Source organism: Sphingomonas sp. 1F27F7B, from assembly GCF_005503355.1.
Taxonomy (GTDB): Bacteria; Pseudomonadota; Alphaproteobacteria; order Sphingomonadales; family Sphingomonadaceae; genus Sphingomonas.
The window spans coordinates 1-54,095 of the sequence record NZ_SCMK01000012.1 but is presented as its reverse complement, the minus strand read 5'-3'; the positions used below and the strand labels follow the sequence as shown (position 1 = coordinate 54,095).

Below are 54,095 nucleotides of genomic sequence, written 5' to 3'. Positions count from 1 at the left end.
CCCGAGACATTCGCGTTGACGTTGACGGTGTTGGTGCCGCCGACGACGCCCGTGCTGGTGAAGTCGACCGCCGCGGTGGTCGGGCGCGTCGTGTCGCCGATCGCGGCACCGATCGTAACCGTGGTGCTCTGGCCCGCCAGCGCGGCATTCACCTGGATGCCGTACTTGCCGCCGTTGATCGTGCCGCCGCTGGTGGTGGTCACGCTGGTGGTGGCATTGTTCGACGTGGCGCTGATGCCGGTGCCGGTGCCGCTGGTGGTGATCGCCGATCCCGAGGAGATCGTCACCGCGCCGCCGTTGCTGGTCGCCGATGCCCGGATGCCCGTGCCGCCGGCGAGCGTGCTGATCGAGCCGCCCGTGGTGGTGACGTTGGCGCCGGTGGTGGACAGGGCATTGATGCCGGTGACGAAGCCGGAGATGGTCGGCGCCTTCAGCGACAGGTTCACCGACGAGGAATTGGAGCTGGCATAGATGCCGGTGTCGCCGGCGATGCCGGTGACGTTGCGCAGCGAGCTCACCGTGCCGAAATCGACGACGTTGATGAAACCGGTGGCGATCAGATAGGCGCCGAAGGTCGCGGCCAGATCGGTGGTCGAGGCAGTGTCGAACTGGCCGATCGCCCAGGTGACGTTGCCGTTCGCGGCCTGCAGCGAAAGCGCCGCGCCGTTCTGGTCGCTCCGCAGCGCGTTCGCGCCCGCGGTGAAGAGGACCGCGCTCTGGCCGCCGGCGGCGATCTGCTTGTAGGCGATGCCGTTGGGGTCGCCGGTGATGTTGTTGATCGTGACTCCGGACATGGTGATGCCGGCATTGTCGGTGTTGGTCACCTGCACGCCGCCATTGGTCGCCGTCGCGTCCGTATAGGAGCCCGTGCCCGAAATCGTGCCGCCGCCAGCGGGGTTGATCGACTGGGCCATTGCCGGTGTGGCGAGGGTGATCCCGATCAGCGCGGTCGAGCCGAGCAGTGCCTTGCGCAGCAGCGCCTCACGGCGCGCGCGTGCAGAAACAGCCTTGGACGCACGCGTACCATTGCCACGATCGATCATTCTGAAAGCCCCCGAAATCAGATGACCGTGCGCCCGCGACTCATCGGGCACACGGCAGACAGGGGGGAATCCCTAGTACCAAATGGGGGTTTGGCCGTTGAACGCGCGTCTCACCGAATTGGACCGATGTCGCATCGGAGGACGGCTCCCGCTTTGGGACATCAACGGCTTAGGATGCTCCGCGCACGGCACTCGCTGGGCGTCTCGTCGAAGCGTGCCCTGAACAACCGGCTCAGATGCGCAGCGTCGCTGAAGCCGAGCCGCTCGGCAATGTCGCCGATCCGCTCGACATTGTCGGGATTGAGCAGCGCCTGGCGTGCCGCTTCCAGCCGCATGTCGCGGATATGGGCCTGCACGCCGCCACCGGCCTCGAACAGGCGGTGCAGCGTGCTGCGCGAAACGCCCAGCTTGCGGCACAGATTGGCGACGGTGAGTGTCGGCGAGCCGAGATGCGCCTGCACTTCCTTGCGCGCGCGCAGCATCAGCGTGGCGGGATCCTCGCGGAAGCCATGCGCCTCGGTCCGGCTGGCGCCCTTCAGCGTCAGCACCAGCATGTCGAGCATCGACCTGCCCAAGCGCGGCGCATCCTCCTCGGCGAAGCGTGGCAGGGCTTCGCGCACCTGGAACATGTGCGAAGTCAGCATCGCGCTTTCGGCCGGAGTCAGCACCAGGCCGTGCAGGCTCGCGATATCGAGCCCGACTTCGATCGCCAGCTGGCGTGGTACGGAGAAACCGATGCTGCGTCCGCCAGCGGAATCGTGGAGCGAAGTCTGGCTATGATCGACGAGCACCGCGGAGCCCGGCATCTGCACCCAATCATTCCTGCCCGCGATGCCGGCTGCCTTGCCGTCCAGGTTGACGGCGACTGCAATCGTGTCCTGGCCCATGTCGACGAGCCGCTTGTCGCGCTTCCAGCGCTGCGACGCGATGTCGGTGTACATGAAACCGATCTCGCCCAGGCGCACGAGTTCGCTCGATACGCGGAAGGCCTCGAGCGGCTCGATGCTGAAGAGCGGACCGACATTCGGCCAGTGGCTCTGCCAGGCGTCGAAGCGGTCGCTGGGGGCCACATCAGCGGTCGTGTAACGGTGCACGCGAACGGTTTGCGACGCCAAACCACACTCCCGAGTTCTTTGTTTCCGAGGTTTCTATTCGATTTCCAGCATTTAAGCGGATCGCATTATAGATGGAAACATTCCTATGCACGCAGATTCTCGTGCATGTGTCTTGAACCGGCGCGAATGTTGCGAAGATTTAATATTTGCCGGCAACGGCGGCGGCGCGATTTCGCTCCGCCCACCCGGGCCGAAGCCTGGCCCGGAGATTGGCATCGGTCCCACCGTGCCCGAGCGATCCACCGCACGGATGAATCCATTTCGGGTGTAGTTGTGATGCAAAATGAATTTTCTGTAATGAAAATAAAATAATGCAGAGTTACATATGACAAGTAAATTCTGAACTTATATTGTAGGCACGAGTGATAATTGACGATGAATCTAAAATGAAACTCCTCACCTATCAATATAATGTTCCCGAACATCGCGATGTATTGATTTAATTCTGGGGAGATTTTTATGATATTGGAAAATTTTCGACTGCTTACCAGCGAAGAGATCGATCTCGTGAGTGGCGGATTGCGTAGCGAGGAGATTGTCTATTATTACGACGAGAAGACGGGCGAGCTATGGAAGGAGCGCTATGATTCCCAATCCGGCAACTGGCTTGGTGAGACGCTTATCAGCGGCGGCGACAATCCCACAAACTATTGGGAAATTGGATTCTCGCTAGGTATCGGGTTCGGCCTTTACGGCACCGACCAGGGCATGGGCATTTCATGGAATGGCGGCATCGGCATCTATGGGCAGATCGGCACAGCAGACAATGCCGGAGAAGCTGCGGCGGCCGTCGGGCAGGATCATGTTGTCATCGGTATCGACACGCCATCGGTTCCGACTCATCTCGAGATCGATCCCGATGGTCGCGTCAAGATCCCGGCGCTGGGCGGGGGAATCGGCATCTACGCTACCGACTCCGATCCGATGTCGAGATATCACAAGTAGCGGTCGATAGAATCGCGCATTCGAGTATGGAACTCCTCGTCGCCTTGTCGCTCTTCGGGGGACTGGCCGGCAGCCTGGCCGGCCAGTCTCTCAACCCGGAAACAATTGTCCGATATGATGGCCCGATTACGAAGGCGGGGGCCAAGCGGCTTCTGCCATTGCTGAGCCAGCCGCAGGTCGGCGCATTGAAGATCAGAAGCTTCGGCGGAAATGAGGAGGCGGCCATTGCCGTGGCGGCCGTCGTCAAGTCGCGCCAGCTTCGCGTGATCGTCAACGGTGCCTGCCTGTCGGCTTGCGCGCAGTATATATTGCTGTCGGCCAAGTCCGTTCAGGTCAGTCCGGGAAGCATCGTGGGCTTCCATATGAGCTCCTATGCCCTGCACCAGATGGCGACCCGGTTTCGAGAGCGCGATCCCATATATGGGGGACTAGCGGAAAAGACCGGTAATGTCAGTGGATTGACTAAGCGTCTGTTCCTTGGTTCGAACAAGCTCTCCTTCCTGGAGAAGACATTCTGGTCGCTGGGCCCGATCTGCCTGGACCTTGGGAGCATCGGCAATATCGAAAGCCCGGGGCGGGTGAAGTTCGCCACCGCCCTCATGCTGCCCGATGCACCCACCCTGCGCGGCCTGGGGATAGATCCGCCACCGGATTGGCCGAGGACCGTGGTCGAGGCGAGATCCTATATTCGCCCCTGGCTGCAAGCCGATGTCCCGTTCACATTCGGCCTGGTCGACAAGGTGCACAGAGCCGTTCCAGCCTGTTCCATCCAACATTGAGCGAGGAAGCCGATGCCGGAATTTCTATTGCAGCTGGGCCTGGCCGCACTCGGCACTCTCTTTGTCGCGGGGCTGTCCAGCGGTCTGATATCCCTGCTGAATAACGCGTTGCCCGCGCGTTTTGGCGGCTTTTGCGTCGCGCTGGGCTGGGTGCTTTCACGCTATTCCTATACGGGAAAATGGGATCGCGACCTTGCGCTGGGGCTGGCCTCCATCACGGGAGGCGCCTTGGGCCTGCTCGTCTTCTGGATGTTGCTGCTTCGCAGGCGGTGAGCAAGCGACTAGCGCTTGCGCCGAAGCGCGGGCCGAACCGTTTCGTATCGAGCCGCCGGAGCAGGGCGTTTCCCCGAGGGCATGGATTTCCCGCCTCGACCCGCCGGCTTGATCCGCTGGCGATGCCGCCTGTCCAAATGCCCTGAACTTCCGCGCTTGGGAGCCGCCCTACAGCGCCACGCCGAGCCCGCGCCCGATCGCTCGCACCCGGCCGATCAGCGGCGAGATCAGCCGGTCCGGATCGTTGGCGGGCAGGCTCACGCTTTCGGGCAATACGCCCATCGCCTCGCGCAGCGTCACCGCGCCCTGGCGGAGCGCGGGGCGGGCGACCAGCCACCAGAGGCGGGCATGCTCGCCATCCACTTCGATCCGCTCCTGCGGCGTGAGCGGGGTGCGCGCGACATGATCGGCGTGGAGCGTGGCGAGGATGCGCGAGAGCCGGCTCAGCGTGCCGAGATCGGGCACCGGCTCGCGCGCCATGAAATAGCGCACCACGAGCTCGGCATTGGTCTGCACCGCGCCGGCCTCGAACACGCCGGTATAGCGTCCGGCAAGGACGCGCGCGGCGCTGGCCGCCATCATCTCGGCATAGCGTTTCGAGGCGCCGCCGGGGTGGCAGCGATAGAGAAGCAAAGCCTCGTCGAGCCGCGCGATCTGCCCGAAGCGGCCGAGCCGGTGGTAGAGGTCGAAATCCTCGGCGTAGCGGACCTGGGCGCGCTCGAACGGGTCGAGCAGCCGCGCGGCGTCGGCGCGGAACATGACGGTGGACCAGACCAGCGGGTTCTGGGTGAGGAGCAGCCAGTCGATGGTCGCCGGCGTGAGCGGGCGGTCGCCGGGCCAGGAGGTGAGGCGCCCCTCCTCGAGCAGTTCGGCGGCGGTGGCGACGAGGACGGTGCCCGGATTGGCGTCAAGATGCGCGACCTGCGCCGCGAAGCGGCCGGGCTTGCACAGATCATCCTGGTCGAGCCCGGCAATGTAGCGCCCGCGCGCCGCGGCAAAGGCCTGGTTGCGGGCCAGGACGGGACCGCCATTGACTTCGGCATGGAGGATGGTGATCCGCGGATCGGCGAAAGTGGCGAGCAGGGCGCGAGTGTCGTCGGTGGAGCAATCATCGACGATCACCAGCTCCCAGTCGGTGAAATCCTGCGCGAGCACGGAATCGATCGTCGCACCGATCCAGTCCGCGCCATTATAGGCGGGCATGATGACGCTGATGGCCGGAGCGGGTCCTGGGGCGGCGGGACGGCTCATGCGGCGAGGCTCACGGCCTGGCCGAGCAACTGGTCGACGATCAGCTGGCCGACATCGTTCTGCCATTGCCACAGGCCGTTGGCCTTGCCCTTGAAGCTCTTCTCGCCGCCCAGCCGGCCCTCGGGGACGAAGCCGGCGGCAAGGCCGATGCCATAGGCGCCGGGGATCGCTGCGCTGTCCGCATCGGTGACGCGGCACAGCTGATCGGCAAGGCGTGGGCGGCCCGGCGCATGGGCGGCAAGGGCGATGCGCTGGCCCGCCGCGTCGAGCAAGGGCAGGGCGTGCGGGCGATAGCCGAGCGCGGCGACGATCACATCGGCCTCGGCGAGGATACGGGCGGTCTCGGCATCCGGGCCGGCGAGCCGGTGGAGCCGGACGCGCGGATCGGGGGTGCGGCCGCCGATGCGGAGCATGCGCAGCACCAGTTCGCGCGCTTCGAGCCGGAAGCCGGCAAGGCGATAGACGAAGCCCGAGAGCGGGCAGATGTCGTCGGGGCCGAAATCGGTGAAGCCGTCGGCATGGGCGGCTTCGGCATCGGGGTACCAGGGGCGCAGCGCCTCGCGGTGGAGCAGGCTGAGGCTCTCGGCACCGAACGGGATGTCGGACTTGAGCAGGAGCACGGCGGAGGCGATGGCCGAAGTGGAGGCCCCGATGATCGCGATGCGCGGGGCGCGACTATGGGCGATGCGGGCGCGCAGCCGCTCCATTCCGCCGGTGCGCAGCATGTCGTCGCACAGCATCAGCCGCTCGCCGGCCTGCGCGCCGAGCTGCGCTCCGGCGACCGTGGCGGCGGCGATGTCGCTGGCCGATTGATAGCCACCGGTGGCCAGCACGATGTTCTGCGAGAGCAGCGTGCGCTCGGTACCGGTGGCGAGATCGCAGATGCGGGTCTGCCACAGGCCGGCGGCGGTACGGCGGCTGTCGAGCACTTCATGGCCGGTGTGGACGCTGCCGCCGCTCTCCGTCACGATTGCGCCGACGCGCTGGCCCATCGCCTCGAGGAAGGGGCCGGTGCGGTGAAGCGGAACGCCGAGCTTGCCGACATAGCGGGCGATCTCGCGTGCCGCGGGGTGATCCATCAGCGCGGCGATGCCCGGTTCGGGATTGTCCTTCACCGCGCTGAGGAAAGTCTCGGCCGTGCTGTCCGAGGTGATGGCGTAGCTGGGCAATTCGCCGGCGCCCAGGCTTGGTCCCCGCTCGACCAAGGCGAGGTCGGCGCCGAGCGCGCGCAGCTTGCCCTTCTTGCTGGCGGAGAGGAGGAAGGCGATGCCGGCCGGTCCGCCGCCGATCAGGACGGTGGAAAGGACCCTGGGCTGCGGGGCGGGGACGACGATGCGCGGCTTGCGGAGCGCGGCGTGGAGCGCTTCGGAGATGGTGGCGACGTTGGCCTCGGTCATCGTGTCGATGATGGGGAGCGAGAGGATCCGGGCCGCGAGATCGTCGGCTATGGGCGTCGGGGCGAGGAGGCATTCGCGCTGGAAATAGGGCTGCTGGGCGAGGTGGGGCGCGAAATAATGGCCCGTGCCGATGCCCTGTGCGGCGAGTTCCGCCGTCACTGCTGCCCGATCGCTGCCCGGAGGGAGCAGCATCGGCATGAATTGCGCGACCTGGCGCCGGGCCGTCGTCGCCTGGAAGGTGACGGCATCGCCCAGGCCGGTGCGATAGGCGCGATCGAGCGCGGCGCGGTGCTCGGCGATCACGCCGATCTCGTCGAGCTTGGCGAGGGCGAGCAGGCCGAGAATCTCGGGCAGCTTGGCGTTGGTGCCGGCCTCGGTCGCCGAGCGCGGCGCGCCGAAGCCGAAATTATGCATGCGGCGCAGCGCTTCGACCTGCTCGGTGTCGGCGCTGTAGATCAGGCCGCCCTCGGCGGTCGCGAAGGTCTTGGTCGCATGCATCGAGAAGACGCTGGCGAAGCGGGCGCCGGTACCGAAGCCGCGCCCTGCGGCATCGAGGCTGCCCAGCGACGCGGCGGCGTCGACCACCACGCCGATGTCGTGCTGCTCGGAGAGACGGGCATAGCGGGCAAGGTCGATGCAGGTGCCGAAAGTGTCATAGGGGAGGAGGACTGCGACTTCGCCGGCATGGCGGGCAAGGGCGGCCTCTTCGGCGCCGGCGCTGGCTGCCCAGTCGTCGGGGTCGCTGTCGAGCAGGATGGGTGTGAGGCCGGCCCAGATCGCGGCATGGGCAGTGGCGGCGAAGGTGAAGCTGGGGAGCAGGGCATATTTGCCCTTGCGGCCCCGGGCGGCCTGGCGGATCGCGAGGATCAGGCCGATGGTGGCGTTGTTGACCGCCAGCGCCGCGCCCTCTCCCCCGAACAGCTCGGCGACGGCGCGGGCTTCGAATTCGCGGACGACCGGACCGCCATTGCTGTAGACGCCCCGCGCCTCGATGGCTTGCAGCGCTTCGATCATGGCGCTCAGGCGTGGCGGTTGCGGCGCGATCAGCGGTAGATTGTGCATGTCCCCGGCAAGGTCCCTCATCCCGATGCCGAACTTATGCCCGCACGTCTCCTAAGATTGCGTAAGCCGCTTCAACGCCACCAACTCGCGGTCGAGCGCCTGGAGAAAGACCGAGCGATCGGCGGACGAGAAGGGTCTGGGCCCGCCGATCTGATCGCCGCCGGCACGCAGATCGGCCATGATCGCCCGGGTCGCGATCGCCGCGCCGATCGAACTGCTCGTGAACGGCTTGCCGTTCGGGGCCAATACCTTCGACCCTGCCTTGAGCGCGCGGTCGGCGAGCAGGATGTCGGCGGTGACGACCACCGTCGACGGATCCGCCTGCTCGGCGATCCAGTCATCGGCGGCGTCGAAGCCGTCACTCACCACCTGCCGGCTGACCAGCGGATGCCGGGGCACCCGCAACCAGCTGTTGCTCACGATCACCACCGGTACCTCGTGCCGCCAGGCGACCTTGTAGACCTCGTCCTTCACCGGGCAGGCGTCGGCATCGACGAGGATCTTCACCGGCGCGGCGGCCCCTTGCGGTGCGGTTTGGCCTGATAGGGGCGGTTCGGGCCGTTGCGCTGCGGCCGGGCGCCCTGGACGGGGGCCTCCGACGGCTCGATGCGGACATCCTCGTCGCCCTCGGCCGAGCGAGTCGCGGCGCTGAGGAACTTGGCCGCCAGCGCACGGGGGATCTGGAAGGCAGTCTCGTTCGGCCCGATCCGGATCGCGCCGACCTCGGCCTTGGTGATGTGGCCGCGGCGGCAGATCAGCGGCAGGATCCAGCGCGGATCGGCGTTCTGGCGGCGCCCGATGTCCATGCGGAACCAGGCGACGTCGTCGAAGCCCGGGCGGTGCTGCCCGGCCTGGCGCTCGTCGCGCCGGTCCGAATGGCTGCGCTCGCTGAGCTCCTCGGGTGCGGGCAGCGCGGCGCGATGGGCACGGACCAGCGCGGCGGCGATGTCCGCCGGGCTGCGCTCGGCGAGCAGGCGCTCGGCGATGGCGGCATCCTCCTCGTCGACCTCCACCGGCGCGAGCAGCGCGGCGATCAGCCGCTCGCGGTCCTGCGCGCGGATCGCCTCGGCGCTCGGCACCTCGACCCACTCGACCGGGATGCGCGCGCCCTTCAGCATCATCTCCACCCGGCGCCGGCGCGGATAGGGGACAATGAGCACCGCCGTACCCTTCTTGCCGGCGCGGCCGGTGCGGCCCGAGCGGTGCTGCAGCGTCTCGGCATCGCGCGGCAGCTCGACATGGACCACCAGGGTGAGCGTGGGCAGATCGATGCCGCGCGCCGCTACGTCGGTGGCGACGCAGACGCGGGCGCGCTGGTCGCGCAGCGCCTGGAGCGCGTGGTTGCGCTCGTTCTGGCTATGCTCGCCCGACAGCGCCACCGCGGCGAAGCCGCGCTCGACCAGGCTGGCGTGCAGATGGCGGACATTGTCGCGCGTCGCGCAGAACAGGATTGCCGTTTCCGCTTCGTGGAAGCGCAGCAGGTTGATCACCGCATGCTCGATGTCCGAGGGGCTGACAGTCATCGCCTGATAGCTGATGTCGCCATGCCCGCGGTCCTCGCCCACGGTCGAGATGCGCAGCGCATCCTTCTGATAGCGCCTGGCGAGCGCCACGATCGGCTTGGGCATGGTCGCGGAGAAGAGCAGGGTACGACGGGTCTCGGGCGTGCCGTCCAGTATCGCCTCGAGATCGTCGCGAAAGCCCATGTCGAGCATTTCGTCGGCTTCATCGAGCACCACCGCGCGCAGCGCCGAGAGATCGAGCGCGCCGCGTTCCAAGTGATCGCGCAGCCGCCCGGGCGTGCCGACGACGATGTGCGCGCCATAGCCCAGCTGGCGGCGCTCCTTGGAAGCGTCCATCCCGCCCACGCAGGTGGCGATGCGCGCGCCGGTGGGGCCGTAGAGCCAGATCAGCTCGCGGCTGACCTGGAGCGCGAGCTCGCGGGTGGGAGCGATGATCAGCGCATGCGGCTCGCGGGTCGGCTCGATGCGGCCATCCTCGCCGAGCAGCTCTGGGTGCATGGCGAGGCCGAAGGCGACGGTCTTGCCCGACCCGGTCTGGGCGGAGACGATGAGGTCGCGGCCCATGGCCTCGGGAGCGATGACGGCAGCCTGGACGGCCGTGGGCGCGGCATAACCACGCGCTGCGAGCGCTTCGGCGAGAAGCGCGGGAAGATCGGCAAATGACATGAGGCCTCGCACATGGGCTCGCCGAGCCCGCATCGCAAGGGAAAAGAAGGCCGATGGCCCCCGGCGTCGCTTTGTGTCGTTCGGCCGAATGGTTGAGCAACTAAATGACGGATTTCCGTGGGTTTTCGTTGCGGCTTGTAAATTCCTTACAACGAAAACATCGACTCCGTTGACTCGCCTGTACCTGTGCGGGACGCGCATAGGGAGGCCGGAGTCGGGTTCCTGCCGCATCCGGCAGGATAGATCGGATGGTCTCCGACATTGCCAGGATGGGCTCCCCCTCCCTTGCAGAGGAGGGGGAGGCGCCACTAGCCCAGGAGCGCCTTGACCCCGTCCGACAGGCTGGTCGTGGGATGGCCGATCAGTTTCGACAGCTGGCGGCCGCCGTCGAACAGCGCTCCGTTCGAGGCATCGACGTCCCAGCCGGCCAGCGCTTCGGCGAAGGAGGCCGGGACGCCGGCGCCGGCGAGTGCGGCGGCATAATCGGAGGCGGCGAGGTTGCGATAAGGGATGTCCCGGCCCGCCTGGCGCGAGATTTCGGCAGCGAGGTCGGCCAGGGTGAAGCCAGTGTCGCCGGCCAGCTCATAGGCCTTGCCGTCATGATCCGCGCCGAGCAGCACGGCGGTGGCGGCATCGGCATAGTCGGCGCGCGATGCGGCGGCGATGCGGCCGGTGCCGGCGGCGCCGATCAGCACGCCGTGGGCAAGCGCACCCTGCACGCTGGCTGCGTAGTTCTCGAGATACCAGCCGTTGCGGAGCAGGGTGTACGGAATGCCCGAAGCCGCGATCGCGCGTTCGGTTGCGCGGTGTTCGGTGCCGAGGCTCATCGGGGTCGTGTCGGCGCGTAACAGGCTGGTGTAGACGATGCCGCCGATGCCTGCCTGCTTCGCGGCGGCGATCACCGCTTCGTGCTGCGGCACGCGCCTGCCGACTTCGCTCGACGAGATGAGCAGCAGCGTGTCGATGCCGGCAAGGGCGGGGGCGAGCGTCTCGGGCCGATCATAGTCGAAGGTGCGCGCGGCGACGCCGAGGTCGGCGGCCCGTTCCGGGCTGCGGGCGAGCGCGACGATCCGGTCGGCGGGCAGGCGCCGGCGGAGTTTCTCGATGACGATGCGGCCGAGCTGGCCGGTGGCTCCGGTGATGGCGATGGTCATGTCCGTTCCTCTTGGCTGGTGACGGACATCCAGATATTGGCCTTGCTTACTATTCGTAAGTACATACATCGAGGTAAGTATGGAAAAAGATGGCGAACCTTTCTCGGTCCGGGTGCGTCGCGGCGACCTGATGTCGCCCGATTGCCCATCGCGCGACGTGTTGCGGCACCTCACCAGCCAATGGGGCGTGCTGATCCTGATCGCGCTGGAGAGCGGCACGCACCGTTTCAGCGAACTGCGCCGCAAGGTGGGCGGGGTGAGCGAGCGGATGCTGGCGCAGACCTTGCAGTGGCTGGAGGGCGACGGGCTGGTCGACCGCGTCGCCTATCCCGTGGTGCCGCCGCATGTGGAGTACAGCCTGACGCCGATGGGGCGCGAGGCGGCGGCGCATGTGCGCGGGCTGGCCGACTGGATCGAGGCCAGCATGCCCGAGATCGCGCGGGCGCGCGCGGCGCGAATGGCTGCGTGAGCCCGCGGCCATAGGATTGGCATGCAGCGGGATCCGGACTCGAGGCCGGGATGGCGAAAGAAATCAAGGTCTTGATCGAGGTCCGAACCCGGGTGGCCGGGGGAGGGCGAGGGCGCCGGGTGCGGGCGCCCTCGCGGCTGGATCAATGGGGTGCCCATTGCTGGAGGGGCGTTGCCGGCGCCGCCCTGGCCGGCCAGCCGTTGGTGCCGGCGCCTTGCCGCTTGCGGGGAGGCGAGGGCGGGCCGGTGCGTGCGGGAGTGCCGACGTTGAATGTCGCGGCCTGCTCGCCGAGCGCGGCGACTTCGCCGGCGAGCTTGCGCGCGGCCGCCGAGCTTTGCTCGACCATCGCGGCATTTTGCTGGGTGCCGCGATCCATGTCGCCGATCGCGGTGCTGATCTGCGTGATCGCGGCCGCCTGGGCCTGATTGTCTCCGGCCATCTGGCCGAGCAGCGCATGCACCTCACCCACATCGCCCGAGATGTCGGCGAGCGCGCCATCGACCTTCCGGACCATGTCGACGGCAGTGCCGATATCGGCCTGGGTGGCGGTGAGCTGCTCGCGGGCGCGGCCGGCTTCCTCCTCGGCGCGCATTGCCAGGGCGGAGACCAGGTCGGCGACGACCGCGAAGCCGCGCCCCGCCTCGCCGGCGCGGCCCGCTTCCACAGCGGCGTTCATGGCGAGGACCCGGGTCTGGAAGGCGATCTTGTCGAGGCCTTCGATCACGCCGTCGATGCCTTTGGCACTGTCGCTGACGCGGGTCATCGCCTGTACCGCCTCGTCGGCGATCCCGCGGCCGCCGGCCACGGTGGCGATGGCGTCGTCGGCGCGCGCGACGGTGCGGCCGGCGGCCTCGGCAGTGGTCTTGAGGCGCAGGTCCATCTGGGCGACCGCGGCCGAAGTCTGCTCCAGGCTGGCGGCGTTGGCCTCGGTGCGGCGGGCGAGATCCTCCGCGGCCTGGGCGATCTCGTGCGAGCCGGTCCGGATCGTCGCGGCGCTCTCCATCACCGTGCCGATCAGCCCGCGCAATGCGCCGAGCGCGGCGTTGAAGTCGGTCTTCAGTGCGGCATAGCCCGGGGGAAAGCCCTCGCCGACCTCGGCGGTGAGGTCGCCGCGGGTGAGACGCGCGAGGCTGGCGCCGAGATGACGGACCGCGACCGACTGCGCCTCGGCCTGGCGGGCCCGCTCGGCGGCATTGTCGCGGAAGATCAGCATCGCCTTGGTCATGCGGCCGACGCAATCCCGATAGTCGCCGAACTGGATCGGGCTGGTGAGGTCGCCGGCGGCGAGCGCTTCCATGCGGACTACGGTGGAGACATAGGGATCGGCGATCGCGACCCGATAGCGCATGCATTGGATCGCAGCGCCCCCGATCAGCAGCGCGACCATCGGGGCGGCCAACTGGGTTGGCGCGAGGAAAGCGATGAGCCCGACCAGCGCCATGACGCCGATCAGTGAGCCGAAGGCGACGAACAGCTTGAGACGGATAGGCGCAATGGCCTGGAACCAGTGCATCGAGAATCCTCCTACGCGGCCCCCGGGAGGAACGGCCCGGCAGGCCAGTTGCTGAGCCGGCCGCGCGGGAAGCGCGATCGGACAAGCCCTTTGTAGGGGACACATCAAGGAAACATTATTTTATCTGTGAAATTTGATATCGGGAAATGCCGTAATATTTCCGACATGCCTGGTGAAGTCATGCGTGTCCTGCCGAAGGGAGGCGGGAATCATGCTTGCCGGGCCGATCCGATGGCGTTTGCGCCTGTGTCCGGACGCTAAAGCGCGAGCCCCGCGGCGCGGCCGCTCGCCCAGGCCCATTGGAAATTATAGCCGCCAAGCCAGCCGGTGACGTCCACTGCCTCGCCGATCGCATAGAGGCCCGGCACCTTGCGCGCCTCCATCGTCTGCGAGCTGAGTTCGGCGGTGCTGATCCCGCCGACCGTGACTTCGGCTTTCGCAAAGCCTTCGGTGCCGGCAGGCGCGAAGTGCCAGTCGGCGAGGCGGCGGGCCGCGTCTTCAAGCTTGCGATCGGGCGTGTTGGCGAGTTCGGTGGGCAGGGCGAGTTTCTCGGCCAGCGCATCGGCCAGGCGGGCGGGCAGCGCCTCGCCCAGCAACCTGCGCAGCGTGATGCGCGGGCGCACGCGCTTGGCGGCGAGCAGCCAGCCGGGCTCGGCATCGGGCAGAAAGTCGATGCCGATGCTTTCGCCATGCCGCCAATAGCTCGACACCTGGAGGATGGCGGGTCCGGACAGGCCGCGATGGGTGAACAGCGCAGCTTCGCGGAAGCGCGCCTTGCCAGTGCCGGCGGTGACTTCGGTCGAGACGCCGGAAAGTTCGCGGAACAGCGCTTCCTCGCCGCTCAGCGTGAGCGGGACGAGCGCGGGGCGCGGCTCGACCACCTTGAGGCCGAAGCGGCGGGCGAAGTCATAGGCGAAGCCGGTCGCGCCCAGCTTGGGGATCGAAGGGCCGCCGGTGGCGAGGACCAGCGCCCGAGCCTCCGCGCTGCGCGCGCCGCAGGCGAGGCGCCAGCGATCGTCGCCACGCTCGACCGCGGGCATATTGCCGAGCCAGATCTCGACCCGGCCCTGTGCGCATTCGTCGAGCAGCATGTCGACGATCTGGCGGGCGGAGCCGTCGCAGAAAAGCTGGCCCAGCGTCTTTTCGTGCCAGGCGATGCGGTGGCGTTCGACCAGGTCGAGGAAATCCTGCGCGGTGTAGCGGCCGAGCGCGGACTTCATGAAATGCGGGTTCTGCGAGAGGTAGCGATCGGGCGCGGTGCCGATATTGGTGAAGTTGCAGCGCCCGCCGCCGGAGATCAGGATCTTCTTGCCCGGCGCATCGGCGTGATCGACGAGGAGCACGCGCCTGCCGCGCTGGCCGGCGGTGAGCGCACACATGAGCCCCGCGGCGCCGGCTCCCAGGATGATCGCGTCATACATCGCGCGCGGCCTAGCAGTTGTTCGCGCCGCGGCAAGCGGCGGTGCTCGGAGCGATCCGGTCTGCGCGGGTGTCCGGCCGCATGGTCCGCATCGGGATCCGGGTGCGGCAGGGCCCTAGTGCAGCTTGGCGATGCTGAGCCCGTCGAGCTTGGCGCGCTCCTTCACCGATTCCTCGCTGCGGGTGAGCGCCTTGGCGATCGCCTTCAGCGCCATGCCCTTCTTGGCCAGCGTGTGGAGCTTCTGGACCTCGTCGGGGCGCCAGGGCTGGCGGTGGCGTTCGAAACGTTCGGCCATTCACAATCTCCCGAAGCAAGAGGGCGGGCTCCCTCGGGGAACCCGCCCTCGGCATTTTCAGCGGCAGGGCCTCATGGCCCCGGCCGGCTTACTTGACGTGCTTCGCGATGTGCTTGTTCATCTCGAACATCGTCACCTTGTCGGTGCCGAAGATCGGACGCAGCGTATCGTCCGCGAGGATCTCGCGCTTGTTCGCCGGGTTCTGCAGGTTGTTCTTCTTGATATAGTCCCACAGCTTGCTGACGACTTCGCTGCGCGGGAGGTCCGCGGAGCCCGTGATCTTGGCCAGCTCGGGCGAGGGGGTCACCGGCTTGGCGATACCGCCGCGTGCTTTGGTCTCGGCCATAAAGTCTTCTCCTGTTCCTGCCCTGGACGGGCTATGCCTTCGTGGGCGCCAGCGGCGTGTGCGAACCCTTCCGCCGCCTTCTTGCCTACGATGTACCGCGGTGAGGGCGTTCCTCCTCACCTGCAACCCTTTGATCGTGCAGAATCGCGTCTGTCTAGAGAGCAGATGCGCCGAGACGGGCTCGGAGAGCGATATTTCGGGGATAAGTGGGGTTAAACGGCCGGTAGGAGAGGGCAAAGTGCCGTGCTATCGTGGAATTTCACGGCGAAAGGGGAAGGCGGGATGCGCGGTCTGGTGCTCGGCGGGTTACTGATTCTGACGAGCTGCGGCGGTGGCGGGACCATCGGCACCAACTATTCCGAACCGCCGCCCATGGCCGAGATCGTCGCCACGCCGAGCCCGAGGGCGAGCGAGACGCCCGAGCCGGTGGCGGCGAGCAACAATGTTGCGGAGGAAGCGCCCGCGGCGACGGAAAACGAAAATACGGCAATGGTAAACGTAATGTAAGGTGGACAAGGCTGCGCGGGCTTGTCTAAGGGAGCCCGACATGACGACCCGCGCGCTTCTTGGTCTGCGACTTATCCGCCCTTAGGGGCCGGACGCATATGCGCACGCCCCTAAGGGCACTTCACGATTGAGAACCAAGTCTCCAGCCGAGAGAGAGCTGTCATGTTGCGCGATCCGTCCATCAAATACCGTCCCTTCCCCCAGGTAAACCTGCCCGGCCGCCAATGGCCGAGCCGCACCATCACCAAGGCGCCTCGCTGGCTGTCGACCGACATGCGCGACGGCAACCAGGCGCTGATCGACCCGATGGACGCGGAGAAGAAGACTCGCTTCTTCGAGCTGCTCTGCAAGGTGGGCGTGAAGGAGATCGAAGTCGGCTTCCCCAGCGCCGGCGCCACCGAGTTCGACTTCATCTCGGGCCTGGTCCAGCAGGACAGGATCCCCGACGACGTGATCGTCCAGGTGCTGACCCAGTCGCGCCAGGACCTGATCGAGACCAGCTTCCAGAGCCTGAAGGGTGCCAGGAAGGCGATCGTCCACCTCTACAACGCCGTCTCGCCAGCCTGGCGCCGCATCGTGTTCGGGATGAGCCGCGAGGAGATCAAGGCGATCGCGGTGGCTGGCGCCAAGGTGCTGCGCGACGAGGCGGCCAGGCAGCCCGACACCGACTGGCATTTCGAATACAGCCCCGAGACCTTCTCCACCGCCGAGCTCGATTTCTCGGTCGAGGTCTGCGAGGCGGTGATGGATATCCTGCGCCCGACCACCGAGCGCCCGCTGATCCTCAACCTGCCGGCGACGGTCGAGGCGGCGACGCCCAACATCTATGCCGACCAGATCGAGTGGTTCTGCCGCAACATCCGAAGCCGCGAAACGGTGGTGATCAGCCTGCATACGCACAACGACCGCGGCACCGGCGTCGCCGCGTCGGAGCTGGGGCTGCTGGCGGGCGCGGACCGGGTCGAGGGCTGCCTGTTCGGCAATGGCGAGCGCACCGGCAATGTCGACCTCGTCACGCTGGCGCTCAACATGTACACGCAAGGCGTTGATCCGGGCCTGGATTTCTCGAACATCGACGAAGTGATCCAGACAGTCGAATATTGCAACCAGATCCCCGTCCACCCGCGCCACCCCTATGCCGGCGACCTGGTGTTCACGGCTTTCTCGGGCAGCCATCAGGACGCGATCAAGAAGGGCTTCGCGGCGCAGGAAGCGCGCAACGACGAATTCTGGGACGTGCCGTATCTGCCGATCGATCCCAAGGACCTGGGCCGCGACTATGAGGCAGTGATCCGGGTGAACTCGCAATCGGGCAAGGGCGGCGTCGCCTGGGTGCTCGAGCAGGACAGGGGGCTGAAACTGCCCAAGCGGATGCAGGCGGATTTCTCGCGCCACGTCCAGGCGCTGGCCGACGAGACCAGCCGCGAGCTCAATGCGGCGGATATCTGGGGCCGGTTCGAGCAGACCTATCTGCCGGGCGAGAAGGATCGTTTCGCGCTGGTCGATTACGAGGAGACCGGTGCCGCCGGACAGCGCGTGTTCGTCGGCCGGATCGCGGTGGACGGAGAAGCGCGCTCGATCTCGGGGCGCGGCAACGGCCTGATCTCGGGCGTGATCGACGCGCTGGCGGGCACGACCGGGCCGGCGCTCGACGTGGTCGACTATAGCGAGCATGCGATCGGCCATGGCGCCGATGCGCAGGCCGCGGCCTATGTCGAATGCCGGACCGCCGACGGGCGCACGGTGTTCGGCGTGGGCATCGATGCGGACATCGCGACTGCCTCCGTCCGGGCGGTGCTCAGCGCGGCGAACCGGGCCTAGGTTGGGGCTCATTCAGCTAATTCCGTTATCCCCGCGCAGGCGGGGATCCAGGGTAGCAGGGGATACCGGCGCCATCATGCGAACGCCGTCCGAAGAGGGCAGGATGTGCCGCACCCGCTCCACGCATAACTCTGGATCCCCGCCTGCGCGGGGATGACGAAGGAACGTCAGATACTTGTTTGGGTTCTCAGTCCAGGCCAGGCGGCCATATTCTTCCTTCGCCATCCCGGCTCAGGGTCGGGATGACGAAGGGAAATCAGATATTTGTTTGAGCTTTCGGCCGATCCCGGGTCAGTTCGCAGCCGATGCGCGCGTCCGGATAGATGTCGAGCTTCATGGAGCGAACGGTGACGCGGATCACCCGCTCGTCTGCCAATGCCAGCGCCGCGACTTGCTCGCAGAGCGTTTCCTGCAGCTCGAAATGGCGCGATTCCGCCAGCGCGTGGATGCCGGTGCGCAGAAAGTCGTAATCGACCACCGCGTCGATCCGGTCCTCTGGCGGCGCGGGATAGCGGCACGTCATTGCGACGTGCAGCGTCACGCGCTGGGGCGCGGCGCGTTCCTCGGGATGGATGCCCAGACCCATCGCCACTTCGAGCCCGTCGAGCAGGATCGTGTATTCAGCCAATGGGACGCTCCCGGCCTTCGAACATCACGTCGCCGTCGCGCTGCAGGAAGCGCTGGCCGCAATCGACGAAGACATTCTGCCCGGTGATGCTCCGGGTGGTGAGCAGATGCTCGACGGTGGCGGCGATGTCGGCCAGCGCGACGGGGCGCTGGAGCAGGTTCTGCCGGGCATGGTCGGCGAACTCCTCGGCCGTCTGGTCGAGACTCGGGAGCGTGAGGCCGGGCGAGACTGCGTTGACGCGGATGCGCGGAGCCAGGCCGCGGGCAAGCAGCTCGGTCGCGGTGGCGAGCGCCGCCTTGCTGAGCGTGTAAGTGAGGAAATCCGGATTGAGGTTGGCGAGCTTCTGGTCGAGCAGGTTGACCACCGCGCCCTGATCGAGATCGTCCTGCGCCCCCAGCGCTGAGGCGAGCGCGACCGGCGCGCCGCAATTCACGCGCATGTGCCGGTCGAGCAGCGCGAAGTCGGAGAGGGGCAGGGCGTCCCAGGCGAATTGGGAGGCGTTGTTGACCAGCCCTTCCACCGCGCCGCCCAGCCCATTCCGGGCCGCTTCGATCAGCGCGGCGGCGGTCCCGGCCTCGGCCAGTTCGCCGCTCACCACGCAGGCGCTGCCGCCCTCGGCTTCGATCTGCGCGCGCAGGGCCTCGGCTTCCTCGGGGGCATGGTGATGATGGATCGCCACGGCATGGCCGCGCAGCGCCAGCCGACGGGCGATCGCCGCGCCGATCCGCCTCGCGCCGCCGGTGACCAATATCCGCATCAATAGCCCATCAGCTTGAGCACTTCCTGGCGGCTGCGCTCGTCGTCGCGGAACACGCCCATCATCCGGCTGGTGACCATGCCGACACCCGGCGTGCGAACGCCGCGCGCGGTCATGCAGCCATGCGTCGCCTCGATCACCACCGCCACGCCCTGGGGCCGCAGGCGCTCCCAGATGCAGTCCGCGACTTGCGCGGTGAGCCTTTCCTGCACCTGGAGCCGGCTGGCGAAGCCGTGCAGCACGCGCGCGAGCTTCGAGATGCCGACGACCCGGTCCTTGGGGAGGTAGGCGATCGACGCCTTGCCGGTGATCGGGGCCATGTGATGCTCGCAGTGCGACTGGAACGGAATACCGTTCAACAGGACGATGTCGTCATAGCCGCCCACTTCCTCGAACACGCGGCCCAGGTGATGCGCGGGATCCTCGCCATAGCCCTGGCAATATTCCTTCCAGGCGCGGGCGACGCGTTGCGGCGTGTCGAGCAGTCCCTCGCGCGCGGGATCGTCGCCGGCCCAGCGGATCAGCGTGCGGATCGCGTCCGAAACTTCGGCGGGGACCGGAATTTTCGCCGATGGCGCAACGATGTCGCCATCTTCGGGGCCCTCGTGATCATGCACCATTTTCTTCTCTTCCTCGCGACTTTCGGGCTTTACGCTACGGCATCTGCCGTTCTTGCAGAAACCGGGTGTGGCTCAACTGTATCTCATCGAGAAAAACGGCAGGAAACTGCGGAGTTCCGGCCCTTATCCCCGTTGACGGGCTGAAAAATGCAGCGTTAGTTTCGTTCGCGATAAAAGCAACGCCGTGACCGGTAGCAGCCGGCCGGCGCCCAAGGAGGGGGATGCACCCGATGAAGAAGCTCGACCTGCTCGCGGCGACTGCGCTCACGCTGTTCTTCGCGACGCCCGCCTTTGCCCAGCAGCAGACCACGACGGCGCCCGCCGCGGACGACAGCCAGGAATATACCTCGGCCAACGAGATCGTCGTGACGGCGACCCGCCGCAACGAGACCGTGCAGGACGTGCCGATCGCGATCACCGCCATCGGTGCCGCCGAGCTGCAGAATGCGGGCGTCGACAATATCCGCGATCTCGAGCAGCTCGCGCCGTCGATCCAGAGCTCGACCGGCCAGTCCTCTGCGACCGGCACCACCATCTATCTGCGCGGCATCACCACCGGCGGCGACAATCCGGGCTTCGAGCCGGCGGTCGGCGTGTTCATCGACGGCGTGTTCCGCGCCCGCGCCGGCGTCGCCATCTCCGAGCTGCCCGAGCTGGAGCGTGTCGAAGTGCTGCGCGGCCCGCAGGGCACGCTGTTCGGCCGCAACACCTCGGCCGGCGCGCTCAGCATCTACACCGCGATGCCGCAGTTCGAGACCCATGGCTATGTCGAGGGCACCTATGGCAACTACAATGCCTATGGCGTCAAGGGCGCGATCACCGGCCCGGTGAGCGACGGCCTCGCCCTGCGCCTCGACGGGAGCTATCGCAAGCGCGACGGCTATATCAAGGACGCCAATAGCGACCGCCGCTTCAACGATATCGATCGCTGGGCGCTGCGCGGCCAGGCCCTGCTCGACAAGGGCGACGTGACCTTCCGCCTGATCGGCGACTATTACGAGACCAACGAAGTCTGCTGCGCCACCGTTTCGGTCGTGCGCGGCGGCATCGCCCAGGTGATCAACGGCATCGCCGCGGCGCAGGGCCGGGTCGGCATCTACACCGGCGCGCCCAGCGACCGTATCCAGGCCGCGTCGCCCAATCGCAACTATGGCGAGAAGGTGAAGGACTGGGGTCTTTCGGGCGAGCTCAACTGGGATCTGGGCGACGTCAAGCTGACTTCGATCACTGCCTATCGCGACTGGCGCGCGCTGCGCAGCCAGGACATCGACTTCTCGGGCATCGATCGTGCCTATCGCGACGGCTACAAGACCCGGCTGAAGGACTTCACCCAGGAAGTCCGCTTCCAGGGTTCGGCCTTTGGCGGCGTGCTCGACTGGCTCGTCGGCGGCTTCTACCTGCACGAGCAGAACGACCTTACCGACACGGTGCGCGTGGGCAACGACGCCAATCTGTATGTCGACTCGGTGTTCAACGCGCTCGCCGGCCCGTCCTTCGGCGGCAAGGTGCAGTTCTACGGCTCGCTTGGGCCGACGGTGCCGACGCCGGGCGCGGTGTTCCTCAATCCGGCGGTGCCCAACTCGTTGCCGGCGCTCCAGGCGGTCTATGGCGCCACGCTCGCGCCGCTGGTCGGCTGTTTCCGGGCCCAGGCGGGCACGGCGCCGGGCAGCCTCTGCGTGATCCCGGGCTTCCCGTCGACGCCGATCCCCGGCCTCGCCGCGCTGGCCGCTTCGCCGCTGCCGGGCGCCTCCGCCGGCCAGGGCAACAACAACGACCAGTTCGGCGTGAAGACCGATGCCTTCGCGCTGTTCACCCACAACATCATCAACATCAGCGACAATTTCTCGCTGACGCTCGGCGCGCGCTGGAACCATGAGCGCAAGGCGATGAACGCGTCGATCAACAACAACACCGGCAGTTGCACCTTCTTCAACCAGGTGCGGGCGGGCAATCCGGCGGCGACGGCCTATGCCAGCCTGCTCAAGCAGCTCGGCATCTTCAACAACCTGTATCTGCTGAGCTGCAATCCGGCGGTGAACACCGAGTTCAACGGCAACTACACCGACAGCTTCACCGACGACAAGATCACCGGCACCGTGAAGCTGGCCTACAAGCTCTCGCACAAGCTGCTGATCTACGGAAGCTACGATCACGGCTACAAGTCGGGCGGCTACAACCTCGATCAGGCGACCTTCGACTCGGTGCTGCTCGGCGGCAACGGTCCGCAGGGCCGCGACCTGCGCTTCGGGGCGGAAACCAACGACGCCTTCGAAATCGGCACCAAGTTCAGCCCGAACCGCGCCTTCTCGCTGAACATCGCCGCCTTCTACATGAACTTCTACAACCTGCAGTCGCTGGTGTTCTCGGGCAACAACTTCGTCGTCCAGAACGTGCCCAAGAGCGTCTCGAAGGGCGTCGAGATCGAATCGACGATCCGGCCGTCCAAGAACCTGACCTTCCAGCTGGGCTACAGCTATATCGACGCCCAATATTCCAAGTCGAACAACTTCACGGGCACGCCGCTGCAGGGCCAGGAAGGCCGCCAGTTCCAGAACCAGCCGAAGCACACGGTGACCGGCTCGGTGACCTGGGAACCGCAGATCACGAGCGGACTCAAGGGGCTCATCCATATGGATGCCCGCTACAACAGCGAAGTCGACATCCCGTCGAGCAACCCCGATCCGGTGACCGGTCACACGGCGATCCGCAACGAGGGCTATGGGCTGATCAACGGCTCGATCGGCCTGCAGTCGAACGACGGGAAGATCCGCGGCGAAGTGTTCGTCGAGAACCTGACCAACACTTTCTACTTCATCTCGGGCTTCGCGGTGCCGGAGCAAACCGGCAACTATAACGGCTATCCGGGCTATCCGCGCTTCTATGGCGCGCGGCTGCGCTTCGGCTTCTAAGGTCGGGCCATCGACCAGGGATTAGGGCGCTCCGGGAGACCGGGGCGCCCTTTTCGCATGCGGACCGCGTGAGCGCCCGGGGTGGTGCTTCCCTCACTGGGCGGCGTGCGGCCTGACCGGGCTGTACGCGCTGCTATCCTGTCCGAAGATCACTCGAATATCCCGCGGATCGCCCTTGCGATCGCAATCGAGCACGACGGCCCGTTCGCCCGTCCAGAGGGCGCGCCCGGCGCAGTCCGGTATGGCGGACATGCGATAGAGCGGGGCCGTCCCGGAATAGCCGCCGACCTGGTATTTCTGCACGGTGTAGGCAATGGTCTGGAAGAGCGTGAACGCTGCGAGAACGAGCGTTGCCGCAGCGGTGATTCCCGCACGGAAAGTCCGGTGCCGTCGAACGCGCAGCGCGGCCTGGCTGAGCAAGCCCACAACCACGACGCCGCCCGTCGACGCCGCCGCTGCCGCGCCCGGGTCGGCCTGGGCCCGTGACAGGCCCCAGATGCCGAGGACGAACACGAAGCCGGCAAGGCCTAGCGCGATGCGCCGCAGCCAGCGCAGCCGCCCCCGGAAGCCGCCGACGAACCATGCGGCGAGGAACGCGATGGCGAGAGGAATGGTGAAGAACAGAAGCGACAGGCCCGACATCGCGACATCGGCGAATGTCGCGAGCTGGAGGAAATTCAGGCCCCAGCGATCAAAGACCGCCTGGTTCGCGAGGATCGAGAGCGCGAAGGAAGCGGCTGTCACGACGGAGAAATATTCGGTCAGCCGCTTGCCCAGCCGAATGCCTTCGGGCCGTGCGGGCGCGGCGTCGGGGGCGGGATCCGTTTCGATGTCGTCCTGCCGCTTCGCTGAAGGCGCAGCGCGGCGTCGGCGTGTTGGTTCCGTCATGAAATCCCCCGAAATAGGCGGGACCCTTAGCCGGAAGCGCGCGTGCGGGTGAAGCCTTGCCTTCGGGTGCACCTGTCCGTCGCCGGAAGGGGGCGATGCCGGCCGTCCCGGCGGCGCTTCACTCCCCGAACAGCGCGTCGACCGGGCTTTTGGGCAGGAACCACAGCACCGCCACCACCGCGGCGCAGGCGAGGCCGGCCCAGGGGGAGGCGAAGGTGAGAGCGATGCCGCTGAGATAGATGGCCGAGGCGACCGCCCCCTTGCGCAGGGTGCGGTGGTGATAGGCCTGGGCGGCCTCGTCCTGGCGGCCGGTCCGGCGGATGACCGACTGGAGCCACACATAGGCGAAGCTCGGCAGCATCATCACGCACATATAGACCAGGGTCGCGTCATGGCTGAAATGCTGCTCGCCCAGATAGGCAGTGGCGAAGGGCACCAGCGACAAGGTGAAGAGCAGGGCGATGTTGGCCCAGAGCAGATCGTTGGTGATCCGCGAGGCATGGGCGAACAGCCGATGGTGGTTCACCCAATAGATCGCGACATAGGCATAGCTGAGCACATAGGCGGTGAAGACCGGCCAGAGCGCCCAGAGATGCGCGAGGCCGTGCTCCTCGGGCGCCTTCATCTCGAGCACCATGATCGTGATGATGATCGCGATCACGCCGTCGGAAAAGGCTTCCACGCGATTGACGCCGCCCCGGCCTTCGTCCGTCTCGTTCAAGTCAGCCCCCTTTTCTCGCTACGTTGACGATGCTTATAGTTCGATATCGAGCGCCGGGAACCGTCCCGAAGGAGGAAAGGATGCACGTCCCACCCGGCTTCACCACGCTGTTTCCCTATCTCTTCGTTGATGGGGCGCGGGCCTATCTCGACTTTTTGGTGCGGGGCCTGGGCGGCGAGATCGTCGGCGTGCACCAGACGCCCGACGGCGTGGTCCGCAATGCCCAGCTGCGTTTCGGCGACACCATCATCATGGTGAGCGAGGTGGGCGAGGGGCGCGAGCCGACCCGCGGCACCTATTATCTCTATGTCGAGGATGCGGACGCGGCGATGGCGCGCGGCGTGGCGGCGGGCGGGGCGATGGAAAGCGAAGTGGGCGACCGGGTCTATGGCGACCGGCAGGGCGGGCTTCGCGATCCCGCGGGCAATATCTGGTGGCTGTCGCAGCGGCTGGCGCCGGGCCCCTATTGAGGCCCGGCGCCGCACGCCCTCTCCTTAGTTCTTGGTCTGGTCGACCAGCTTGTTGGCGCCGATCCAGGGCATCATCGCGCGCAGCTCGCTGCCGACCTGCTCGATCTGGTGGCGCTTGGCGGCGATGCGGCTGGCCTTGAGCTCGGGCTGGCCGGCGCGGTTGTCGAGCACGAAGTCCTTGACGAAGCGCCCTGACTGGATGTCGGCCAGCACCCGCTTCATTTCCTTCTTGGTTTCCTCGGTGATGATGCGCGGACCGGTCTTGATGTCACCATATTCGGCGGTGTTCGAGATCGAATAGCGCATGTTGGCGATGCCGCCCTCATACATCAGGTCGACGATGAGCTTCAGCTCATGGAGGCACTCGAAATAGGCCATTTCGGGCGCATAGCCGGCCTCGACCAGCGTCTCGAACCCGGCCTGGACCAGCGCGGTGGTGCCGCCGCACAGCACGGCCTGCTCGCCGAACAGATCGGTCTCGCATTCCTCGCGGAAATTGGTCTCGATGATGCCCGAGCGGCCGCCGCCGACGCCGGAGGCATAAGCAAGTGCGAGGTCGTGCGCGTTGCCGCTGGCATCCTGGTGGATCGCGATCAGGCAGGGGACGCCGCCGCCGCGGACATATTCCGATCGCACGGTGTGGCCGGGGCCCTTGGGCGCGATCATGATCACGTCGATGTCCGCCGGCGGCTCGATCAGGCTGAAATGGATGTTGAGGCCGTGCGCGAAGGCGAGGGCGGCGCCGGGGCGCAGATTGCCCTTGATGTCGTTCTCCCAGATCGCCGCCTGATGCTCGTCGGGCGCGAGGATCATCAGGATGTCGGCCCATTCGGCCGCTTCCTTGTTCGGCAGCACCCTGAAGCCGGCGCCCTCCGCCTTCTTCGCCGAGGCCGAGCCGGGGCGGAGCGCGATGGCGACTTCCTTCACCCCGCTGTCGCGCAGGTTCTGCGCATGGGCATGACCCTGCGAGCCATAGCCGAGAATGGCGATCTTCTTGCCGGCGATCAGGTTCAGATCGGCGTCGCGATCATAATAGACACGCATTTCTTTCTCTTCCCTTTGTGATCGTCATCCCCGCGAAGGCCGGGATCCAGGGCAACAGGCCGAACCGCTCGTGACTCTGGCCCCCCGCCTTCGCGGGGGTGACGGAATGAAAAACTCAGGCCGCCTCGGCCCCTCTCGCGATCGCGACGATGCCGGTGCGGGCCACCTCGACCAGGCCAAGATCGCGCATCAGCTCGACGAACTTGTCCAGCTTCTCCGATCCGCCCGTCACTTCGAAGACGAAGCTCGAAGTGGTCGCGTCGACCACACGGGCGCGGTACACTTCGGCGAGGCGCAGGGCCTCGATCCGGTGCTCGCCGGTGCCCGCCACCTTCACCAGCGCCAGCTCGCGCTCGACATGCGGGCCGAAGGCCGTGAGGTCGGTCACCTTGTGCACCGGCACCAGCCGCTCGAGCTGGGCGATGATCTGTTCCATCACCGGGGCCGAGGCCTCGGTGACGATGGTGATCCGGCTGATCAGGTCGTCGTCGCTGATCTCGGACACAGTGAGCGACGAGATGTTGTAGCCGCGCGCAGTGAACAGGCCGGCGATCCGGGCAAGGATGCCCGGCTCGTTGTCGACGATGACGGCGAGCGTGTGCCGCTCGACTGCTTCTTCCTTGATGTGCATGGGGTCAGACCAGCGCCTTGGCTTCGTCGTCCATCTCGCCCGAGACTTCGGCCGATTGGAGCAGCATTTCGGTATGGGCGGCGCCCGACGGGATCATCGGGAAGCAGTTGGCGAGCTTGGCCACCCTGCAATCCACCAGCACCGGCCCGTCATGCGCGAGCATCTCGGCGATGCCGGGGTCGAGCTGGTCGCGCGTCTCGATGCGGATGCCCTTCCAGCCATAAGCCTCTGCCAGCTTTACGAAATCGGGCAGCGCGTCGCTGTAGCTCTCCGAATAGCGCGACTGATAGGTCAGCTGCTGCCACTGGCGGACCATGCCCATATATTCGTTGTTCAGGATGAAGATCTTGACCGGCAGGCGATATTGGGTCGCCGTGGCCAGCTCCTGGATGTTCATCTGGATCGAGGCTTCGCCGGCGATGTCGATCACCAGCGCGTCCGGATTGCCCAGCTGGGCGCCGATCGCGGCCGGCAGGCCATAGCCCATCGTCCCCAGGCCGCCCGAGGTCAGCCACTTGTTCGGATCGTCGAAGTGGAAGTGCTGGGCCGCCCACATCTGGTGCTGGCCGACTTCGGTGGTGATGATCGGGGCCTTGTCCCTGGTCGCTTCCCACAGGGCGCGGATCGCGCGCTGGGGCATGATGACCCGGGGATCGCTTTCCTGGAAGTCGAGGCAGCCCACCTGGCGCCAGCCCTGGATGCGGCTCCACCATTCAGACAGGTCGGGACGGGGATGTTGGCGAAGGTTCCACGTATCGAGCATCGCCCGGAGCGCCGAACCGACGTCCGCCACGATGGGCAGGTCGACGCGGACGTTCTTGTTGATACTCGAACGGTCTATGTCGACGTGGATCTTCGCACTGTTCGGCGAAAAGGCATCGAGACGACCGGTCACACGGTCGTCGAAACGGGCACCCAGGGCAATGATCAGATCGGCCTGGTTCATCGCCAGATTGGCTTCATAGGTGCCGTGCATCCCCAGCATTCCCAGCCACTTGTCGTCCGAGGCGGGGAAGGCGCCGAGGCCCATCAGCGTCGATGTAACCGGCGCGCCCGTCATATCGGCGAGCTGGCGCAGCAGGCGCGCAGCTTCGGGACCGGAGTTTATAATCCCGCCGCCGGTATAGAAGATCGGGCGCTCGGCCGCGGCCAGCATGTCGACCGCCTTCTCGATCGCCGCCGCATCGGGCTCGATCTGCGGGCGATAGGTCTTGTGCGAGATCGGGGCGTTTTCGCCGCGCCTGGCAGTCGCGACCTGGACGTCCTTGGGAATGTCGATCACCACCGGGCCCGGCCGGCCCGAGGTGGCGATGTAAAAGGCCTCGCGGATCGTCGGCTCGAGCCGGGCGGGGTCCTTCACCAGATAATTATGCTTCGAACAGTGGCGCGTGATGCCGACCGTGTCGGCCTCCTGGAACGCATCGGTGCCGATCAGCCCGGTGGGGACCTGGCCGGTGATCACGACCATCGGAATCGAATCCATCAGCGCGTCGGTGATGCCGGTGACTGCGTTGGTCGCGCCCGGGCCCGAGGTGACGAGCACAACGCCAGGCTTGCCGGTCGCGCGGGCATAGCCCTCGGCCGCATGGGTCGCCGCCTGTTCGTGGCGGACAAGAATATGTTTGATGCGATCTTGCTTGAAGATGGCATCGTAGATCGGAAGCACCGCGCCGCCGGGATAGCCGAACACGACTTCCACACCGAGATCGCACAGCGTCTCGATCAGGATGTCTGCTCCACTCTTCTCGGTCACATCGGCCTCCGTTGGTTGCAGTGCAAGATGCACCGCCGAAGGGCGCTGCTACCTGCACGAAAACTACGCGTCAAGCCGCATTATAGTAATTTTGTTTCGAATCGTTCAACGAGTCTGTTCGTTTGTGTCTCATCCGTGCGCTCCCATTCGGGCGGCGGCTGGCGGCGGAACCAGGTGTACTGGCGCTTGGCATAGTGGCGGGTGGCGAGCGAGCCGGCGAAATGGGCTTCCTCGAAATTGCTTTCGCCCTGGAGCGCCAGGCCGATCTCGCGCACGCCGATCGCGCGCAGCACGGGGGCGTCGTGCGGCACGTCGGTGCGGGCGAGCAGCGCCGCGACTTCGCCCTGCGCCACCTGGACCATGTGGCGGAAGCGCCGGTCGATCCGGTCGGCGAGCCAGGTCCTGTCGGGAAGGAGGATCGTCGCGGCGATGCGGACCTCGCCGCCGATGCCGCCGTGACGCTGCGCCTGCCATGCGCCGAGCGACTTGCCGGTGGAGCGGACGACTTCGAGCGCGCGCGACACCCGGGCAGTATCGGCGGGCTTGAGCCGGGCCGCGGTCTCCGGGTCGCACCGGGCGAGCTCGGCATGCGCGTCGGCGACGGCCATGGCGCGCACCGCGGCGCGGATCTCCGGATCGATCTCGGGCACCGGCGCGATCCCCTCCACCAGGGTGCGCAGATACATGCCGGTGCCGCCGACCAGGATGGGGAGGCGGCCCGCCGCATGCGCTTCGGCGATCGCGCCGCGCGCCTCGGCCGCCCAGCGCGCCGCGGAATAGGCCTCCGCCCCGTCGACATGGCCGAACAGGCGGTGCGGCGCGCGCTTTTCTTCCTGCACGGTGGGGCGGGCGGTGAGCACGCGCAGATCCGCATAGACCTGCATCGAATCCGCGTTGATGACGGTGCCGCGATGCTTTTCCGCGAGCGCGAGCGCGAGCGCGGACTTGCCGCTCGCGGTCGGCCCTGCGATGAGCGCCACCAAAGGCAGGCCAGGGGATCCGATGTTCATTGCGACGCTTATAGCAGAGGGTTTGACCGCAGGGCAGCTTTCCGAGGCGGGCGACCGGCTGGCTGCGGTGCGTTGCGCGCCCGGAAGCTGGCGCTGGCTGGACGAGGGTGTGGCGGCGGACCTGGAATTCGCGATGCATCCCGATGCGGCGCGCGCGGCGCTGGAGGGCGCGTTCCCCGCGACCGACGTGGCGGTGCAGCCGGCCACAGGGCGCGCGAAGAAGCTGCTGGTGGCCGACATGGACTCCACGATGATCACCGTCGAGTGCATCGACGAGCTGGCCGATTATGCCGGGATCAAGCCGCAGATCGCCGAGGTTACCGAGCGGGCGATGCGCGGCGAGCTGGATTTCGGCGCGGCGCTCGATGCGCGGGTGGCGCTGCTGAAGGGGTTGTCCGAAGGGGCGATCGAACAGTGTCTGGCGGAGCGGGTGAAGCTGATGCCGGGCGGGAAGGCGCTGGTGCGGACGATGCGCGCACGCGGCGCGACTTGCGTGCTGGTCTCGGGCGGGTTCACCCGCTTCGCCGAGCCGGTGGCGGCGGAGATCGGCTTCAACTACGCGATCGCCAATCGGCTGGTGATCGCGGACGGCGCGCTGGACGGCACGGTCGAGCGACCGATCGTCGACAGCAACACCAAGCTGGAGACGCTGGTGGCGGTGCGCGGCGAGCGCGGGCTGGCCGCGGGGGAGACGCTGGCGGTGGGCGACGGCGCCAACGACCTGGCGATGATCCGCGCGGCCGGGCTGGGGGTGGCCTATCACGCCAAGCCGATCGTCGCGGCGGCGGCGGGCGTGCGCGTGGACCATGGCGACCTGACCGCGCTGCTCTATGCGCAGGGGATCGCGGCGAAGGATTGGGTTGTTTCCTAGGGTCAAGCCTCGATCAAGGCCTTGATTTCTTTCGTCATCCCCGCGCAGGCGGGGATCCAGGGCCAGGTGCGGAGCTGCTGTGGCAGGCCCCGTCCTCTCCAGAGGCGTTCGCGCGGTGGCGCCGATATCCCGCATTACCCTGGATCCCCGCCTTCGCGGAGATGACGGGAAGGAGGTTGGGCGATGGAACAGAGGCGATGGAACGGAAGCGAAGATACGATTAGGCGTCGCTATGACGAACACGTCCAAGCCTCGGCGTTCAAGCGATGCTAGCCGGCGCGAATGGATCGTACTCCAGCTGTCTATATCATGGCGAGCGGGCGCACGGCACGCTCTACACCGGAGTCACCTCCGACCTGCCTGGCCGCACCTACCAGCATCGTACCGGCATGCTCGATGGCTTCACCAGGGAACATGGCTGCAAGCGTCTCGTCTGGTTCGAGGTCCATGCGGAAATGGAGCCCGCGATCATCCGCGAGAAGCGGATCAAGAAATGGAATCGCGCGTGGAAACTCAAGCTGATCGAAGAGAGCAATCCGACATGGCGTGATCTCGCAGAGGACTGGGGTTTCGATCCACTGAAGGAAGAATAGCCAAGTCTTTCCTGTTGTCGCCTTCCATGGCCCCACTTCCTTCCCGTCATCCCCGCAAAGGCGGGGGCCCAGGGTAACGGGGCGGCATCCTGTGAGGCCCTGGATCCCCGCCCGCGCGGGGATGACGAGAGAATTGCGATGACGCGAGAACGGGGAGGAGGGGAAGCGGACGGCAGCGCGAGAAAGATATCGGCCTCGATCCCTGTCGGCTAAACCCCCAGCCAGCGAAAGGCGCGCGCCACCACTGCACGGGCGTCCTGCTCGATCGGCGGTCCGTGCGCGATCACGAGGCGCTCCGCCGGCCAAGCGAGGACGCGCCGCATCGCGGCCCGGGCGGCGGGGCGATCGGAAAAGGCGTAGCGGAACTTGCGCGGGACCCGTGGCTCGGGCGCGGTCATCCCGTCGAGCCGGGCGACGATCGCGCGCCAGCCGGTGAACCAGCCCGAAGGGAGGTGCTGGATCAGGTCGGTGAACAGCAGCGTGCGGCTCGGGTGGTGGAAGAAGGCCAGCTCGGTCGCGATCCGATTGCCCGGGATCGCGACCTGGTCGATCTCGCCGTCCCAGGCGAAGCCGGGGCTGTCCGTCAGGTCATCGTCGAAGTTCAGGCCGGGGTGCCGCGCGGCGAGGCCGGGCGGGGCGTGCAGCGCGGCTTGCGGAAAGGCGCGCTGCCATTCGCCCAGGAAGCGATCGTGCAGCGTGTTGGGCGCGACGAGATGGCGGACCTCGCCCAGCGCCGCGACTGCGTGGCGGAGGCCATCGGTGAGTGCGATCGGCGACCAGAGGAAGAGCGCGCCGCCCGGCAGCCGCATCACCGCCATCCGCGTCGGGTAGCGAAAGCCGGCGACTGCCACGACCGGGCCGTCCGCCAGCCAGATATCCTCGCCAAAGGGATGCAGCGTGCCTTCCATCACCACGGGTCCCTTCCGGTTTGAACGGGTCAGCGCACGCCCTTGCCGAAGGTGAAGCTGAGGCCCAGGCCGCCGGAAAGCTGGTTGCGGCTGCCGATCGGCCCGCGCGAAAGGGGGGAATCGGCGCCGTCGCCCACCAGGCGATCATAGCGGGCATAGCTGTACAGGCCCCAGCGGCGCGAGAATTGCCAGGTCGCGGTGGAGCTGATGCCGAGCGCCTGCACCGCGCTGCCATCGGCGGGATAGACCGGCAGGCCGGTGCGGGCGGCGACGGCGGGCGTGACTTCGAAATAGGCGCGGCGATATTTCGCATCGGACAGCGTGACGCGCGGCCCGATCGAGACCAGCCATTTGTCGCCGTCGCGCGCGACATAGTCGAGCCCGACACCGCCGATCAGCCCCTTATGGCCGTTGATCCCCTTGCGCAGCTCGGTGTGGAGCCGCAGCGACCTGGCGAGCCAATATTGCGCATAGCCGCCCAGTTCGATCGTGGTGCTGACTTCGTCGATCGGGGCGCCGGCTTCGCTGCGGCGCCGCGAGCCCTGGAAATTCGCGGCCGGACCGATCTCGAACCCGCCGCCCTCGAATGCAGCGAAGCCGAAGCTGTCGTCCGCAGCGATGAAGGGAAAGGGCGTATCGCCGCGCGCGACCGCGACATCGACCATCGGCGTGAGCTGAAGCTTGTCCGCCCCGGGATAATTGGGCGAGAGCTGCGGGCCGAGCGAGACGCGATAGCGGCGGGGCGGCTTGGCTTCGTCTTCCTGTGCATGCGCGGGCAGGGCGATGGCGAGCAACGGCGCGAGCGCGAGGAAACGGATCATCATGCTCGAACGCCCCTACACGCATCTCTGTTGCAGGCGCGATATGACTATTGGCTCACCGGCACGCAAGGGCTGACGCCGCGGCAGGCGCCCGCCGCTTCGCCGCGGCTGGCAAAGGGGCCGACCAGCACCTTGGTGAGGGTGCCTGCCTTCACATAGGCAACCTGCCGGCCCGGGAAGCGGCCGCCGACCTGGCTCCAGAGCCTGCGGGCATTGGCGGGATCGCCGAACGCGCCGAGCTGGAGGCGCCAGCCGCCGTCGCGGATCGGGGCGGCGGGAGGCGGCGCTGTCGCGGCAACCTTGACGGGCGCTGGCGGCGGGGTGGCACTGCCGGTGCGCGGCGGGGTACGGACGGGAGCGGTACGCGGCGGCGCCGTGCCCGCCGCCACCTCGACCGGGGGCCGTTCGGCGCCGAGCAGGGGCGCGCGGTTTGCCTCGTCCTCATATTTGCGCGCGAGGGTGAGGCCCGCCTGGCGGTCCTGCACCGTCATGTACTTGTCCATCTGCGCGAGCGCGCTCGAGGCTTCGGCGAGGCCCGATTGCGAGGAGCGGGTGACCAGCGCATAGGCGCGCACCCAGTCCTTCTGGACCACGTCGCCGTTGAAATACATCGTGCCGAGCACATACTGGGCACGCGGATCGCCGCGGCCGGCAGCGCGCTGGAGCCAGGGCGCCGCCTTGTCGCGCTTGCCGTTGGTGAAGAGCGCGAGGCCGTAGCTCGCCTCCGCCTGTTCATGGCCCTGGGCGGCGGCCTTGGCGTACCAGAGCTCGGCCTGGTTCAGGTCGGCGGCAACGCCGCGGCCGAGCTTATAGGCCTGGCCGAGATTGAACTGCGCGTCGGCATCGCCCTTCATCGCCGGGCCGCGCCAGCGATCGACGGCGCCCTTATAGTCGCCGCGCTCCCAGGCCTCGACTCCGGCCTTGACCGGATTCTCCTGCGCGAGCGCGGGCGGGGCGGCGAGCGCCATTCCGGCAACAGCGATCAACTCGAGAAGCTTCATGCGACCTTTCGACTCCCGCCCCGGCAAGATTGGATAAATGCCAGTTAACCATCGTTTGTGAAAGAAATCCTTACCCGGCGAGGGGTAGGCGGAATCCCGGAGCGGAACGCCGTTAACGCATTCTTAGACGCCGGCATGGCATGCCCACCCTCGGGTAACTGGTATTTCGAGGGGGTTCATGCGCGTTCTCGCGATGGCATCGCAGAAGGGCGGATCCGGCAAGACGACCTTGTCGGGCCATCTCGCCGTGCAGGCGGAACGGGCCGGGTGCGGCCCGGTCGTGCTGATCGACATCGATCCGCAGGGCTCGCTGGCGGACTGGTGGAACGAGCGCGAGACGGATCTTCCGGCCTTCGCGCAGACCACGGTCGCGCGGCTCGCCTCGGACCTCGAGATCCTGCGCCAGCAGGGCTTCAAGCTGGCGGTGATCGACACGCCGCCGGCCATCACCATGGCGATCCAGAGCGTGATTGCCGTTGCCGAGCTGATCGTGATCCCGACGCGCCCGTCGCCGCACGACCTGCGCGCCGTGGGCGCCACGGTCGATCTGTGCGACCGCGCGGGCAAGCCGCTGATCTTCGTGGTCAACGCCGCCACGCCCAAGGCGCGGATCACCAGCGAGGCTGCGGTGGCGCTTTCGCAGCACGGCACGGTCGCGCCGATCACGCTGCACCACCGCACCGACTTCGCCGCTTCGATGATCGACGGCCGCACCGTGATGGAAGTCGATCCGAACAGCCGCTCGGCCGCCGAGGTCGAGGCGCTGTGGACCTATATCAATGACCGGCTGGAGAAGAACTTCCGCCGCACCGTGTTCGCGGCGCCGACCGCGGTCAATCAGTTCGGCGCGCCGCGCCCGGCCGGCGGCTTCGGCCGCAGGGTGGTGAGCTGATGTTCGGCACCCCCAAGCCCACCGCCTCGCTCTCGTCGAGCCTGCTCGCCCGCAAGGGCCAGGCGCGCCCGGCGATGCGCCCGCAGGGTTTCGTCGGCCTCAACCCGGCGACTGCCCAGGAAGATCTCGGCTGGAACGACATGGGCGAGGATCATGCCCATGCGCATGTCCATGCCCAGCAGTTCGCGGCCGAACCCGTGCCCGCACCGCAGCCCAAGCCGCAGGTGCTGCGCCAGATCGAGCAGCTCGACGAGCGGTTCAGCGCGCCCGAGCCGGCCGCCGCGCCTGCTCCGGTGGCCGCCCCGCAGCCGGCTCCGGTCGCGCCGCGTCCTGCCCTGCCGCCGGCCGCCGCGGAACGGCTGGCCCGCGAAGTGGCGAAGAAATCCAAGGCGGCGTTCACGCTCCGCCTCGACAATGACCGGCATTTGCGCCTGCGCCTCGCATCGGCGGTCACCAATCGTTCGGCGCAGCAGCTCGTGACCGAGGCGCTCGACGCCTTTCTCGAATCGCTGACCGAGGTCGAGACGCTCGCGCGTCAGGTCGGCCCGGCCGGGAACCGTTGAAGGAACGGATGATGAAGACCCGTAGCAAGCTCGTGATCGGTCTCTCGGCGCTCGCAGCCGGCGGCACGCTGGCGGCCGGCATCGCGACCCAGGGCTTCGCGCTCTCGGCCTTCGCGACCGATGCGGCCAATGCGAAGAAAGCGGCGCAGGAAGCCGGAGCCGCGCGCAAGGCGATCGCCAAGCGCAAGGCCGGCGAGGCGGTGAGCCATGCCGAGGCGGCGGTGGCCAACGATCCGCAGAATGCCGATTATCGCGCGCTGCTGGGCCAGGCCTATCTGCTCGCTGGCCGCTTCGCCTCGGCGAACCAGGCGCTGGCCGATGCGCTGACGCTCAATCCGGGCGACGGCCATGCGGCGCTCAACCTCGTTCTCGCCAAGATCGCCGGCGGCGACTGGCCCGGCGCGCGCGCGATGCTGCAAAGCCACGAGGACATGATCCCCGCCGCCGATCGCGGCCTGGCCTATGCGCTGGCCGGCGATCCGGTGAAGGCCGTCGAGATACTGGGCCCCGCCGCCCGCGCCGAGGACGCCACTGCCAAGACTCGCCAGAACCTGGCGCTGGCGCTCGCGCTCTCCGGCCGCTGGGCCGAGGCCAAGCAGGTCGCCTCGGTCGATGTGGCGCCCGACCAGATCGGCGCGCGCATGATGCAATGGGTGACCTTCGCCCGCCCGGTCAACGCCTATGACCAGGTCGCTGCGCTGCTGGGCGTGACGCCGGTGCAGGATGCCGGCCAGCCGGCCCGCCTTGCGCTCGCGCAGCAGAATGTGATGCTCGCCGCCGCCGCAACCCAGCCCGTGCAGACCGTGTCGACGCAGGACGCGGTCGACAGCTACATGCCCGGCGTGCCGGCCAATGCCCAGGCGGTGGCCGCCGAGGCCGGCGTCGCCCCGCCCATGACGGAAGCCGCCCCGGTCGCCCTGGCCGAGGCCGCGCCGGTCGCCGGCACCAATGCCGGGGTCGTCTTCGGCCCGCGCGCGGAAGTCGTGCAGGCGGTTCCGGCCGTCGCGGTGCGTGCGCCGGCGGCCGAGAAGGTTTCGCTGAGCGCCCGCGCGCCGGCGGCGATCGAGAAGCCGTCGGCCAGGCCGGCGCACGGCAATTTCTATGTCCAGCTCGGTGCCTATGCGAGCCCGGCGGTGGCCCGCGACGCGTGGAGCCGCCTCGGCAACCGGGTGCCGGCGCTTTCGGGCCAGACGCCCTATGGCGCCAAGGTCGCGACCAAGGCGGGCAATTTCTATCGCCTGTCGGTGGGCGGCTATGCCCGCGGCGACGCCGATGCGCTGTGCCGCCAGGTGAAGGCGAGCGGCCAGACCTGCTTCGTGCGCGCCGGCGCGGGCGATGCGCTGGCGGCCTGGGCCAGGCCGGGCGTGCGCCTGGCTTCGCGCTGAACGAGTTTCCCTCTCCCATCGGGAAAAGAGAGGCCGGGGCGGCAACGCCTCGGCCCTTTTTCCTGCGCTTGACGCATACATAACCTGATGGTTATGGAAAATGCATAGCCAACTGGTTATGCATATGGGAGAGGCAAGCCATGATCCGTCAGATTCACCGTTGGACCGGAATCGTCTTCAGCATCGCGGCGATCGCGAACATCGTCGCCCTGATCGCGGGGGCCAACGCGACCTGGCTGGGCCTGGTGGCGGTGATACCGCTGCTGGTGCTGCTCCCGACGGGGCTGTACCTGTTCGCGTTACCTTATCTCGCGAGGAACGCATGAGCGAAGACAAGACCGCCGCCGAGCAGATCGACGCCCGCATCGCCGCGCTGGACGACTGGCGCGGGGCGGCGCTCGCCCGGGTGCGGGGGATCATCCACGAGGCTGACCCCGAAGTGGAGGAGACGTGGAAGTGGCGGGGCGTGCCGGTGTGGGAGCATGCCGGCATCCTCTGCACCGGCGAGACCTACAAGGCGGCAGTGAAGCTGACCTTCGCCAAGGGCGCGGCGCTGGCCGACCCGACGGGGCTGTTCAATTCGAGCCTGGAAGGGAACACGCGGCGGGCGATCGACATCCATGAAGGCGAGGCGATCGACGCGGCCGCGCTGAAGGCGCTGATCCGCGAGGCGGTGGCGGCGAACCTGGCCAAGCCGGCGCGGGGGAGGAAATAGCCGTCACCCGGGCCGTGCGCCGGGTGAGATGGGCGGATGTCGAACCTGGCACTCAGCGCCGATGCGCGGCGGCGGCTTCGTCATAGACTGCGCCGATCCTGCGGCTGAACCCCGCAAAGGCGGGGTGGCGGGAGGCGCGGTCGAGGCAGGCCGTGGCGAGTCGTTCGATTCCGGCGCCGCCCTGCCGGGCCCGTGCCGCGGCCTGGCTTGCCTCCGGCGTTTCAAGCGCTTCGCGAGCCACGCGCTGGCTGTACCAGGAGTTGCCGACGAAGAGCGCACGACGCCGTTCGGCGGGCGCGTTGCCACGCTCCGCATTCTGGCCCGCCACGCCCAGCACGGCCGCACAGTGCAGGTTGTCCTTTGAGTTCAGGCCATTGACCTCGGCGGAGGTGCAGCCCGTCGCGAGAAGCGAGCCGATCATCAGTACGGGAATTCTTGCAGGAACAGCCACGCCTCGACCCTAGGGCCGAGGCGATTAATGCATGGTTGCGCCGCGCCTGATAGGATGGGTTCGGGCAGATTTCACGGGAGGTCCCCAGGTGCAGATCGCGGTGCTGACGTTCGACGGATTCAACGAGCTCGATAGCTTTGTCGCGGCGGCGATCCTGAACCGGCTGAGACCCAAGGGATGGCAGGCGCACATCACTTGCCCGACCAAGCAGGTCACTTCGATGAATGGCGTCACGGTTGCCGCGCAGAAGCCGCTGGAGTTCGCCACCGAGGCTGATGCCGTGCTGATCGGCAGCGGTATCCGTACGCGCGAGATCGTGGCGGATGCGGAGATGCTCGCGCGAATCCGGCTCGATTCGGCGCGCCAGCTAATCGGGGCGCAATGTTCGGGCACGCTGTTGTTGGCGAAGCTCGGCCTGATCGGTGGCTTGCCGGCCTGCACCGACCTGAACACCAAGCCCTGGGTGATCGAGGCGGGCGTCGACGTGATCGACGCGCCGTTCGTGGCGCATGGCAATGTCGCGACCGCGGGCGGCTGCCTGGCCTCGCAATATCTGGCGAGCTGGATGATCGCACGGGGCGCCGCGCTCGAGGATGCGCGGGCGGCGATCCACTATGTGGCGCCGGTGGGGGAGAAGGACAGCCATGTCGAGCGGGCGATGGGGGTGATCGCGCCGTTCATTCAGGCTGGGCGGGTGGCCGCCTAGGGCCAAGACTCGTTCAGCAAACCCCGTCATCCCCGCGCAGGCGGGGATGACGAACGAAATCCGGGCCTTGATCGGGTTCTAACCCTAGGTTGAGGACTCATATCCCTTCAATCGTCATCCCCGCGAAAGCGGGGATCCAGGGTAACGCGGGATATCGGCACCACGGCGCGAACGCCGTCCGGAGAGGGTAGCACCCCGCCACCTCGGCTCCACGCCTGGCCCTGGATCCCCGCCTGCGCGGGGATGACGACGGAAAATCAGATACTTGATCGGGTTCCAACGCTAGGCTGGGAACTCGAATGGATATCTCATTCTCCATCATCATCCGGCCTTGGGCCGGGGTAGCGATGAAGAATATGAGCCCTCAACCCGCCGGGCCGCTCGTGCCACCAGATGTGGCGGTTCAACGCACCGGCTTCCATTTCCGGCGGGCCGAAGGGCGGCGACGCTGCCGCAGCGCCGGGCTCACTCGATCTCCCGCCCGCCCTTGAAGACGCGGTGGACCTTGCCCTGGACCGGCAGGCCATCGAACGGGGTGTTGCCGGCGCGGGCCTTCATCTTCGTGCCGTCGATCGCCCAGGGGGTTTCGGGATCGAACAGGATGAAGTCGGCAGGCTTGCCGGGCGCGAGCGTGCCGGCATCGAGGCCGAGGATGCGCGCCGGATTGGCGGCGAGCAGTTCGAACAGCCGCTCCAGCGTCAGCAGGCCGTCGCGGACCAGGCCGAGCGAGAGGGCGAGCAGCGTCTCGGCGCCCGACATGCCTTCCTCGGCATCGGCGAAGGGGAGGCGCTTGCCCTCGGGCCCGCGCGGATCATGGCCGGAGGCGATCACGTCGATCGTGCCGTCGGCCAGCGCGGCGCGGACCGCCTGGCGATCGGCGTCGCTGCGCAGCGGCGGCGAGAGGCGGGCATAAGTGCGATAGTCGCTCACGTCGATGTCCGAGAGCAGCCAATGGGCCGGCGTGACGCCGCAGCTGACCTTGACGCCGCGGCGCTTGGCCTGGCGGACCAGGTCGAGCCCGGCGGCGGTGGTGACCTGGCGGAAATGGATGCGGGCGCCGGTATCCTCGGCGAGCATCGTGTCGCGCGCGATAGCCAGCGCCTCGGCGATGGCGGGGGCGGCGGCCAGGCCCAGGAGCGTGGCGGTGAGGCCCTCGCTCGCGACGGCATCGCCGGCGAGGCCGCCGTCCTCGGCATGGGCGATCACCGTCAGGCCGCAATCGCGGGCATAGGCGAGCACCTTGCGCATCACGCCCGCGTCCCCGATCCAGCGGCGGCCGGTGGCGACGGCCCTGGCGCCTGCGGAGGCGTTGATCGCCATTTCGGCGAGGTCGGTACCCTGGAGACCGCGCGTGGCCGCGGCGAGGGGATGGACCCAGAGGTCGGGCTTCCCCATCAGCGCGGCGCGGCGGATGATGCCGGGATCGTCGAGGATCGGCGACTGATCGGGCATCAGGCCGACGCGCGTGATGCCGCCGGCCCGGCAGGCGGCACGATCGACCGCGAACACGCCGAGGTCGATGATGCCGGGGGCAAGGGTGAGGCCCTTGCCGTCGATGGCCTCTGCATTCGAGGGGGCGGTGGCGATGGTCTCGCCGTCAAAGGCGAAGCGATTGCCGCCGCCGAGGACGCGGACATTGGCGAAGGCCGTGTTCATGCCCAGCCCTCCACGCCGCGTTCGGCTCTTGTGAGCACGTCGAGACAGGCCATGCGGACCGCCACGCCCATCTCGACCTGCTCGGTGATCGCGCTGCGCTCGGGGTGGTCGGCGACCGAGGAATCGATCTCGACACCCCGGTTCATCGGGCCGGGATGCATGACCAGCGCATCATCCTTGGCACGGGCGAGCCGTTCGGCGGTGAGGCCGTAGCGCGCGTGGAACTCGCGGGTGGAGGGGATGAAGCCGCCCGCCATGCGCTCGTTCTGGACGCGGAGCATCATCACGACGTCGGCGCCGTCGAGCGCTGCATCGAAATCGGTGAAGGGCGCGACATAGAGCCCCTCGATCGCGGGCGGCATCAGCGTGGAGGGCGCGACGACGCGCACCTCGGCGCCGAGCGCGGTCAGCGCCAGCATGTTCGAGCGGGCGACGCGGCTGTGGAGCAGGTCGCCGCAGATCACCACGCGCTGGCCCGCGACCGAGCCGCGCCGGCGGCGGATGGTGAGCGCGTCGAGCAATGCCTGGGTCGGGTGCTCGTGCCAGCCGTCGCCGGCGTTGAGCACCGGGCAATCGACCTTGTCGGCGATCAGCTGCACCGCGCCCGAGGCCATGTGGCGGATCACGATCACGTCGGCGCGCATCGCATTGAGCGTCACGGCGGTGTCGATGAGAGTCTCGCCCTTCTTCACCGAGCTTTGCGCCGCGTGCATGTTCACCACGTCCGCGCCCAGCCGCTTGCCGGCGATCTCGAAGGAGAGGAGCGTGCGGGTCGAATTCTCGAAAAAGGCGTTGATCTGGGTGAGCCCCTCGAGCCGCCGGTCGCTCCGGGCGCGGGTGCGGTTCGCTTCGACCCATTGCTCGGCCTCGTCGAGCAGGAACATGATCTCATGGGGCTGGAGGCCCGCAATGCCGGTGAGATGCCGGTGCGGGAAGACGGCGCGGCCCTTTATCTGGGCTGCGGGGCGATGATCTGAGGCTTGCATTAAAGCCGTCGCCTAGACCCGCCGGGCCGGCGAGGCAAGCCGCGAGACGGGAGAGTCTCGCATCTGCCGCAAATGCCGGATAGGAAGTCCGCCGCGTTGCGTTTCGGGGGGAGCGTTCGTGCAGGGCTGGTGGGCTGCTTTTGTTGGTTGGATGACGCGCGATTCCGCGTGGCTGGCGGCATTCCAGGCCGGGGCATTTTTCTTCGCGCTCGGGCTGGTGCTCGTCCTCGTGCTGCTGCCCTGGTGGCTTGCGCGGGTGGAGCGGGCGCGCTGGCGGCCGCTGCGACGGATGCTGGCGCTGGCCGCCCTGCAGGCGCATCGCGATTGCGGGGAGAATGTCGTGGCGCTGTCCCGCCAGTTCTTTCGCGAGAATGCCGGCGCGCCGCTGGAGCGGCTGGTCCGTGCGCGGCGGGCGATCGAGCGGCAGCAATCGGACGGGGCGCGTTTCGCGCGCGTGGTCTCGGTCTATGCGCCGGCGGTGGACGCGCGCCACGCCGCGCTGCTCGCCGACACCGCGGCGCTGACCGAACTGGCCGAGCGCACGCTGTCGGGCCTCGCGCGGCTCTATCTCGGGCAGGCGACGGTGCGGGTGGGAGCCAATGTCGTGCACGGCGACGATCAACTCGGCTATGCGCCCGCGCAACTCGTTTCGCTGTCCTATGTCACCGAGATGGAGGCGCTGGCGGACGGCTTCGCCGATGCGGCGGCGGAGCATCGGGCGCGGATGGAAGCCACGCTGAGCCGGCGGGCGCGCAAGGCGGCGCGGGAGGATCTCGACCGGATCGGCGCGGATGTGGCGATGCTGGGCGCGGACGTGCGGCGCTTCTGCGCAAGGCTCCAGCCGGCCGATGCCGAGGATCCGACCTACAAGACCCGGCCGCGGGGCGAGCGAGGCAATCGCACGCTCGACGCGCTGATCGCGCGGTTCGACCGGCGCTTCTAGACGTTCGCCAGCGCGTCGATCGCCGCCTGGAGGATATGGGCGGCGGCCATGTTGTCAATCATCCCGGCACGGCGGGCGCGGCTGAAATCCTGTTCGATCAGCGTGCGCTCCACTGCGACGGTGGACCAGCGCTCGTCCCACAGCAGGATGGGAAAGCCCAGATCGTCCATGTTGCGGGCGAAGGCGCGGGTGGACTGGGTGCGGGGACTGTCGGTGCCGTCCAGGTTGAGGGGCAGGCCGATGACGATGCCCTTGACCTGCTGCGCGGCGATCAGTGCCTGGAGCGCGGCCTTGTCCTTCGAGAATTTGGTGCGGCGCACCAGTTCGGCGGGGCTGGCGAAGCTCCAGCCGGCATCGCACAGCGCGGTGCCGATCGTCTTGGTGCCGACATCGAGGCCGATCAGGCGGCCGCCTGCGGGGAGAACCGCGCGATAGTCGGCAGGGGCGGTGGTGATCATTCCTTGTCCCTAGCCGCTTTCGTCATCCCCGCGAAGGCGGGGCGGGAGATGACGATCGTCAGAAGGGCCAGAACTTGCGCCTGGCCTTGAGCCGGCGCTCGGCATCGGCGCGGACATTGGCCCAGAACAGGCTGTAATCGAACACGTGATAATTGTTGCCGGGCAGCACATAGGGGCCAAGGTCCGGCGGGCTGCTGCCGATCATCAGGATGCCGCGCCCGTCGCAGCGCGCGGGGACGAGGTTCTTCTGGAGCACGGCACTGCTCAGGTCCCTGCTCGGCATCAGGCCGCCGAGATTGGCCTCCACGGGCGCATCGTCGCCGGGCTTGCCGGTGAGCGGGTTGGTGCAGACCATCGGCGTGTCCTTGCGAGGCTTGCCGGTGAAGCCGTTCGTCTGGTCGAAGGTGTCGAGGATCAGCGAAGGATCGGCGGGCTCGGCAAAGCTTTGCCAGGAAAGGACGCAGCCGGTCTCGTCCGGGCCCGAACAGGCGGGCAGGCCCATCTTCGGCAAGTCGGCGGTGATCGACACCGGCCAGCCCACCACATAGGCGGCGACGATCCGCTTCGCGAGCGGCTTGCCGGCGACGCGGTCGACGAGCAGGCGCGAGAGGTGGAGCGCGCCCTGGCTGTGTCCGGCGAGGATGATCGGGCGGTTGCCGGCTTCCTCGAGGAACCGGTCGAACGCCGCCAGCACGTCGCGATAGGCGAAGTCGAGCGCCTGCTGCGCCTGGGCCTTGCTGGTGAGGAACGCGCCGAAGGTCGCCTGGCGATAGCGGGGCGCCCAGACCAGACCGGACGCGTTGAACGCGCTTGCCTGGCCGCGGAGGAACAGCTCGGCCCGGGCATTGGCAGCAACGTCGTTCAGCGGCGCGTTCCACTGCGTGCGATCGAGGAACGACGTCGGATGGATGAAGAACACCGCGGCGGGCGGCTTCTCGGCCGGCTGGAAACCTTCCGGAGTCCATAGCGCCGGATTGCCGGGCTTGTCCGGGCGGGCGAGCCAGAGGTCGGCCCGCGAATAGTCGCCCGGCGGCGGCAGCTTCGCCACTTCCACGCTCGGCACCATGGCCTGGCGGAGGAGTTCGGCGCCCCAGAAACGATAGGCGAAGGTGGCGGCCAGTGCGAGCACGATGAGTCCTACTACGAGATAGAGGAATTTACGGGCCACGCCCAACTCTCCATTGTGCAATGCAGCATAGAGCCGATTTGTTGCAATCGCATTCCCGTGGGGCACGATTACCGGCGATGCAACCATGGATGCGAGATGCAGCCATTCTGCACCGGAAATCCACTTTACCGGCCCGGCCGGATGCGAGAGCATCCCGGCGAGGGGAGAAAGATCATGGACGATGTCGAGGCAGGGCCGGCGGCGGAGCCGGAAGGCTGGGCCGTGCGCCCATGGCTGCTGGCCGTGCTGGGCCTGGCGACCGGGGTCGCCGCGCAGCTGATCCTGGGCGATTCGAATTTCTTCCGCGGCGACATGACCGTGCTGCAGGCGGCGATGCTGATGGGCGTGACGCTGTTCGCGGCGATGATCGGCTTCACGATCGAGCGGCGGCTATGGTGGGCCTCGATCGCATTCGGGGCGGCGATCGGCGTGGCGGCGGGGTTCGTCACCTGGTGGAACGGTGCGCCGGGCGGATGGAGCGCGAGCGAGGGGTGGCGGACGATCAGCCTGTTGCTCGCCGTCGCGATCGCCGCGCCGCTGTTCCAGGCCGCGCGCGATCAGGGCGCGCCGCGCACTCCCTATGCCGCGGTTCATGACTATGCGTGGCAGAATGTCGTGCTGTGGTTCGCCTGCTGGCTGTTCGTGGCGATCGTGTGGATCATGGCCTGGCTGCTCGCCAGCCTGTTCCAGCTCATCAAGATCGAGCTGCTTCACGAACTGCTGATGAAGAACTGGTTCGTCCGCGCGCTGATCGGATTGGCCTTCGGTTCGGCGCTGGGGCTGCTGCGCGAGCATGACGCGGTGGTGCGGCTGCTCCAGCGGGTCGTCGCCACGGTGCTCGCGGTGCTGGCGCCGGTGCTCGCGATCGGGCTCGGACTGTTCCTGCTCGCGCTGCCCTTCACCGGGCTGCGGGCGCTGTGGGACGCGACTCAGGCGACCACGCCGCTGCTGCTGAGCTGCGCGGTGGGCGGGCTGATCCTCGCCAACGCCGTGATCGGCAACCGCGTCGAGGAGGAGCGGCGCAACCCGCTGCTTCGCTTCGGCGCGATGGCGCTGGGCGCGGTGATCCTGCCACTGGCGGTGCTGGCCGCGGTGGCGACCGGGCTGCGCGTCGGCCAATATGGCTATACGCCCGAGCGGCTCTGGGCGATCGTCTTCGTCGGCATCGCGCTGCTCTACGGCCTGGCCTATCTGGGCGCGCTGATCCTCGGGCGGTTGCAATGGACGGTGCGGGTGCGTCCGGCGAACCTGACGCTCGCCTTCCTGCTCTGCGGGCTCGGGCTGGTGCTGGCGACGCCGCTGATCAGCTTCAACCGGATATCGACCGACGACCAGTTGGCGCGGCTCGAATCGGGGAAGATCGGCGCGGACAAGTTCGACTGGAAGGCACTTGCGTTCGACTTCGGCAAGCCCGGGCGCGATGCGCTCGATCGGTTGCGCAAGGCCAAGGACCCCGCGATCCGTGCCCCGGCCGAGAAGGCGAGCAAGGCCGAGACGCGCTGGGAACTGGAGACGCAGGCCGATCCGCGCTCGGGCCCGCATGCGTCGGTGCTGGAAAATGCGCGGGTGCTGCCTGCGGGCGCCAGCGTGCCGCAGGGGCTGATCGATTTGCTCGGCACGAAATATCAGTGCCGCCAGGGCAATTTGTGCACCATTCTGGTCGCGGGCCCGAGCGAAGCGCTGGTATTCGGCGACAGCTGCTATGCGCATATGCTCGACAAGCAGGGCAAGGGCGTGCCGGGGGTCATAGGTTGCGAGGGTGGCGACCACTTCGTGCTGCTCGACGGCGGGTGGACGGAAAGAAGCCGGGCGCCTGTACCCAGCGCAGCGGAGAGCGAACGGATCGCAGCCGGCTATCCGGCCGGCGGGATCGAGATTCGCCCCGTCGCGCGGAAGCAGGTGTTCATCGGCGGCGTGCCGGTGGGCGCGCCTTTCGAATAAGCGGGTGCTTGAAGGCGGGAGGCGCGGCTGTTAGGCGCCTCCCATGTCCGTCGATACCGCAACCGTGAAGAAGGTGGCGAGCCTGGCCCGCATCGCGATCAGCGATAGCGATGCCGAGCGCCTCGCGCCCGAGCTCAACAACATCCTGGGCTGGATCGAGCAGCTCGGCGAGGTCGATACCTCGTCGGTCGAGCCGATGACCGCCGTCATCCCCAATGTGCTGCGCCTGCGCGAGGACGTGGTGACCGAGGGCAACCAGCGCGACGCCGTTCTCCAGAACGCGCCGCAGGGCGAGCACGGCTTCTTCACCGTGCCGAAGGTGGTCGAATGATGCGCGCGCCGCGGCATTCGACCATCCCCGCACAGGCCGGGATCCAGGAGCAGAACGCATGAGCGACATCACCGATCTGGGCGTCGCGAGCCTTCGCGACGGCGTCCGCACGGGCAAGTTCTCGGCGCGCGAAGTCGCCGACGCGTTCATCGTCAAGGTGAGCAAGGGCAAGGCGCTCAACGCCTTCGTCGTCGAGACGCCCGAACATGCGCTGGCTGCCGCCAAGGCCGCGGACGACGCGATCGCCCGGGGCGAGCCGCTCAAGCCGCTCTCGGGCGTGCCGCTGGGCATGAAGGACCTGTTCGCGACCAAGGGCGTGCAGACCACTGCGGCCAGCCACATCCTGGAGGGCTTCAAGCCGGTCTATGAATCGACCGTGTCGCAGAAGCTGTGGGACGCGGGCGCCGGCATGCTCGGCAAGCTCAACATGGACCAGTTCGCCATGGGCTCGTCGAACGAGACGAGCTATTTCGGCAATGTGATCTCGCCGTGGCGGCGCGGCGGCGGCGACAATGCCCCGCTGGCGCCGGGCGGTTCGTCGGGCGGCAGCTCGGCGGCGATCTCCGCGCGGCTCGTGCCGGGTGCGACCGGCACCGACACCGGCGGCTCGATCCGCCAGCCCGCCGCCTTCACGGGCATCGCCGGCATCAAGCCGACCTATGGCCGCTGCTCGCGCTTCGGCATCGTCGCCTTCGCCTCGTCGCTCGACCAGGCCGGCCCGATGGCGCGCGACGTGCGCGACTGTGCGATCCTGCTCGAGAACATGGCCGGCTTCGATCCGCGCGATTCGACGTCGCTCCAGCTGCCGGTGCCGAAATGGGAGGAGCATCTCTCCGGCGACCTGAGCGGCAAGAAGATCGGCATCCCGGCCGAATATCTCATCGACGGCACGCCGACCGAGATCGCCAAGCTGTGGGAAGCGGGCATCGCCTGGGTGAAGGACGCCGGCGCCGAGGTGGTGGAGGTCTCGCTGCCTCACACCAAATACGCGCTGCCGGCCTATTACATCATCGCGCCGGCCGAGGCTTCGTCGAACCTGGCCCGCTATGACGGCGTGCGCTACGGCCTGCGCGAGCTGGCCGAGGGGCAGAACCTGCAGGAAATGTACGCGGCGACGCGGGCGGCGGGCTTCGGCGACGAAGTGAAGCGCCGCATCCTGATCGGCACCTATGTGCTGTCGGCGGGCTTCTACGATGCCTATTACACCCAGGCGCAGAAGGTCCGCGCGCTGATCGCCCGCGATTTCGAGAATGTGTTCAGCATGTGCGACCTGCTGCTGACGCCGACCGCGCCGAGCGCCGCGTTCGCGCTGGGCGAGAAATCGGCCGATCCGATCGCCATGTACCTCAACGACGTTTTCACCGTGCCGTCGAGCCTTGCCGGCCTGCCGGCGATGAGCGTGCCGGGCGGCGTGGATGCGGGTGGGCTGCCGCTGGGGCTGCAGATCATCGGCCGGCCGCTGGACGAGCAGGGCGTGCTCAACGCCGGCCTGGCGATCGAGCAGCGGGCCGGCTTCGCGGCGCGGCCGGAGGCCTGGTGGTAAGTCATGGTTGAGGCATTCTTCCAAGCGCTTGGGACCTTGGTCCATGTGCTCGTGGATGCTCTCGGATTGGACCGTCGAGGACGCGATAGGCGCGCAAGCGCCGCCAAGGCGATGAAGAAGCGGAATTGAAATGACTGAATCCACCTATCGCATCCAGGGCGAAACCGGCGAATGGGAGGTCGTGATCGGCCTCGAGGTCCATGCGCAGGTCACGTCGAACGCCAAGCTCTTCTCGGGTGCGGCCACCACTTTCGGTGCGGAGCCGAACAGCCAGGTGAGCCTGATCGACGCGGCGATGCCGGGCATGCTGCCCACGCCGAACAAGGAGTGCATCCGCCAGGCGGTGCGCACCGGCATGGCGATCGGCGCGGTGATCAACAAATGGTCGCGCTTCGACCGCAAGAATTATTTCTACGCCGATCTGCCCCAGGGCTATCAGATCAGCCAGCTCTTCCATCCGCTGGTGGGCGAGGGGCAGATCGAGATCAGCCTGGACGACAAGGATCCCGAGGCCAGCGTCAAGACGATCGGCATCGAGCGCATCCATGTCGAGCAGGATGCCGGCAAGCTGATGCACGATCAGCATCCGACGCGCTCCTATGTCGACCTCAACCGCGCAGGCGTGGCGCTGATGGAGATCGTGTCGAAGCCCGACATGCGCTCGCCGCAGGAAGCGGGTGCCTATCTGAGCAAGCTGCGCGCGATCCTGCGCTATGTCGGCTCGTGCGACGGGAACATGGACCAGGGCTCGATGCGCGCCGACGTGAATGTCAGCGTGCGCAGGCCGGGCGCCGAGTTCGGTACCCGCACCGAGACCAAGAACGTCAACTCGGTTCGCTTCGTCATGCAGACGGTGGAGATCGAGGCGCGCCGCCAGGTCGAGGTGCTGGAAAGCGGGGGCAGGATCGTCCAGGAAACCCGCCTGTTCGATCCGGACAAGGGCGAGACCCGGTCGATGCGCTCGAAGGAAGACGCGCACGACTATCGCTATTTCCCCGATCCCGACCTGCTGCCGCTCGAGCTGGACGATGCCTTTCTCGAGGAATGCCGCGCCAGCCTGCCCGAACTGCCCGACGCCAAGCGCCGCCGCTACGAGCAGGAGCTGGGCCTGAGCGCCTATAACGCCGCGACGCTGACGGCCGATGCCGATACCGCGCGCTGGTTCGAGGCGCTGCTGGCCGAGAGTGCACGCGTGCAGAAGAAGGGCGAGAACGAAGTCGCGCGCGCCGCGGCGAACTGGCTGCTCTCCGATCTCTATGGCGCGCTGAACCGGCTGAACAAGGACCTCGACGCGAGCCCGGTCAGCCCCGAGCAGGGCGCCGAGCTGCTCGCGCTGGCCGCCGACGGCACGCTTTCCGGGCCGCTCGCCAAGCAGGTGTTCGAAATCATGCTCGAGACCGGCGACCCGGCGGGCAAGATCGTCGAGGAGCGCGGGCTCAAGCAGACCAGCGACACCGGCGCGATCGAGGCAGTGATCGCCGACGTGCTGGCGAAGAATCCGGGCCAGCTCGAACAGTATCGCGGCGGCAAGGAAGCGCTGTTCGGCTTCTTCGTCGGCCAGACGATGAAGGCGATGGGCGGCAAGGCCAATCCGGCGGTGGTCAACGAGCTGCTGAAGAAGGCGCTGGCGGGCTGAGGCCGTTGCCATCCCCCCGCGCACGGATCATAGTCGGTGCCGGGGGGAAGGGATCATGCGGACATCCTTGTTGATCTTGCCGCTGGCGGGGCTGCTCGCGCAGGCGCCGGCGTTCGCGCAGGACATGCGCGATGTGCCCGATCCCGCCGCGATCCAGATTCCCGACCTTTCGGGCGGGCGGGATCCGGCGGTCGTCAGCAATGGCTGGAAATATTTCTATTATTGGCGGGCCGATACGAGCTTCGCCGAGGCACTCTCGGATTTCACCGAATGCTACCGCTTCATGCCGGTGGCGAATGCGAGCCCCGGCGTGCCGACGTTCGCGCCCTGGGACGACAAGCCGGCGACCGAGGTCGTCACGCGGGGATTCCAGCCCTATGGCCTGGTCGGGGCGGTGATCGGCGAGATCGTGGCGGGGCCGTTGGTCCGCCGCGCACACCAGTCGCGACTGCGCCGCTGCATGGAGCCGCGCGGCTATCAGCGCTATCCCCTGCAGGAGCGCCGCTGGGAACAGCTCACCGACAATTTCTCGCAGGCATCGATCGCGATGCAGGCCAAGGCTGCGTCGGGGCCCGCGCCCGATGGGCTGCCGCTTCCGGAGGATCGCTGATGCTGCGCCTGCTCGCCGCGCTCGCCCTGGTGTCCGCCACGCCGGCAATGGCCCAGAATATCGTCGACGAAATGGTCGAGATCGAAGCCGGCGCTCCGGTCAGCATCCGTCCGGACCGGGCCTATCTGGTCCTGCGCGTCCACAAGCCGAAGGGCGTCCCGAAGTTCGAGCCGGTCTTCCTGCGCGTGCCGACCGGAAGCGAGATGGACGGCTATCGCGCGGCCAAGGCCGAAGCATTCGCCAAGGCCGAGCCGGGACTGGCGAAGGATCGGGAAAAGGCCCTTGCCAAGAAGGCGGCGGCGGAAGGTGCCGGCCAGAAATTCTCCGGCCAGATTCCGCCGGTCCCCTCGCTCGAGGCGTTCAATTTCAGCTATGGCGGCGTCCTCAACGTCAATGCCGTCGACAACAAGCATCCGCTGGTGCGCGGCGATCCGGACAGCCTGTTCCTGGTCGAGACGCTGCCCGGCGACTTCGTGCTCTATGGTGCGTCCTGGGCGATGGGGCCGGCCGGGCTGCACATCTGCTTCTGCCTGGGCACGGTGGGGTTTACCGCCCGGCCGGGTGAAGTGCTCGACCTCGGCACCTTCTTTGCCGATCGGGCCAAGTTCAAGTCCGACGTCCCGGAACTGGCCGCCGAAACCGGCTATGGGCCGAGCAGCGACACGCCGGGCTTCCTGATCGCCGGAACCGTGCGCCCGGTGGCGCCCGGCGGCGCGCTGCCGCCGGCGCTCGCCCCCCTGGTCGCCAAGGCGGCGGTGAAGCCGGCCGAGTATCGGGCGGTGGGCAAGTTCTTCAATCCCAATGCGAGCGGGATCAACCGGCTGGTTCCGGTGCCGGGCGTGCTGGCCTATCAGGGCGGAAAGGTGATCGACGTGAAGACGGGGCGCGAAGCCTCCGGCGCCTATCCCTTCCGCTGATCGAGGAGAGATTATGCTTCGCATGCTGTGTGGCCTGATCGGCCTGTTGCTCGTCGCTCCGGCGCTGGCCCAGACGGCCGTGCCGGCACCCGGCCCGGCACCGGCATTGCCCCGCGTCGCGCTGGTCACCAGCGCGGGAACGATCACGGTGGAAGTGGACAATGTCCGTGCGCCGATAAGCGGCAACAATTTCCTGCGCTATGTCGATCAGAAGCGGCTCGACGGCGCCCCCTTCTACCGGGTGGTGAAGGTCGCCGATCATTTCGGCTTCGTCCAGTTCGGAGTGAACAATGCGCGGGGCAAGGTACTGCCCCCGATCAAGCATGAGCCGACCACGCTCACCGGCATCAAGCATACCGATTTCACCCTCTCGACGCCGCGCCGCGCGCCCGGCACCGCCAGCGGCGACTTCACCATCGTGCTGGGCGACCAGCCCTCGTTCGACGCCGATCCGAGCCGGCCGGGCGACAATCTGGGCTTTGCGGCCTTCGCCCATGTCGTCGAGGGCAAGGACGTTGTGCTCAAGATCTTCGACGCGCCCAATTCGCCGACCGCGACGCTGAGCGGCGGCTATTTCAAGGGCGAGATCCCGGCGGCGGCGGTAAAGATCCTCACTGCGCGGCGGGTGGCGAACTAGGCCGCAGGCGCCACCAGAAGGTGAGGCCGCCCACGATGCCGGCCGCCGCATACCAGAATGGCGACAGGAGCGAGTGGCCGGCGGACGGATTGTCGAACCACAGCATCCCCGCGATGCCGGCCAGCAGCCCGGCCGGTGGCGCCATCCAGCCTCGCGCGATGCCCATGCGATGGAGAAGCCAGTAGAGCGGCAACGCCATCAGCGCGCCGATCACGGCAGTCAGGAAATAGACGATCGGGAAGACGAAGAGTCCGAATATACCGAACGAAGCGCTGAGGACGATCGAAGCGGCCAGCGCAGCGACGAGTATGTCGCCAACGGCGCGGCGGAACGGGAAGGGCGTCTTCATGCATGTGCCTCCACCAGCTGGTCGCGGTGCGGCAGGCTGGCGGGCGTGCGGATGTCCCAGGCCAGGCCGAGTGCCGCCAGCAGTCGGATGAAGGCGAAGCCCGGGTCGCTCTGGCCCGGATAGAGCCCGATCCGGGCGGATCCGGGAAAGGCGTGGTGGTTGTTGTGCCAGGCCTCGCCCATGGTGATGAAGCCGGCCCAGGGCACATCGTGCGCCTGCACGCCCGCGCCGCGCACGATCCAGCTTTGCGGCCCGCGGGTATGGGCGAGATGGCCGACCAGCCAATGGCCATGGACGCAGGCGAAGACGCGCACGCAGACGCCCCAGATCACGAAACTCCAGCCGCCTGCCCAGAAGAGCAACGCCGCGATCGGCAGCTGCTGCACCATCCAGCTGGCTTCGAGGAAGCGATAGAAGCGATCACGCCCGGCGCGGCCGAGGTCGAAGCGGGGCGGATGGGCGAGCTCCAGCCGGCAATGGAGCTGCCACCACGCATCGCGCACCATGCCGCCGGCATGGCTGAGATAGGGGTGGCAATGCGGATTTCGCTGCGCCCAGTCGCGCAGGTCGTGCGTGCGAATGATCCAGTGCGGCCCGCTCATCCCCACCGCGGTGCCGAACCAGACCAGCACGCGCTCCAGCCAGAGCGGGCATTGGAAGCTGCGATGGGTCAGGCGGCGGTGGAAGCCGACCGAATGGCCGAGCAGCAAGCTCGCCCCGGTGGTGACGACGAACACCGCGAAGGCGGCGGGAGTGAAGGTGAGGGGGCCGAGCACCAGCGCCGCCGCCATCATCCCGCCATTCCATAGCGAATGACCCGGATCCCATCGTACCCGGCCGTTGACGGGATCGGCGCCGGGCGTCTCGATCAGGCTGTTGACGGCATGGGCATCGTCGCGGATCGCATCGGGCATGGACTCACCTGTTAGGTAATTAAGTCATTGCCTAAATAAATATCGCGATTCGGCTGGAAAGCAATGAAGAAATCACTTAAATGATCGGGCATGCAACGCGTCTTCGAAGCCCTGTCGTCCACCGTGCGCCGCAAGATCCTCGCCTATCTCAGCAATGCCGAACTGACCGCCGGGGAGATCGCCGCGCGGTTCGAGATCTCCAAGCCGGCGGTCTCGCAGCACCTCGCGGTGCTGGAGAATGCCGGGCTGGTGACGAGCGAGAAGCGCGGCCAGTATGTCCATTATCGGCTGGTCGCGGACAATCTCGCCAACACGCTCAATTCCTATCTGCAGGAAGTCTGCCCGGTCTCGAAGCCGCTCAAGGGCGAGAGTGCCGAGATCGCCCGCAAGCGGGAAGCGGGCGCCTAGGCAGGACTGTCCCGGCTCGTCGGACCTCTGGGGGAGCCGGGCATCGGGATGCCGATGCGCGGGGGCGCCAGCGTGCCGCGCACGGCCGGGCCTTCGCGGACAGGCAGCTAGTTGGCCGGTCGATCGAGATACAAATAGAGCGGATCGAACTCGGCGAGCGATTCCAGCCCCGGCCGATCGTGGATCGTAACCTGGCCACCGCGAAAATCCGCCAGGCCCGCCTCGCGCAACTCGCGCAGCACGCGGTTCACGTGCACGCCGGTGAGGCCGAGGCACTCGGCGAACTGGTTCTGCGTGATCGGCAGGCGGAAGCTGTTGCCTTCGGCTGCGCCCACCACGAGCAGCCGCGACTGCAACTCGCAGAACAGGTGCGCGGCACGCTCGATCGCATTGCGCCGCCCCAGCGAGACTTCCCATTCGCGATGGATGCTCGCGTCGAGATTGGTCGAGAACCAGAAGGCGCGGGTGAGGCTCGGGAAACGATTGGTGATCTCCCTGACCCGGGCGTGCGGCGCGCGGGCGATGCGGCAGGGAGTGAGGGTGATCACGTTGTGATCGAGATAGCCGAGCGTGTAGCCGTGCAGGTCGGCGAAATCGCCGGGCACATGCACATGCGTGATCTGGCGCTGGCCGTTGCTGAGGTCCTTGTAGCGTGCGAGCAGGCCCTCGAGCAGCAGGAGCGAGCTGTTCAGCCGCTCGCCGCGCCGCACGATCACCTGCTCGGCCGCATGGTCGAAGGGACCCTGCAGCACGGCACGAAGCGCTTCCTCCTCCGGAGCGCCGATTTCGCAGCGCAGCCGGAGCTTCTTCAGATGTTTGTCGATCATGGATGGCCGGGGGTTATCGCTGGTCCGCGTCGTAGTTCTTCAGCTTGCCGCTTTCGCTGCGTCGGATGGCATCGGCGCGGGCTTCGCCGTTCCGTTCGAGATCGGAGCGCGGGTCTTCACGATCGTTCATCCTCTCTCTCCTCCTCAGGCAATGGGCTGGCCCGGCGCGGGCACCGCAGGCGTGGACGGTTGCGGTGCCGGTACGTCGATGTCCGGTGCCGGCGGATCCAGCTCCGGGGGCGGGCTCGTCGGCTGGCCCGGGCGCGGCGCCGGCGGTTGCTCGGCGGGCGGCACGGTGGGCTGGACGGGCGGCTCAACGGGCACGGTCAGTCTCCTTGTTTCGGTTGACCAACGCTTCGTGTCGCGATGAAGTTGCCTCCGCCCTTGCGATGAAGGCCCCGACTGCTATAGAGCCCGCCGACCGGCGGTGCCCTGTGCGGGCGTGGCGGAACTGGTAGACGCGCCAGATTTAGGTTCGCGTCAACTTGTTAAATTATCTCTATAAAACAACAGCTTGCACGAACGCAAAACGCGTCCGTGTCCAATTCTGTGTCCAAACTAGCGATGGGGAAGGGCGCCCAGCCCGGGCGCTAACGCGGCCAACGGGGCATGGCGTGCGATGGCCGGGAAGCTAGCAGGCCTAGCTAACTTGGCCAGTGAAATCCGATGACCATCCACCAACGTGTGCGAGCCAAGCCAGTGTCGTGCCGTACGCCCATGAACTTCGAAGCAATCATTGTTCCTGACGTGCGCCCCTGGAATGTGACCGATTTTGAGTAGAGTCCGACGCAAAGGAGTCGGACGAGAATGAAGCGCAGCAGGTTCAGCGAAGAGCAGATCATCGCGATCTTGAAG

General features: G+C 67.4%; 58 protein-coding genes (1 of these 58 running past the window's edge). 25 read left to right on the top strand and 33 right to left on the bottom strand.

Annotation, left to right across the window (positions count from 1 at the left end):
* Together FFS08_RS12650 and FFS08_RS12645 are read right to left on the bottom strand one after the other, a co-directional pair.
* On the bottom strand, positions 1 to 1,043 hold the 5' end (the start) of the coding sequence (locus FFS08_RS12650) for an autotransporter-associated beta strand repeat-containing protein (RefSeq protein ID WP_137862259.1). It extends 12,025 nt beyond the left edge of the window; only the first 1,043 of its 13,068 coding nucleotides appear in the window; it begins with the start codon at positions 1,041 to 1,043; its stop codon lies off the left edge, out of view.
* 161 nt (positions 1,044 to 1,204) lie between these two features.
* Positions 1,205 to 2,113 carry a helix-turn-helix transcriptional regulator gene (locus FFS08_RS12645; RefSeq protein WP_137862258.1) on the bottom strand — a complete coding sequence of 303 codons (909 nt, stop codon included), beginning with the start codon at positions 2,111 to 2,113 and terminating at the stop codon, positions 1,205 to 1,207.
* Between the two features lie 504 nt (positions 2,114 to 2,617).
* Between FFS08_RS12645 and FFS08_RS12640 the strand changes: the two genes are divergently transcribed.
* The 3 genes from FFS08_RS12640 to FFS08_RS12630 are packed head-to-tail and all read left to right on the top strand — an operon-like array spanning position 2,618 to position 4,155.
* Complete coding sequence (locus FFS08_RS12640) at positions 2,618 to 3,103, top strand: hypothetical protein (protein WP_137862257.1); 486 nt, start codon at positions 2,618 to 2,620, stop codon at positions 3,101 to 3,103.
* Positions 3,104 to 3,129: 26 nt separating this feature from the next.
* Complete coding sequence (locus FFS08_RS12635; RefSeq protein ID WP_137862256.1) at positions 3,130 to 3,882, top strand: hypothetical protein; 753 nt, start codon at positions 3,130 to 3,132, stop codon at positions 3,880 to 3,882.
* 12 nt (positions 3,883 to 3,894) lie between these two features.
* A complete protein-coding gene (locus tag FFS08_RS12630) occupies positions 3,895 to 4,155 on the top strand; it encodes a hypothetical protein (RefSeq protein ID WP_137862255.1) in 261 nt (86 codons plus the stop codon).
* A 168-nt stretch (positions 4,156 to 4,323) separates the two neighbouring features.
* Here the strand turns inward: FFS08_RS12630 and FFS08_RS12625 are convergent, their stop codons facing one another.
* The 5 genes from FFS08_RS12625 to FFS08_RS12605 all read right to left on the bottom strand — a co-directional run bounded on the left by FFS08_RS12625 (position 4,324) and on the right by FFS08_RS12605 (position 11,208).
* On the bottom strand, positions 4,324 to 5,406 hold the full coding sequence (locus FFS08_RS12625; RefSeq protein WP_171012591.1) for a glycosyltransferase family 2 protein: 1,083 nt from the start codon (positions 5,404 to 5,406) through the stop codon (positions 4,324 to 4,326).
* Positions 5,403 to 7,865, bottom strand: coding sequence for an aminotransferase class I/II-fold pyridoxal phosphate-dependent enzyme (locus FFS08_RS12620; protein ID WP_137862253.1), 2,463 nt, complete (start codon positions 7,863 to 7,865; stop codon positions 5,403 to 5,405). Before FFS08_RS12620 ends, FFS08_RS12625 begins: the two co-directional genes overlap by 4 nt.
* 51 nt (positions 7,866 to 7,916) lie before the next feature.
* Positions 7,917 to 8,372, bottom strand: a complete 456-nt coding sequence (locus tag FFS08_RS12615; protein WP_137862252.1) for a YaiI/YqxD family protein — start codon at positions 8,370 to 8,372, stop codon at positions 7,917 to 7,919.
* Positions 8,369 to 10,054, bottom strand: coding sequence for a DEAD/DEAH box helicase (locus tag FFS08_RS12610; RefSeq protein WP_137862251.1), 1,686 nt, complete (start codon positions 10,052 to 10,054; stop codon positions 8,369 to 8,371). The genes FFS08_RS12615 and FFS08_RS12610 overlap by 4 nt, the downstream gene beginning before the upstream one ends.
* Positions 10,055 to 10,362: 308 nt before the next feature.
* On the bottom strand, positions 10,363 to 11,208 hold the full coding sequence (locus FFS08_RS12605) for an SDR family oxidoreductase (RefSeq protein ID WP_137862250.1): 846 nt from the start codon (positions 11,206 to 11,208) through the stop codon (positions 10,363 to 10,365).
* 79 nt (positions 11,209 to 11,287) lie between these two features.
* Here FFS08_RS12605 and FFS08_RS12600 point away from each other — a divergent pair, with 79 nt between their 5' ends.
* Positions 11,288 to 11,677, top strand: a complete 390-nt coding sequence (locus tag FFS08_RS12600) for a winged helix-turn-helix transcriptional regulator (RefSeq protein ID WP_137862249.1) — start codon at positions 11,288 to 11,290, stop codon at positions 11,675 to 11,677.
* Positions 11,678 to 11,819: 142 nt separating this feature from the next.
* Here the strand turns inward: FFS08_RS12600 and FFS08_RS12595 are convergent, their stop codons facing one another.
* From FFS08_RS12595 to FFS08_RS12580, 4 genes are all read right to left on the bottom strand, one after another.
* On the bottom strand, positions 11,820 to 13,190 hold the full coding sequence (locus tag FFS08_RS12595; RefSeq protein ID WP_137862248.1) for a methyl-accepting chemotaxis protein: 1,371 nt from the start codon (positions 13,188 to 13,190) through the stop codon (positions 11,820 to 11,822).
* Positions 13,191 to 13,447: 257 nt separating this feature from the next.
* Positions 13,448 to 14,611 carry a BaiN/RdsA family NAD(P)/FAD-dependent oxidoreductase gene (locus tag FFS08_RS12590; protein ID WP_137862247.1) on the bottom strand — a complete coding sequence of 388 codons (1,164 nt, stop codon included), beginning with the start codon at positions 14,609 to 14,611 and terminating at the stop codon, positions 13,448 to 13,450.
* A 114-nt stretch (positions 14,612 to 14,725) separates the two neighbouring features.
* Complete coding sequence (locus tag FFS08_RS12585; RefSeq protein WP_137862246.1) at positions 14,726 to 14,905, bottom strand: hypothetical protein; 180 nt, start codon at positions 14,903 to 14,905, stop codon at positions 14,726 to 14,728.
* An 88-nt stretch (positions 14,906 to 14,993) separates the two neighbouring features.
* Positions 14,994 to 15,251 (bottom strand): SWIB/MDM2 domain-containing protein, encoded by a 258-nt coding sequence (locus tag FFS08_RS12580; protein ID WP_086128965.1) that lies wholly within the window; start codon positions 15,249 to 15,251, stop codon positions 14,994 to 14,996.
* Between the two features lie 282 nt (positions 15,252 to 15,533).
* Between FFS08_RS12580 and FFS08_RS12575 the strand changes: the two genes are divergently transcribed.
* On the top strand, positions 15,534 to 15,758 hold the full coding sequence (locus tag FFS08_RS12575) for a hypothetical protein (protein ID WP_137862245.1): 225 nt from the start codon (positions 15,534 to 15,536) through the stop codon (positions 15,756 to 15,758).
* Between the two features lie 162 nt (positions 15,759 to 15,920).
* Positions 15,921 to 17,579, top strand: a complete 1,659-nt coding sequence (gene leuA, locus FFS08_RS12570) for a 2-isopropylmalate synthase (protein ID WP_137862244.1) — start codon at positions 15,921 to 15,923, stop codon at positions 17,577 to 17,579.
* A gap of 256 nt (positions 17,580 to 17,835) precedes the next feature.
* On the opposite strand, the gene FFS08_RS12565 is transcribed toward leuA, so the two are convergent.
* The 3 genes from FFS08_RS12565 to folE are packed head-to-tail and all read right to left on the bottom strand — an operon-like array spanning position 17,836 to position 19,584.
* Positions 17,836 to 18,207 carry a dihydroneopterin aldolase gene (locus FFS08_RS12565; RefSeq protein WP_137862243.1) on the bottom strand — a complete coding sequence of 124 codons (372 nt, stop codon included), beginning with the start codon at positions 18,205 to 18,207 and terminating at the stop codon, positions 17,836 to 17,838.
* Complete coding sequence (locus FFS08_RS12560) at positions 18,200 to 18,964, bottom strand: SDR family oxidoreductase (protein WP_137862242.1); 765 nt, start codon at positions 18,962 to 18,964, stop codon at positions 18,200 to 18,202. The genes FFS08_RS12565 and FFS08_RS12560 overlap by 8 nt, the downstream gene beginning before the upstream one ends.
* The gene (folE, locus tag FFS08_RS12555; protein ID WP_137862241.1) at positions 18,964 to 19,584 is read right to left on the bottom strand and encodes a GTP cyclohydrolase I FolE; all 621 of its coding nucleotides are present in this window, start codon (positions 19,582 to 19,584) and stop codon (positions 18,964 to 18,966) included. Before folE ends, FFS08_RS12560 begins: the two co-directional genes overlap by 1 nt.
* A gap of 230 nt (positions 19,585 to 19,814) precedes the next feature.
* On the opposite strand from folE, the gene FFS08_RS12550 reads away from it, so the two are divergent.
* On the top strand, positions 19,815 to 22,493 hold the full coding sequence (locus FFS08_RS12550; RefSeq protein ID WP_137862240.1) for a TonB-dependent receptor: 2,679 nt from the start codon (positions 19,815 to 19,817) through the stop codon (positions 22,491 to 22,493).
* Between the two features lie 93 nt (positions 22,494 to 22,586).
* On the opposite strand, the gene FFS08_RS12545 is transcribed toward FFS08_RS12550, so the two are convergent.
* A complete protein-coding gene (locus tag FFS08_RS12545; RefSeq protein ID WP_137862239.1) occupies positions 22,587 to 23,453 on the bottom strand; it encodes a hypothetical protein in 867 nt (288 codons plus the stop codon).
* A gap of 46 nt (positions 23,454 to 23,499) precedes the next feature.
* Complete coding sequence (locus FFS08_RS12540; protein WP_137862238.1) at positions 23,500 to 24,102, bottom strand: TMEM175 family protein; 603 nt, start codon at positions 24,100 to 24,102, stop codon at positions 23,500 to 23,502.
* Positions 24,103 to 24,182: 80 nt separating this feature from the next.
* Here FFS08_RS12540 and FFS08_RS12535 point away from each other — a divergent pair, with 80 nt between their 5' ends.
* Positions 24,183 to 24,572 carry a VOC family protein gene (locus FFS08_RS12535; protein WP_137862237.1) on the top strand — a complete coding sequence of 130 codons (390 nt, stop codon included), beginning with the start codon at positions 24,183 to 24,185 and terminating at the stop codon, positions 24,570 to 24,572.
* Positions 24,573 to 24,596: 24 nt separating this feature from the next.
* On the opposite strand, the gene ilvC is transcribed toward FFS08_RS12535, so the two are convergent.
* The 4 genes from ilvC to miaA all read right to left on the bottom strand — a co-directional run bounded on the left by ilvC (position 24,597) and on the right by miaA (position 29,010).
* Entirely contained in the window at positions 24,597 to 25,616 is a 1,020-nt protein-coding gene (gene ilvC / locus FFS08_RS12530) for a ketol-acid reductoisomerase (protein ID WP_137862236.1), read from the bottom strand.
* A gap of 115 nt (positions 25,617 to 25,731) precedes the next feature.
* A complete protein-coding gene (gene ilvN, locus FFS08_RS12525) occupies positions 25,732 to 26,247 on the bottom strand; it encodes an acetolactate synthase small subunit (protein ID WP_086128979.1) in 516 nt (171 codons plus the stop codon).
* 4 nt (positions 26,248 to 26,251) lie between these two features.
* On the bottom strand, positions 26,252 to 28,000 hold the full coding sequence (gene ilvB / locus FFS08_RS12520) for a biosynthetic-type acetolactate synthase large subunit (RefSeq protein ID WP_137862235.1): 1,749 nt from the start codon (positions 27,998 to 28,000) through the stop codon (positions 26,252 to 26,254).
* Between the two features lie 80 nt (positions 28,001 to 28,080).
* On the bottom strand, positions 28,081 to 29,010 hold the full coding sequence (gene miaA / locus FFS08_RS12515; RefSeq protein WP_137862234.1) for a tRNA (adenosine(37)-N6)-dimethylallyltransferase MiaA: 930 nt from the start codon (positions 29,008 to 29,010) through the stop codon (positions 28,081 to 28,083).
* On the opposite strand from miaA, the gene serB reads away from it, so the two are divergent.
* Positions 29,003 to 29,881, top strand: coding sequence for a phosphoserine phosphatase SerB (gene serB / locus FFS08_RS12510; RefSeq protein ID WP_137862233.1), 879 nt, complete (start codon positions 29,003 to 29,005; stop codon positions 29,879 to 29,881). The genes miaA and serB overlap by 8 nt on opposite strands.
* Before the next feature lie 266 nt (positions 29,882 to 30,147).
* Positions 30,148 to 30,474, top strand: a complete 327-nt coding sequence (locus tag FFS08_RS12505; RefSeq protein ID WP_331483873.1) for a GIY-YIG nuclease family protein — start codon at positions 30,148 to 30,150, stop codon at positions 30,472 to 30,474.
* 209 nt (positions 30,475 to 30,683) lie between these two features.
* On the opposite strand, the gene FFS08_RS12500 is transcribed toward FFS08_RS12505, so the two are convergent.
* Genes FFS08_RS12500 through FFS08_RS12490 form a run of 3 tightly spaced genes read right to left on the bottom strand, consistent with a single transcriptional unit; the run spans position 30,684 to position 33,204 of the window.
* The gene (locus tag FFS08_RS12500; RefSeq protein WP_137862232.1) at positions 30,684 to 31,382 is read right to left on the bottom strand and encodes a DUF4336 domain-containing protein; all 699 of its coding nucleotides are present in this window, start codon (positions 31,380 to 31,382) and stop codon (positions 30,684 to 30,686) included.
* A gap of 29 nt (positions 31,383 to 31,411) precedes the next feature.
* Positions 31,412 to 32,206 carry a MipA/OmpV family protein gene (locus FFS08_RS12495; protein WP_137862231.1) on the bottom strand — a complete coding sequence of 265 codons (795 nt, stop codon included), beginning with the start codon at positions 32,204 to 32,206 and terminating at the stop codon, positions 31,412 to 31,414.
* Positions 32,207 to 32,250: 44 nt separating this feature from the next.
* Positions 32,251 to 33,204 carry an SPOR domain-containing protein gene (locus tag FFS08_RS12490; RefSeq protein WP_137862230.1) on the bottom strand — a complete coding sequence of 318 codons (954 nt, stop codon included), beginning with the start codon at positions 33,202 to 33,204 and terminating at the stop codon, positions 32,251 to 32,253.
* 178 nt (positions 33,205 to 33,382) lie between these two features.
* Here FFS08_RS12490 and FFS08_RS12485 point away from each other — a divergent pair, with 178 nt between their 5' ends.
* From FFS08_RS12485 to FFS08_RS12465, 5 genes are all read left to right on the top strand, one after another.
* Positions 33,383 to 34,096, top strand: a complete 714-nt coding sequence (locus FFS08_RS12485) for an AAA family ATPase (protein ID WP_137862229.1) — start codon at positions 33,383 to 33,385, stop codon at positions 34,094 to 34,096.
* Positions 34,096 to 34,659, top strand: a complete 564-nt coding sequence (locus FFS08_RS12480) for a hypothetical protein (protein ID WP_137862228.1) — start codon at positions 34,096 to 34,098, stop codon at positions 34,657 to 34,659. Before FFS08_RS12485 ends, FFS08_RS12480 begins: the two co-directional genes overlap by 1 nt.
* Positions 34,660 to 34,670: 11 nt before the next feature.
* Positions 34,671 to 36,044 carry an SPOR domain-containing protein gene (locus FFS08_RS12475; protein ID WP_137862227.1) on the top strand — a complete coding sequence of 458 codons (1,374 nt, stop codon included), beginning with the start codon at positions 34,671 to 34,673 and terminating at the stop codon, positions 36,042 to 36,044.
* Between the two features lie 140 nt (positions 36,045 to 36,184).
* Positions 36,185 to 36,370: a hypothetical protein gene (locus FFS08_RS12470; protein ID WP_137862226.1), complete on the top strand. Its 186-nt coding sequence runs from the start codon at positions 36,185 to 36,187 to the stop codon at positions 36,368 to 36,370.
* Positions 36,367 to 36,759, top strand: a complete 393-nt coding sequence (locus FFS08_RS12465; protein WP_137862225.1) for a DUF1801 domain-containing protein — start codon at positions 36,367 to 36,369, stop codon at positions 36,757 to 36,759. The genes FFS08_RS12470 and FFS08_RS12465 overlap by 4 nt, the downstream gene beginning before the upstream one ends.
* A 52-nt stretch (positions 36,760 to 36,811) precedes the next feature.
* On the opposite strand, the gene FFS08_RS12460 is transcribed toward FFS08_RS12465, so the two are convergent.
* Complete coding sequence (locus FFS08_RS12460) at positions 36,812 to 37,180, bottom strand: hypothetical protein (protein WP_137862224.1); 369 nt, start codon at positions 37,178 to 37,180, stop codon at positions 36,812 to 36,814.
* Positions 37,181 to 37,298: 118 nt separating this feature from the next.
* Here FFS08_RS12460 and FFS08_RS12455 point away from each other — a divergent pair, with 118 nt between their 5' ends.
* A complete protein-coding gene (locus FFS08_RS12455; protein ID WP_137862223.1) occupies positions 37,299 to 37,916 on the top strand; it encodes a DJ-1/PfpI family protein in 618 nt (205 codons plus the stop codon).
* A gap of 465 nt (positions 37,917 to 38,381) precedes the next feature.
* Here the strand turns inward: FFS08_RS12455 and FFS08_RS12450 are convergent, their stop codons facing one another.
* On the bottom strand, positions 38,382 to 39,572 hold the full coding sequence (locus FFS08_RS12450) for a dihydroorotase (protein WP_137862222.1): 1,191 nt from the start codon (positions 39,570 to 39,572) through the stop codon (positions 38,382 to 38,384).
* Positions 39,569 to 40,558, bottom strand: coding sequence for an aspartate carbamoyltransferase catalytic subunit (locus FFS08_RS12445; protein ID WP_137862221.1), 990 nt, complete (start codon positions 40,556 to 40,558; stop codon positions 39,569 to 39,571). The genes FFS08_RS12450 and FFS08_RS12445 overlap by 4 nt, the downstream gene beginning before the upstream one ends.
* Before the next feature lie 151 nt (positions 40,559 to 40,709).
* Between FFS08_RS12445 and FFS08_RS12440 the strand changes: the two genes are divergently transcribed.
* Positions 40,710 to 41,501: a hypothetical protein gene (locus FFS08_RS12440; protein ID WP_137862220.1), complete on the top strand. Its 792-nt coding sequence runs from the start codon at positions 40,710 to 40,712 to the stop codon at positions 41,499 to 41,501.
* On the opposite strand, the gene ruvX is transcribed toward FFS08_RS12440, so the two are convergent.
* Together ruvX and FFS08_RS12430 are read right to left on the bottom strand one after the other, a co-directional pair.
* Complete coding sequence (ruvX, locus tag FFS08_RS12435; protein WP_137862219.1) at positions 41,498 to 41,959, bottom strand: Holliday junction resolvase RuvX; 462 nt, start codon at positions 41,957 to 41,959, stop codon at positions 41,498 to 41,500. The genes FFS08_RS12440 and ruvX overlap by 4 nt on opposite strands.
* A 58-nt stretch (positions 41,960 to 42,017) precedes the next feature.
* Positions 42,018 to 43,127, bottom strand: coding sequence for a DUF3089 domain-containing protein (locus FFS08_RS12430; RefSeq protein ID WP_137862218.1), 1,110 nt, complete (start codon positions 43,125 to 43,127; stop codon positions 42,018 to 42,020).
* 174 nt (positions 43,128 to 43,301) lie between these two features.
* Here FFS08_RS12430 and FFS08_RS12425 point away from each other — a divergent pair, with 174 nt between their 5' ends.
* The 7 genes from FFS08_RS12425 (at position 43,302) to FFS08_RS12395 (ending at position 50,742) form a co-directional block, all read left to right on the top strand.
* A complete protein-coding gene (locus tag FFS08_RS12425; protein ID WP_137862217.1) occupies positions 43,302 to 45,068 on the top strand; it encodes a DUF4153 domain-containing protein in 1,767 nt (588 codons plus the stop codon).
* A 43-nt stretch (positions 45,069 to 45,111) separates the two neighbouring features.
* Entirely contained in the window at positions 45,112 to 45,399 is a 288-nt protein-coding gene (gene gatC / locus FFS08_RS12420) for an Asp-tRNA(Asn)/Glu-tRNA(Gln) amidotransferase subunit GatC (RefSeq protein ID WP_137862216.1), read from the top strand.
* Positions 45,400 to 45,457: 58 nt separating this feature from the next.
* Entirely contained in the window at positions 45,458 to 46,942 is a 1,485-nt protein-coding gene (gene gatA, locus FFS08_RS12415; RefSeq protein ID WP_137862215.1) for an Asp-tRNA(Asn)/Glu-tRNA(Gln) amidotransferase subunit GatA, read from the top strand.
* A gap of 130 nt (positions 46,943 to 47,072) precedes the next feature.
* Positions 47,073 to 48,578: an Asp-tRNA(Asn)/Glu-tRNA(Gln) amidotransferase subunit GatB gene (gatB, locus tag FFS08_RS12410; protein WP_137862214.1), complete on the top strand. Its 1,506-nt coding sequence runs from the start codon at positions 47,073 to 47,075 to the stop codon at positions 48,576 to 48,578.
* A gap of 55 nt (positions 48,579 to 48,633) precedes the next feature.
* Complete coding sequence (locus tag FFS08_RS12405) at positions 48,634 to 49,188, top strand: hypothetical protein (RefSeq protein WP_137862213.1); 555 nt, start codon at positions 48,634 to 48,636, stop codon at positions 49,186 to 49,188.
* Entirely contained in the window at positions 49,188 to 50,105 is a 918-nt protein-coding gene (locus FFS08_RS12400; RefSeq protein WP_137862212.1) for a hypothetical protein, read from the top strand. Before FFS08_RS12405 ends, FFS08_RS12400 begins: the two co-directional genes overlap by 1 nt.
* Positions 50,106 to 50,118: 13 nt before the next feature.
* Positions 50,119 to 50,742 (top strand): peptidylprolyl isomerase, encoded by a 624-nt coding sequence (locus FFS08_RS12395; protein ID WP_137862211.1) that lies wholly within the window; start codon positions 50,119 to 50,121, stop codon positions 50,740 to 50,742.
* Here FFS08_RS12395 and FFS08_RS12390 read toward each other — a convergent pair.
* Together FFS08_RS12390 and FFS08_RS12385 are read right to left on the bottom strand one after the other, a co-directional pair.
* Entirely contained in the window at positions 50,717 to 51,091 is a 375-nt protein-coding gene (locus tag FFS08_RS12390) for a hypothetical protein (protein ID WP_137862210.1), read from the bottom strand. The genes FFS08_RS12395 and FFS08_RS12390 overlap by 26 nt on opposite strands.
* On the bottom strand, positions 51,088 to 52,005 hold the full coding sequence (locus tag FFS08_RS12385; RefSeq protein WP_137862209.1) for an acyl-CoA desaturase: 918 nt from the start codon (positions 52,003 to 52,005) through the stop codon (positions 51,088 to 51,090). The genes FFS08_RS12390 and FFS08_RS12385 overlap by 4 nt, the downstream gene beginning before the upstream one ends.
* Positions 52,006 to 52,095: 90 nt before the next feature.
* Here FFS08_RS12385 and FFS08_RS12380 point away from each other — a divergent pair, with 90 nt between their 5' ends.
* Complete coding sequence (locus FFS08_RS12380; RefSeq protein WP_137862208.1) at positions 52,096 to 52,413, top strand: metalloregulator ArsR/SmtB family transcription factor; 318 nt, start codon at positions 52,096 to 52,098, stop codon at positions 52,411 to 52,413.
* Between the two features lie 107 nt (positions 52,414 to 52,520).
* Here FFS08_RS12380 and FFS08_RS12375 read toward each other — a convergent pair whose 3' ends face one another.
* The 3 genes from FFS08_RS12375 to FFS08_RS23840 form a co-directional block, all read right to left on the bottom strand.
* Entirely contained in the window at positions 52,521 to 53,240 is a 720-nt protein-coding gene (locus tag FFS08_RS12375; protein WP_137862207.1) for a Crp/Fnr family transcriptional regulator, read from the bottom strand.
* A gap of 144 nt (positions 53,241 to 53,384) precedes the next feature.
* The gene (locus FFS08_RS12370) at positions 53,385 to 53,564 is read right to left on the bottom strand and encodes a hypothetical protein (RefSeq protein WP_137862206.1); all 180 of its coding nucleotides are present in this window, start codon (positions 53,562 to 53,564) and stop codon (positions 53,385 to 53,387) included.
* A gap of 320 nt (positions 53,565 to 53,884) precedes the next feature.
* Positions 53,885 to 54,095, bottom strand: a 211-nt coding sequence (locus FFS08_RS23840) for a hypothetical protein (protein ID WP_212742009.1), incomplete at its 5' end; no start/stop codon positions are given.

What these genes read in the sequence shown, in the direction of transcription:
- FFS08_RS12595 (WP_137862248.1), bottom strand. Translation starts at nt 13,190, where the DNA reads ATGCACTGGTTCCAGGCCATTGCGCCTATCCGTCTCAAGCTGTTCGTC.
- gatC (WP_137862216.1), top strand. Translation starts at nt 45,112, where the DNA reads ATGTCCGTCGATACCGCAACCGTGAAGAAGGTGGCGAGCCTGGCCCGC.
- FFS08_RS12535 (WP_137862237.1), top strand. Translation starts at nt 24,183, where the DNA reads ATGCACGTCCCACCCGGCTTCACCACGCTGTTTCCCTATCTCTTCGTT.
- FFS08_RS12500 (WP_137862232.1), bottom strand. Translation starts at nt 31,382, where the DNA reads ATGGAAGGCACGCTGCATCCCTTTGGCGAGGATATCTGGCTGGCGGAC.
- miaA (WP_137862234.1), bottom strand. Translation starts at nt 29,010, where the DNA reads ATGAACATCGGATCCCCTGGCCTGCCTTTGGTGGCGCTCATCGCAGGG.
- folE (WP_137862241.1), bottom strand. Translation starts at nt 19,584, where the DNA reads ATGGTGCATGATCACGAGGGCCCCGAAGATGGCGACATCGTTGCGCCA.
- gatB (WP_137862214.1), top strand. Translation starts at nt 47,073, where the DNA reads ATGACTGAATCCACCTATCGCATCCAGGGCGAAACCGGCGAATGGGAG.
- FFS08_RS12610 (WP_137862251.1), bottom strand. Translation starts at nt 10,054, where the DNA reads ATGTCATTTGCCGATCTTCCCGCGCTTCTCGCCGAAGCGCTCGCAGCG.
- FFS08_RS12490 (WP_137862230.1), bottom strand. Translation starts at nt 33,204, where the DNA reads ATGAAGCTTCTCGAGTTGATCGCTGTTGCCGGAATGGCGCTCGCCGCC.
- FFS08_RS12460 (WP_137862224.1), bottom strand. Translation starts at nt 37,180, where the DNA reads ATGATCGGCTCGCTTCTCGCGACGGGCTGCACCTCCGCCGAGGTCAAT.
- FFS08_RS12495 (WP_137862231.1), bottom strand. Translation starts at nt 32,206, where the DNA reads ATGATGATCCGTTTCCTCGCGCTCGCGCCGTTGCTCGCCATCGCCCTG.
- FFS08_RS12590 (WP_137862247.1), bottom strand. Translation starts at nt 14,611, where the DNA reads ATGTATGACGCGATCATCCTGGGAGCCGGCGCCGCGGGGCTCATGTGT.
- FFS08_RS12580 (WP_086128965.1), bottom strand. Translation starts at nt 15,251, where the DNA reads ATGGCCGAGACCAAAGCACGCGGCGGTATCGCCAAGCCGGTGACCCCC.
- FFS08_RS12390 (WP_137862210.1), bottom strand. Translation starts at nt 51,091, where the DNA reads ATGAAGACGCCCTTCCCGTTCCGCCGCGCCGTTGGCGACATACTCGTC.
- FFS08_RS12380 (WP_137862208.1), top strand. Translation starts at nt 52,096, where the DNA reads ATGCAACGCGTCTTCGAAGCCCTGTCGTCCACCGTGCGCCGCAAGATC.
- FFS08_RS12425 (WP_137862217.1), top strand. Translation starts at nt 43,302, where the DNA reads ATGGACGATGTCGAGGCAGGGCCGGCGGCGGAGCCGGAAGGCTGGGCC.
- FFS08_RS12400 (WP_137862212.1), top strand. Translation starts at nt 49,188, where the DNA reads ATGCTGCGCCTGCTCGCCGCGCTCGCCCTGGTGTCCGCCACGCCGGCA.
- FFS08_RS12395 (WP_137862211.1), top strand. Translation starts at nt 50,119, where the DNA reads ATGCTTCGCATGCTGTGTGGCCTGATCGGCCTGTTGCTCGTCGCTCCG.
- FFS08_RS12445 (WP_137862221.1), bottom strand. Translation starts at nt 40,558, where the DNA reads ATGCAAGCCTCAGATCATCGCCCCGCAGCCCAGATAAAGGGCCGCGCC.
- FFS08_RS12560 (WP_137862242.1), bottom strand. Translation starts at nt 18,964, where the DNA reads ATGCGGATATTGGTCACCGGCGGCGCGAGGCGGATCGGCGCGGCGATC.
- FFS08_RS12405 (WP_137862213.1), top strand. Translation starts at nt 48,634, where the DNA reads ATGCGGACATCCTTGTTGATCTTGCCGCTGGCGGGGCTGCTCGCGCAG.
- FFS08_RS12640 (WP_137862257.1), top strand. Translation starts at nt 2,618, where the DNA reads ATGATATTGGAAAATTTTCGACTGCTTACCAGCGAAGAGATCGATCTC.
- ilvN (WP_086128979.1), bottom strand. Translation starts at nt 26,247, where the DNA reads ATGCACATCAAGGAAGAAGCAGTCGAGCGGCACACGCTCGCCGTCATC.
- serB (WP_137862233.1), top strand. Translation starts at nt 29,003, where the DNA reads ATGTTCATTGCGACGCTTATAGCAGAGGGTTTGACCGCAGGGCAGCTT.
- gatA (WP_137862215.1), top strand. Translation starts at nt 45,458, where the DNA reads ATGAGCGACATCACCGATCTGGGCGTCGCGAGCCTTCGCGACGGCGTC.
- FFS08_RS12550 (WP_137862240.1), top strand. Translation starts at nt 19,815, where the DNA reads ATGAAGAAGCTCGACCTGCTCGCGGCGACTGCGCTCACGCTGTTCTTC.
- FFS08_RS12620 (WP_137862253.1), bottom strand. Translation starts at nt 7,865, where the DNA reads ATGCACAATCTACCGCTGATCGCGCCGCAACCGCCACGCCTGAGCGCC.
- ilvC (WP_137862236.1), bottom strand. Translation starts at nt 25,616, where the DNA reads ATGCGTGTCTATTATGATCGCGACGCCGATCTGAACCTGATCGCCGGC.
- FFS08_RS12600 (WP_137862249.1), top strand. Translation starts at nt 11,288, where the DNA reads ATGGAAAAAGATGGCGAACCTTTCTCGGTCCGGGTGCGTCGCGGCGAC.
- FFS08_RS12505 (WP_331483873.1), top strand. Translation starts at nt 30,148, where the DNA reads ATGCTAGCCGGCGCGAATGGATCGTACTCCAGCTGTCTATATCATGGC.
- FFS08_RS12625 (WP_171012591.1), bottom strand. Translation starts at nt 5,406, where the DNA reads ATGAGCCGTCCCGCCGCCCCAGGACCCGCTCCGGCCATCAGCGTCATC.
- FFS08_RS12375 (WP_137862207.1), bottom strand. Translation starts at nt 53,240, where the DNA reads ATGATCGACAAACATCTGAAGAAGCTCCGGCTGCGCTGCGAAATCGGC.
- FFS08_RS12585 (WP_137862246.1), bottom strand. Translation starts at nt 14,905, where the DNA reads ATGGCCGAACGTTTCGAACGCCACCGCCAGCCCTGGCGCCCCGACGAG.
- FFS08_RS12480 (WP_137862228.1), top strand. Translation starts at nt 34,096, where the DNA reads ATGTTCGGCACCCCCAAGCCCACCGCCTCGCTCTCGTCGAGCCTGCTC.
- FFS08_RS12575 (WP_137862245.1), top strand. Translation starts at nt 15,534, where the DNA reads ATGCGCGGTCTGGTGCTCGGCGGGTTACTGATTCTGACGAGCTGCGGC.
- FFS08_RS12475 (WP_137862227.1), top strand. Translation starts at nt 34,671, where the DNA reads ATGAAGACCCGTAGCAAGCTCGTGATCGGTCTCTCGGCGCTCGCAGCC.
- FFS08_RS12385 (WP_137862209.1), bottom strand. Translation starts at nt 52,005, where the DNA reads ATGCCCGATGCGATCCGCGACGATGCCCATGCCGTCAACAGCCTGATC.
- FFS08_RS12630 (WP_137862255.1), top strand. Translation starts at nt 3,895, where the DNA reads ATGCCGGAATTTCTATTGCAGCTGGGCCTGGCCGCACTCGGCACTCTC.
- FFS08_RS12440 (WP_137862220.1), top strand. Translation starts at nt 40,710, where the DNA reads ATGACGCGCGATTCCGCGTGGCTGGCGGCATTCCAGGCCGGGGCATTT.
- FFS08_RS12465 (WP_137862225.1), top strand. Translation starts at nt 36,367, where the DNA reads ATGAGCGAAGACAAGACCGCCGCCGAGCAGATCGACGCCCGCATCGCC.
- FFS08_RS12450 (WP_137862222.1), bottom strand. Translation starts at nt 39,572, where the DNA reads ATGAACACGGCCTTCGCCAATGTCCGCGTCCTCGGCGGCGGCAATCGC.
- FFS08_RS12605 (WP_137862250.1), bottom strand. Translation starts at nt 11,208, where the DNA reads ATGACCATCGCCATCACCGGAGCCACCGGCCAGCTCGGCCGCATCGTC.
- FFS08_RS12635 (WP_137862256.1), top strand. Translation starts at nt 3,130, where the DNA reads ATGGAACTCCTCGTCGCCTTGTCGCTCTTCGGGGGACTGGCCGGCAGC.
- ruvX (WP_137862219.1), bottom strand. Translation starts at nt 41,959, where the DNA reads ATGATCACCACCGCCCCTGCCGACTATCGCGCGGTTCTCCCCGCAGGC.
- FFS08_RS12470 (WP_137862226.1), top strand. Translation starts at nt 36,185, where the DNA reads ATGATCCGTCAGATTCACCGTTGGACCGGAATCGTCTTCAGCATCGCG.
- leuA (WP_137862244.1), top strand. Translation starts at nt 15,921, where the DNA reads ATGTTGCGCGATCCGTCCATCAAATACCGTCCCTTCCCCCAGGTAAAC.
- FFS08_RS12485 (WP_137862229.1), top strand. Translation starts at nt 33,383, where the DNA reads ATGCGCGTTCTCGCGATGGCATCGCAGAAGGGCGGATCCGGCAAGACG.